The organism is Mycobacterium sp. NGS69 (assembly GCF_059812165.1).
Map to the genome: position 1 here is coordinate 724,182 of NZ_JCALCD010000001.1, position 57,224 is coordinate 781,405.

Annotated in this window: 48 protein-coding genes and 2 pseudogenes (1 of these 50 only partly in view); 25 read left to right on the forward strand and 25 right to left on the reverse strand. The window is 68.9% G+C overall.

Annotated features, from left to right (window positions below):
- The 4 genes in view from AC5Y2S_RS03795 to AC5Y2S_RS03810 are tightly spaced (at most 51 nt apart) and all read left to right on the forward strand, a layout consistent with a single transcriptional unit that may run on beyond the window.
- Position 1: a 1-nt sliver of an arabinosyltransferase domain-containing protein gene (locus tag AC5Y2S_RS03795; protein ID WP_499953870.1), read on the forward strand. The gene continues 3,266 nt to the left of window position 1, outside the view; just 1 of its 3,267 coding nucleotides falls inside the window; the start codon falls outside the window, past its left edge; its stop codon straddles the left edge of the window (only 1 of its three bases is visible, at position 1).
- Between the two features lie 51 nt (positions 2 to 52).
- The gene (locus AC5Y2S_RS03800) at positions 53 to 385 is read left to right on the forward strand and encodes an ArsR/SmtB family transcription factor (protein WP_499953871.1); all 333 of its coding nucleotides are present in this window, start codon (positions 53 to 55) and stop codon (positions 383 to 385) included.
- Positions 382 to 864 carry an SRPBCC family protein gene (locus AC5Y2S_RS03805; RefSeq protein WP_499953872.1) on the forward strand — a complete coding sequence of 161 codons (483 nt, stop codon included), beginning with the start codon at positions 382 to 384 and terminating at the stop codon, positions 862 to 864. Before AC5Y2S_RS03800 ends, AC5Y2S_RS03805 begins: the two co-directional genes overlap by 4 nt.
- Complete coding sequence (locus AC5Y2S_RS03810) at positions 861 to 1,484, forward strand: maleylpyruvate isomerase family mycothiol-dependent enzyme (RefSeq protein WP_499953874.1); 624 nt, start codon at positions 861 to 863, stop codon at positions 1,482 to 1,484. Before AC5Y2S_RS03805 ends, AC5Y2S_RS03810 begins: the two co-directional genes overlap by 4 nt.
- 2 nt (positions 1,485 to 1,486) lie before the next feature.
- Here the strand turns inward: AC5Y2S_RS03810 and AC5Y2S_RS03815 are convergent, their stop codons facing one another.
- A complete protein-coding gene (locus AC5Y2S_RS03815; protein WP_499953875.1) occupies positions 1,487 to 2,626 on the reverse strand; it encodes a BTAD domain-containing putative transcriptional regulator in 1,140 nt (379 codons plus the stop codon).
- 141 nt (positions 2,627 to 2,767) lie between these two features.
- Between AC5Y2S_RS03815 and AC5Y2S_RS03820 the strand changes: the two genes are divergently transcribed.
- The 3 genes from AC5Y2S_RS03820 (at position 2,768) to AC5Y2S_RS03830 (ending at position 10,024) form a co-directional block, all read left to right on the forward strand.
- Complete coding sequence (locus AC5Y2S_RS03820; protein WP_499953876.1) at positions 2,768 to 6,094, forward strand: arabinosyltransferase domain-containing protein; 3,327 nt, start codon at positions 2,768 to 2,770, stop codon at positions 6,092 to 6,094.
- Complete coding sequence (locus AC5Y2S_RS03825; protein WP_499953878.1) at positions 6,091 to 9,339, forward strand: arabinosyltransferase domain-containing protein; 3,249 nt, start codon at positions 6,091 to 6,093, stop codon at positions 9,337 to 9,339. The genes AC5Y2S_RS03820 and AC5Y2S_RS03825 overlap by 4 nt, the downstream gene beginning before the upstream one ends.
- A gap of 178 nt (positions 9,340 to 9,517) precedes the next feature.
- Positions 9,518 to 10,024 carry a hypothetical protein gene (locus AC5Y2S_RS03830; RefSeq protein WP_499953879.1) on the forward strand — a complete coding sequence of 169 codons (507 nt, stop codon included), beginning with the start codon at positions 9,518 to 9,520 and terminating at the stop codon, positions 10,022 to 10,024.
- Here AC5Y2S_RS03830 and AC5Y2S_RS03835 read toward each other — a convergent pair.
- Positions 10,021 to 10,230, reverse strand: a complete 210-nt coding sequence (locus AC5Y2S_RS03835) for a DUF1918 domain-containing protein (protein WP_499905311.1) — start codon at positions 10,228 to 10,230, stop codon at positions 10,021 to 10,023. The two genes, AC5Y2S_RS03830 and AC5Y2S_RS03835, sit on opposite strands and share 4 nt — an antisense overlap.
- Positions 10,231 to 10,443: 213 nt before the next feature.
- Here AC5Y2S_RS03835 and AC5Y2S_RS03840 point away from each other — a divergent pair, with 213 nt between their 5' ends.
- Genes AC5Y2S_RS03840 through AC5Y2S_RS03850 form a run of 3 tightly spaced genes read left to right on the forward strand, consistent with a single transcriptional unit; the run spans position 10,444 to position 13,146 of the window.
- Positions 10,444 to 10,911 (forward strand): hypothetical protein, encoded by a 468-nt coding sequence (locus AC5Y2S_RS03840; RefSeq protein ID WP_499953881.1) that lies wholly within the window; start codon positions 10,444 to 10,446, stop codon positions 10,909 to 10,911.
- A complete protein-coding gene (locus tag AC5Y2S_RS03845) occupies positions 10,908 to 11,348 on the forward strand; it encodes an FHA domain-containing protein (RefSeq protein ID WP_499953882.1) in 441 nt (146 codons plus the stop codon). Before AC5Y2S_RS03840 ends, AC5Y2S_RS03845 begins: the two co-directional genes overlap by 4 nt.
- Before the next feature lie 13 nt (positions 11,349 to 11,361).
- On the forward strand, positions 11,362 to 13,146 hold the full coding sequence (locus tag AC5Y2S_RS03850; protein WP_499953884.1) for an acyl-CoA dehydrogenase family protein: 1,785 nt from the start codon (positions 11,362 to 11,364) through the stop codon (positions 13,144 to 13,146).
- Positions 13,147 to 13,220: 74 nt separating this feature from the next.
- On the opposite strand, the gene AC5Y2S_RS03855 is transcribed toward AC5Y2S_RS03850, so the two are convergent.
- From AC5Y2S_RS03855 to glf, 11 genes are all read right to left on the reverse strand, one after another.
- A complete protein-coding gene (locus AC5Y2S_RS03855) occupies positions 13,221 to 14,849 on the reverse strand; it encodes an acyl-CoA carboxylase subunit beta (protein WP_499953885.1) in 1,629 nt (542 codons plus the stop codon).
- The gene (gene pks13 / locus AC5Y2S_RS03860; protein WP_499953886.1) at positions 14,809 to 20,103 is read right to left on the reverse strand and encodes a polyketide synthase Pks13; all 5,295 of its coding nucleotides are present in this window, start codon (positions 20,101 to 20,103) and stop codon (positions 14,809 to 14,811) included. The genes AC5Y2S_RS03855 and pks13 overlap by 41 nt, the downstream gene beginning before the upstream one ends.
- A gap of 11 nt (positions 20,104 to 20,114) precedes the next feature.
- Positions 20,115 to 22,007 carry a long-chain-fatty-acid--AMP ligase FadD32 gene (fadD32, locus tag AC5Y2S_RS03865; protein ID WP_499954376.1) on the reverse strand — a complete coding sequence of 631 codons (1,893 nt, stop codon included), beginning with the start codon at positions 22,005 to 22,007 and terminating at the stop codon, positions 20,115 to 20,117.
- 282 nt (positions 22,008 to 22,289) lie between these two features.
- On the reverse strand, positions 22,290 to 23,300 hold the full coding sequence (gene culp6 / locus AC5Y2S_RS03870; protein ID WP_499953888.1) for a carboxylesterase Culp6: 1,011 nt from the start codon (positions 23,298 to 23,300) through the stop codon (positions 22,290 to 22,292).
- A 129-nt stretch (positions 23,301 to 23,429) separates the two neighbouring features.
- Positions 23,430 to 24,317, reverse strand: coding sequence for an esterase family protein (locus AC5Y2S_RS03875; RefSeq protein WP_499953889.1), 888 nt, complete (start codon positions 24,315 to 24,317; stop codon positions 23,430 to 23,432).
- A gap of 151 nt (positions 24,318 to 24,468) precedes the next feature.
- Entirely contained in the window at positions 24,469 to 25,509 is a 1,041-nt protein-coding gene (gene ag85A / locus AC5Y2S_RS03880; RefSeq protein ID WP_499953890.1) for a diacylglycerol acyltransferase/mycolyltransferase Ag85A, read from the reverse strand.
- A 341-nt stretch (positions 25,510 to 25,850) separates the two neighbouring features.
- Positions 25,851 to 27,824 (reverse strand): terminal beta-(1->2)-arabinofuranosyltransferase, encoded by a 1,974-nt coding sequence (aftB, locus tag AC5Y2S_RS03885; protein ID WP_499953892.1) that lies wholly within the window; start codon positions 27,822 to 27,824, stop codon positions 25,851 to 25,853.
- On the reverse strand, positions 27,811 to 28,719 hold the full coding sequence (locus AC5Y2S_RS03890; protein WP_499905324.1) for a decaprenyl-phosphate phosphoribosyltransferase: 909 nt from the start codon (positions 28,717 to 28,719) through the stop codon (positions 27,811 to 27,813). The genes aftB and AC5Y2S_RS03890 overlap by 14 nt, the downstream gene beginning before the upstream one ends.
- Positions 28,716 to 29,252 (reverse strand): phosphatase PAP2 family protein, encoded by a 537-nt coding sequence (locus AC5Y2S_RS03895; RefSeq protein ID WP_499953893.1) that lies wholly within the window; start codon positions 29,250 to 29,252, stop codon positions 28,716 to 28,718. The genes AC5Y2S_RS03890 and AC5Y2S_RS03895 overlap by 4 nt, the downstream gene beginning before the upstream one ends.
- A complete protein-coding gene (locus AC5Y2S_RS03900; protein ID WP_499953894.1) occupies positions 29,245 to 31,137 on the reverse strand; it encodes a glycosyltransferase in 1,893 nt (630 codons plus the stop codon). Before AC5Y2S_RS03900 ends, AC5Y2S_RS03895 begins: the two co-directional genes overlap by 8 nt.
- Entirely contained in the window at positions 31,134 to 32,330 is a 1,197-nt protein-coding gene (gene glf, locus AC5Y2S_RS03905) for a UDP-galactopyranose mutase (RefSeq protein ID WP_499953895.1), read from the reverse strand. Before glf ends, AC5Y2S_RS03900 begins: the two co-directional genes overlap by 4 nt.
- A 268-nt stretch (positions 32,331 to 32,598) precedes the next feature.
- Between glf and AC5Y2S_RS03910 the strand changes: the two are divergent.
- From AC5Y2S_RS03910 to AC5Y2S_RS03920, 3 genes and pseudogenes are all read left to right on the forward strand, one after another.
- A pseudogene (locus AC5Y2S_RS03910) lies at positions 32,599 to 33,504 on the forward strand (PirG); the annotation flags it as partial.
- A gap of 377 nt (positions 33,505 to 33,881) precedes the next feature.
- Positions 33,882 to 35,519 (forward strand): N-acetylmuramoyl-L-alanine amidase, encoded by a 1,638-nt coding sequence (locus AC5Y2S_RS03915; protein ID WP_499953897.1) that lies wholly within the window; start codon positions 33,882 to 33,884, stop codon positions 35,517 to 35,519.
- 103 nt (positions 35,520 to 35,622) lie between these two features.
- Positions 35,623 to 37,173, forward strand: coding sequence for a PE family protein (locus AC5Y2S_RS03920; protein WP_499953898.1), 1,551 nt, complete (start codon positions 35,623 to 35,625; stop codon positions 37,171 to 37,173).
- On the opposite strand, the gene AC5Y2S_RS03925 is transcribed toward AC5Y2S_RS03920, so the two are convergent.
- Genes AC5Y2S_RS03925 through AC5Y2S_RS03940 form a run of 4 tightly spaced genes read right to left on the reverse strand, consistent with a single transcriptional unit; the run spans position 37,174 to position 40,352 of the window.
- Positions 37,174 to 37,989, reverse strand: coding sequence for an HAD family hydrolase (locus AC5Y2S_RS03925; RefSeq protein ID WP_499953900.1), 816 nt, complete (start codon positions 37,987 to 37,989; stop codon positions 37,174 to 37,176).
- 19 nt (positions 37,990 to 38,008) lie between these two features.
- Complete coding sequence (locus AC5Y2S_RS03930) at positions 38,009 to 38,794, reverse strand: lysophospholipid acyltransferase family protein (RefSeq protein WP_499953902.1); 786 nt, start codon at positions 38,792 to 38,794, stop codon at positions 38,009 to 38,011.
- Between the two features lie 16 nt (positions 38,795 to 38,810).
- On the reverse strand, positions 38,811 to 39,578 hold the full coding sequence (locus AC5Y2S_RS03935; protein WP_499953904.1) for a lysophospholipid acyltransferase family protein: 768 nt from the start codon (positions 39,576 to 39,578) through the stop codon (positions 38,811 to 38,813).
- Positions 39,579 to 39,581: 3 nt separating this feature from the next.
- On the reverse strand, positions 39,582 to 40,352 hold the full coding sequence (locus tag AC5Y2S_RS03940) for a lysophospholipid acyltransferase family protein (protein ID WP_499953906.1): 771 nt from the start codon (positions 40,350 to 40,352) through the stop codon (positions 39,582 to 39,584).
- A gap of 129 nt (positions 40,353 to 40,481) precedes the next feature.
- Here AC5Y2S_RS03940 and AC5Y2S_RS03945 point away from each other — a divergent pair, with 129 nt between their 5' ends.
- Positions 40,482 to 42,032, forward strand: coding sequence for a Rieske 2Fe-2S domain-containing protein (locus AC5Y2S_RS03945; protein ID WP_499953908.1), 1,551 nt, complete (start codon positions 40,482 to 40,484; stop codon positions 42,030 to 42,032).
- On the forward strand, positions 42,029 to 42,361 hold the full coding sequence (locus AC5Y2S_RS03950) for a hypothetical protein (protein WP_499953910.1): 333 nt from the start codon (positions 42,029 to 42,031) through the stop codon (positions 42,359 to 42,361). The genes AC5Y2S_RS03945 and AC5Y2S_RS03950 overlap by 4 nt, the downstream gene beginning before the upstream one ends.
- 6 nt (positions 42,362 to 42,367) lie before the next feature.
- Here the strand turns inward: AC5Y2S_RS03950 and AC5Y2S_RS03955 are convergent, their stop codons facing one another.
- Together AC5Y2S_RS03955 and AC5Y2S_RS03960 are read right to left on the reverse strand one after the other, a co-directional pair.
- The gene (locus tag AC5Y2S_RS03955; protein ID WP_499953912.1) at positions 42,368 to 43,930 is read right to left on the reverse strand and encodes a phytoene desaturase family protein; all 1,563 of its coding nucleotides are present in this window, start codon (positions 43,928 to 43,930) and stop codon (positions 42,368 to 42,370) included.
- 67 nt (positions 43,931 to 43,997) lie between these two features.
- Positions 43,998 to 44,615, reverse strand: a complete 618-nt coding sequence (locus AC5Y2S_RS03960) for a TetR/AcrR family transcriptional regulator (protein ID WP_499953913.1) — start codon at positions 44,613 to 44,615, stop codon at positions 43,998 to 44,000.
- Positions 44,616 to 44,686: 71 nt separating this feature from the next.
- Between AC5Y2S_RS03960 and AC5Y2S_RS03965 the strand changes: the two genes are divergently transcribed.
- A complete protein-coding gene (locus tag AC5Y2S_RS03965; protein ID WP_499905344.1) occupies positions 44,687 to 45,166 on the forward strand; it encodes a DUF2834 domain-containing protein in 480 nt (159 codons plus the stop codon).
- A gap of 1 nt (position 45,167) precedes the next feature.
- Here the strand turns inward: AC5Y2S_RS03965 and AC5Y2S_RS03970 are convergent, their stop codons facing one another.
- A complete protein-coding gene (locus tag AC5Y2S_RS03970) occupies positions 45,168 to 45,533 on the reverse strand; it encodes a winged helix-turn-helix transcriptional regulator (RefSeq protein ID WP_499953915.1) in 366 nt (121 codons plus the stop codon).
- Between AC5Y2S_RS03970 and AC5Y2S_RS03975 the strand changes: the two genes are divergently transcribed.
- Complete coding sequence (locus AC5Y2S_RS03975) at positions 45,532 to 46,113, forward strand: carboxymuconolactone decarboxylase family protein (RefSeq protein ID WP_499953916.1); 582 nt, start codon at positions 45,532 to 45,534, stop codon at positions 46,111 to 46,113. The genes AC5Y2S_RS03970 and AC5Y2S_RS03975 overlap by 2 nt on opposite strands.
- A gap of 51 nt (positions 46,114 to 46,164) precedes the next feature.
- On the opposite strand, the gene serS is transcribed toward AC5Y2S_RS03975, so the two are convergent.
- Complete coding sequence (gene serS, locus AC5Y2S_RS03980) at positions 46,165 to 47,418, reverse strand: serine--tRNA ligase (protein WP_499953917.1); 1,254 nt, start codon at positions 47,416 to 47,418, stop codon at positions 46,165 to 46,167.
- Positions 47,419 to 47,530: 112 nt separating this feature from the next.
- Here serS and AC5Y2S_RS03985 point away from each other — a divergent pair, with 112 nt between their 5' ends.
- The 3 genes and pseudogenes from AC5Y2S_RS03985 to AC5Y2S_RS03995 all read left to right on the forward strand — a co-directional run bounded on the left by AC5Y2S_RS03985 (position 47,531) and on the right by AC5Y2S_RS03995 (position 49,491).
- Positions 47,531 to 48,880 carry a septum formation family protein gene (locus AC5Y2S_RS03985; protein ID WP_499953919.1) on the forward strand — a complete coding sequence of 450 codons (1,350 nt, stop codon included), beginning with the start codon at positions 47,531 to 47,533 and terminating at the stop codon, positions 48,878 to 48,880.
- A gap of 16 nt (positions 48,881 to 48,896) precedes the next feature.
- Positions 48,897 to 49,291: pseudogene (locus tag AC5Y2S_RS03990) on the forward strand (metallopeptidase family protein).
- Positions 49,291 to 49,491: a hypothetical protein gene (locus AC5Y2S_RS03995; RefSeq protein WP_499905351.1), complete on the forward strand. Its 201-nt coding sequence runs from the start codon at positions 49,291 to 49,293 to the stop codon at positions 49,489 to 49,491. The pseudogene AC5Y2S_RS03990 and the gene AC5Y2S_RS03995 overlap by 1 nt, the downstream one beginning before the upstream one ends.
- Here the strand turns inward: AC5Y2S_RS03995 and AC5Y2S_RS04000 are convergent.
- Positions 49,468 to 50,154 (reverse strand): histidine phosphatase family protein, encoded by a 687-nt coding sequence (locus AC5Y2S_RS04000; protein WP_499905352.1) that lies wholly within the window; start codon positions 50,152 to 50,154, stop codon positions 49,468 to 49,470. The two genes, AC5Y2S_RS03995 and AC5Y2S_RS04000, sit on opposite strands and share 24 nt — an antisense overlap.
- A complete protein-coding gene (pheA, locus tag AC5Y2S_RS04005; RefSeq protein WP_499953920.1) occupies positions 50,151 to 51,089 on the reverse strand; it encodes a prephenate dehydratase in 939 nt (312 codons plus the stop codon). The genes AC5Y2S_RS04000 and pheA overlap by 4 nt, the downstream gene beginning before the upstream one ends.
- A 96-nt stretch (positions 51,090 to 51,185) precedes the next feature.
- Here pheA and AC5Y2S_RS04010 point away from each other — a divergent pair, with 96 nt between their 5' ends.
- Both AC5Y2S_RS04010 and AC5Y2S_RS04015 read left to right on the forward strand, forming a co-directional pair.
- Positions 51,186 to 51,992 (forward strand): DUF2470 domain-containing protein, encoded by an 807-nt coding sequence (locus AC5Y2S_RS04010; protein WP_499953921.1) that lies wholly within the window; start codon positions 51,186 to 51,188, stop codon positions 51,990 to 51,992.
- Between the two features lie 22 nt (positions 51,993 to 52,014).
- Entirely contained in the window at positions 52,015 to 53,181 is a 1,167-nt protein-coding gene (locus tag AC5Y2S_RS04015; protein WP_499953923.1) for an LCP family protein, read from the forward strand.
- Here the strand turns inward: AC5Y2S_RS04015 and AC5Y2S_RS04020 are convergent, their stop codons facing one another.
- Together AC5Y2S_RS04020 and AC5Y2S_RS04025 are read right to left on the reverse strand one after the other, a co-directional pair.
- On the reverse strand, positions 53,182 to 54,003 hold the full coding sequence (locus AC5Y2S_RS04020; RefSeq protein WP_499953924.1) for a glycerophosphodiester phosphodiesterase: 822 nt from the start codon (positions 54,001 to 54,003) through the stop codon (positions 53,182 to 53,184). It lies immediately after the preceding gene.
- A 4-nt stretch (positions 54,004 to 54,007) separates the two neighbouring features.
- Positions 54,008 to 55,039, reverse strand: coding sequence for a DUF4328 domain-containing protein (locus tag AC5Y2S_RS04025; RefSeq protein ID WP_499953925.1), 1,032 nt, complete (start codon positions 55,037 to 55,039; stop codon positions 54,008 to 54,010).
- Positions 55,040 to 55,499: 460 nt separating this feature from the next.
- On the opposite strand from AC5Y2S_RS04025, the gene AC5Y2S_RS04030 reads away from it, so the two are divergent.
- From AC5Y2S_RS04030 to AC5Y2S_RS04040, 3 genes are all read left to right on the forward strand, one after another.
- A complete protein-coding gene (locus AC5Y2S_RS04030) occupies positions 55,500 to 55,655 on the forward strand; it encodes a hypothetical protein (protein ID WP_499905361.1) in 156 nt (51 codons plus the stop codon).
- A gap of 138 nt (positions 55,656 to 55,793) precedes the next feature.
- Entirely contained in the window at positions 55,794 to 56,417 is a 624-nt protein-coding gene (locus tag AC5Y2S_RS04035) for a superoxide dismutase (RefSeq protein WP_067150615.1), read from the forward strand.
- 195 nt (positions 56,418 to 56,612) lie between these two features.
- Positions 56,613 to 57,146, forward strand: coding sequence for a peptidase (locus tag AC5Y2S_RS04040; RefSeq protein ID WP_067150612.1), 534 nt, complete (start codon positions 56,613 to 56,615; stop codon positions 57,144 to 57,146).
- The last annotated feature ends 78 nt before the right edge of the window (positions 57,147 to 57,224 follow it).

A 57,224-nucleotide genomic window follows, 5' to 3' on the forward strand; every position in this document is an offset into this window, starting at 1 on the left:
GCGATCTGGGACCCTTGCCGGCATCCCATTGGTAAGCCTAGACTTACGGTTCGTGGTCACTTACCGAGCCACCCGCGACGGTGACGCCTGGCTGGCGCTGGCCGACGGCACACGGCGCTCCATCGTGGAACGCCTTGCGCACGGCCCGGCGGCGGTCGGCGAATTGGCCCGCGACCTGCCCGTCAGCCGACCGGCCGTTTCCCAGCACCTCAAAGTCCTCAAGTCGGCGGGCCTGGTTCGCGACCGCGCCGCCGGAACGCGTCGCGTTTACCAACTCGACCCGACCGGCCTCGAGGCGCTGCGCGCCGAGCTCGACCGGTTCTGGACCCAGGCGCTGGCCACCTACGCGGAAGCAATCGATGAGAGCAAGGGGGAACCGTCATGACCCGACCACCGAACGTCGCGCACCACGTCGTCGTCAACGCGCCGATCGAGCGCGCGTTCGCCGTCTTCACCGAGCGGTTCGGCGACTTCAAGCCCCGCGAACACAACCTGCTCGCCGTCCCGATCGCCGAGACCGTGTTCGAGCCCGTCGTCGGTGGGCACATCTACGACCGCGGCGCCGACGGCAGCGTCTGCCGGTGGGCGCGCATCCTGGCCTACGAGCCGCCGCACCGGGTGGTGTTCAGCTGGGACATCGGCCCGACCTGGCAGCTGGAGTCCGATCCGGCCAAGACCAGCGAGGTCGAGGTCCGGTTCACCGCCGAGTCCGGCGACCGCACGCGCGTCGAGCTCGAACACCGCCACCTCGACCGGCACGGTCCGGGCTGGGAGTCGGTCGCCGATGGCGTCGACGGCGACGCCGGCTGGCCGCTGTATCTGGATCGCTACGAGCGCCTTCTCAGCGTCGAGGCGCATCGATGACGGCGACCCTGATGGCCATGGCGCACGCCGAGCGCGCCGACCTCGCCGACTTCCTGGCCACCCTCACGCCGCACGACTGGCAGAGCCCCAGCCTGTGCACGAAATGGACCGTCAAAGACGTTGTCGCGCATGTGATCAGCTATGAAGAGCTGGGCGCCGCGGGGCTGCTGAAGCGGTTCGCGAAGGGCTGGGTCGTGCGGGCCAACCAGGTGGGCGTCGACGAGTTCTCCGCGCTGCGCCCCGAACAGCTCCTCGAATTCCTCCGGAACCACCTCGAACCACGGGGTCTGACAGCGGGTTTCGGCGGAATGATCGCGCTCGTCGACGGCACCATCCACCACCAGGACATCCGCCGCTCGCTGGGCCGGCCGCGCACCGTCCCCGCCGACCGGCTGCAGCGGGTCCTCGGCCTGGTGCCCGGCAACCCCCGCCTGGGGGCGGGACGCCGGATCCGGGAGCTGCGCTTGCGCGCCACCGACATCGACTGGACCCACGGCACGGGACCCGAGGTCAGCGGCCCCGGCGAGGCGCTGCTCATGGCGATGGCGGGCCGCCCCGCGGCGCTCGCCGAGCTCGGCGGTCCCGGCCGGGACACGCTGGCCAACCGGCTGACGAAATAGCCTCAGCCCGGGCCGATTTCGAAGGTGAACTCGTGACCGCCGATGCGGATGCGGTCGCCGTCGGCCAGGGAGGCACTGCCGCGGATGCGCTGGCCCTGCACCTCCACCCCGTTGGTGGACCGCAGGTCGGTCATCATGAAACCCGTTCCGATGTCTGTGATGACGGCGTGGTGGCGGCTGACGTCGGTGTCGTCGAGAACGATGTCGTTGTCGGTGAAGCGCCCGATCCTGGTGGTCGCTCCCGTCAGCGGGTGAATCCGCCCGGTCTGGTCGACTAGCCGGGCAACGGCGGACTCCGCGAGCTGGATGCTGGCGGTCGTGGGCTCCTGCCGGTAGGCGCCGCGCTTGTGAGTGGTCAGGTCGGCCCGCCTCAAGCCCAACGGTTCCTGGCGCAGGATCCGCTCGTGCAAGGCGCTCACGGTGCGGCCGGGGTCGATGCCGAGCCCCTCGGCCAGGGCCGTCTTCAGCCGGCGGTAGGCGCCGAGCGCGTCGGACTGGCGCTCGGTGACGTAGTAGGCGGTGATCAGCTGCGCCCACAGCGGTTCGCGATAGGGATGTTCGGCGGTGAGCGCCTCCAGCTCGCCGATGACCTCACCGGCGCGCCCGCACGCGATCTCGGCCTCGGCGCGGGCGGTGTGGGTGGCCACGTTTTCTTCCATCAGTGCGGTGGCGAAGGCGTCGACGAAGGCGAAGCCGCGCAGGTCGTCGAGCACCGGCCCGCGCCATTCACCCAGCGCCAGCGAGAATTGCCGGCTGGCGTCCTCAAACCGCCCGGCCGCGGCGGCCTGGTTCCCCGCCAGCTTCGCGGCGCTGAAACGCCCCAGGTCGCAGTCGGCGTCGGCGACGCTGAGTTGGTATCCCGGCGGGGCGCTCGCGAGCACCTGGGACGGGTCGGCCCCGGCGTCGCGGAGCAGCCGGCGCAGGTTCGACACGTGGGCCTGGATGCTGGTGCGCGCGGCCGGCACCGGGTCCTCGTCCCATACCGCGTTGATCAACGAGTCGACGGACACCGGCCGGTTGCGGTTGATCAGCAGCATCGCCAGCACCGCCCGTTGCTTGGGCGCGCCGACCGGCACCCGTACCCCGTGGCTGGTCATCAGCAACGGTCCCAAGACGCCGAAGCCGAGACCTGTGTTCGTCATCGCGCCGCCAGCCTCCTGGGTGATCGGGGCCGTTCTTGAAACGAGAGTTTATTTCGTGGACCGGGCGCGGCAAATTACCGGGCCGTGGCGGCGGCCCCGCGTCCAAGAGGGACCAAGCCGCGTCCCTTACGATCGAGCCTCGTGCCCCCCGACCGGAATGAGCGATCGCTGCGCGTCCCGCGGTTGATCGCCGTCGTCGCGGGGCTCGCCGGTCTGCTGCTGTGCCTGATCGTTCCGCTGCTGCCGGTGAAGCAGACGACCGCGACGGTGCTGTGGCCCCAGGGCGTGGCCGACGGGCACGTCACCCAGATCACCGCCCCGTTGGTGTCGGGGGCGCCGCGGGCGCTGGACATCTCGATCCCGTGTCCGGCGATCGCCACGCTGCCGCCCAACGGCGGGCTGGTCGTCTCGACGCTGCCGGCCGGCGGCGTGGACACGGGCAAGAACGGGCTTTTCGTGCGCGCCGACAAAGACGTCGTCGTCGTCGCGTTCCGCGACACCGTGGCCGCGGTGGCGAAGCGCCCGGCCGTCGCCGCCGGCGCCTGCAGCGTCCTGCACATCTGGGCCGACGCCGGCGCGGCGGGTGCCGATTTCGTCGGCCTCCCGGGCGCCTCGGGGGTTCTGCCGTCGGAGAAGAAGCCTCAGGTCGGCGGCGTCTTCACCGATTTGAAGGTGCCGCCGCAGCCGGGGCTGTCGGCCCGGGTCGACATCGACACCCGGTTCATCACGGCGCCCACCGCGCTGAAGACGCTCGCGATGGCCGTGGGAACGCTGGCGGTCCTGGTCGCGATCGCCGCGATGGCGGCGCTGGATCGCCGCAGCCGCGGCGGGGACATCGGAGTCAACTGGCGATCGCCGATCGCTTGGCTGTCCCGGTACCGCCCGCGGGCCCATTGGGCGACCTGGTGGCGCGTCGGCGCCGCGACGTGGCTCGCCGACGCCGGCGTGATCGGCACCCTGCTGGTCTGGCACGTCATCGGCGCGACGTCGTCGGACGACGGCTACAACCTGACCATCGCCCGGGTTGCCCCGAAGGCCGGGTACGTCGTCGACTACTACCGCTACTTCGGGACGACGGACGCGCCCTTCGACTGGTACCTCGCGGTGCTGGCGAAGCTGGCGTCGGTCAGCACCGCCGGCGTGTGGATGCGGCTGCCGGCGACGCTGGCGGGGATCGCCTGCTGGCTGATCATCGGCCACTGGGTGCTGCGGCGGCTGGGGCCCGGACGCGGCGGCCTGGCGGGCAACCGGGTGGCGGTGTTGACCGCCGGCGCGGTCTTCCTGGCCGCCTGGCTGCCGTTCAACAACGGCCTGCGGCCCGAGCCGATCATCGCGCTGGGCGTCATCGTGACCTGGATGCTGGTGGAACGCGCGATCGCGCTGGGCCGGCTGGCTCCCGCCGCGGTCGCGATCATCGTCGCGATGCTGACCGCGACGCTGGCCCCGCAGGGGCTGATCGCCGTCGCCGCGCTGCTGACCGGGGCGCGGGCCATCGCCCAGACGATCCGCCGCCGCCGCGCGACCGACGGGCTGCTGGCCCCGCTGGCGGTGTTGGCCGCGTCGCTGGCGCTGATCACCGTGGTCGTGTTCCGCAGCCAGACGCTGGCCACGGTCGCCGAGTCGGCGCGCATCAAGTACAAGGTCGGCCCGACGATCGCCTGGTACCAAGACTGGCTGCGCTACTACTTCCTCACCGTGGAATCCAACCCCGACGGGTCGATGGCGCGGCGATTCGCCGTGCTGGTGCTGCTGCTGTGCATGTTCGGCATGCTGGTGGTGCTGCTGCGGCGCGGCCGGGTGCCCGGGCTGGCCAGCGGCCCGGCGTGGCGGCTGATCGGTACCACCGCGGCCGGCCTGCTGCTGCTGACGTTCACGCCCACGAAGTGGGCCGTACAGTTCGGCGCGTTCGCCGGCCTGGCCGGCGCCCTGGGCGCGGTCACCGCGTTCGCCTTCGCCCGGATCGGGCTGCACAACCGCCGCAACCTGACGCTGTACGTGACGGCTCTGCTGTTCGTCCTGGCGGTGGCGACCTCCGGCGTCAACGGCTGGTTCTACGTCGGCAACTACGGGGTGCCCTGGTGGGACATCCAGCCGGTGATCGCGAGCCATCCGGTGACGTCGATGTTCCTGACGTTGTCGATCCTGACCGGGCTGCTGGCCGCCTGGCAGCACTTCCGGATGGACTACGCCGGGCACACCGAGGTCAAGGACAGCCGGCGCAACCGCGTGCTGGCCTCCACGCCGCTGCTGGTGGTGGCGACGATCATGGTGCTCGGCGAGGTCGGCTCGCTGGCCAAGGGGGCGGCGGTCCGCTACCCGCTCTACACCACCGGCAAGGCCAACCTGGCCGCCATCACGTCCGGGCTGTCGCCAACCAGCTGCGCGATGGCCGATGACGTGCTGGCCGAGCCCGACCCCAATGCCGGTCTGCTGCAACCGGTTCCGGGGCAGACGTTCGGGCCCGACGGGCCGCTGGGCGGAGTCAACCCCGTCGGCTTCAAACCCGAGGGCGTGGGCGACGACCTGAGGTCGAACCCCGTCGTCACCAAACCCGGGGTGGTGAATTCCGACGCGTCACCCAACAAGCCCAACGCCGCGATGAGCGACTCCGCGGGCACGGCCGGCGGGAAGGGCCCGGCCGGAGTGAACGGGTCGCACGCGGCGCTGCCGTTCGGCCTGGATCCGGCCCGCACCCCGGTGATGGGCAGCTACGGCGAAAACTCCCTGGCCGCCACCGCCACGTCGTCCTGGTACCAGTTGCCGCCGCGAACGGGCGACCGGCCGCTGCTGGTGGTCTCCGCCGCCGGCGCAATCTGGTCGTACAAGGAGGACGGCACCTTCACCTACGGGCAGTCGCTCAAACTGCAGTGGGGTGTTAGTCGCCCCGACGGCAGCACCCAGCCGCTCGCCGAGGTGCAGCCGATCGACATCGGTCCCGAGCCGGCGTGGCGCAACCTGCGGTTCCCGCTGGCCTGGGCACCGCCGGAGGCTAACGTGGCACGCATCGTCGCCTACGACCCGAATCTGAGTTCCGAGCAGTGGTTCGCGTTCACGCCGCCGCGCGTCCCGGTGCTGCAGACCTTGCAGCAGCTGATCGGGTCGCAGGACCCGGTGCTGATGGACATCGCGACCGCCGCCAACTTCCCCTGCCAGCGGCCGTTCTCCGAACACCTTGGCGTTGCCGAACTTCCGCGCTACCGCATCCTGCCCGATCACAAACAGACGGCGTCGTCGTCCAACGGGTGGGAGGCCAGCGAGACCGGCGGCCCGTTCCTGATCACCCAGGCGATGCTGCGCACCTCGACGATCTCCACCTACCTGAGCGGTGACTGGTATCGCGACTGGGGCTCGGTCGAGAAGTATTACGCATTGGTGCCGGCCGACCAGGCGCCGGTCGCCGTCGTCGAACAGGGCGTGACCACCGTTCGCGGCTGGAGCCGGCAGGGACCGATCAGGGCGCTGCCATGAGCGTCACCGACAACGCACGCCAAGCGCCCACCGCGCCGTCGGACGCCCTTCGGGACGTGCGGGTGACGCGCTGGGTCGCGACGATCGCCGGCCTGATCGGTTTCGTCCTGTCGATCGCCACACCGCTGCTGCCCGTCGTGCAGACCACCGCGATGCTGAACTGGCCGCAGAACGGCCAACTGAATAACGTTACGGCGCCGCTGATCTCGCTGACGCCGGTCGACGTGGCGGTGACCGTGCCGTGCTCGGTGGTGCGCGGCCTGCCGCCCGAGGGCGGGGTGGTGCTGAGCACGGCGCCCAAGAAGGGCAAGGACGCCGCGCTCAACGCGTTGTTCGTGGTCGTCGGCAGCAAGCGGGTCGACGTCACCGACCGTAACGTGGTCATCGCCAGCGTGCCCCGGGACCAGGCGGCGTCGCCGCAATGCCAACAGATCGAGATCACGTCCACGCGCGCCGGCACCTTCGCCACCTTCGTCGGGCTGAGCGATCCGGCGGGCAAGCCCGTGCGCGGCGGCTTCCCCGATCCCAACCTGCGCCCCCAGATCGTGGGGGTGTTCACGGACCTGACCGGACCGGCGCCGCCCGGCCTGCGGTTCTCGGCGACCATCGACACCCGGTTCTCCACCACGCCAACGACTTTGAAGCTGGCCGCGATGGTGCTGGCGATCCTGTCCACCATCGTCGCACTGATCGCGCTGTGGCGCCTCGACCAGCTCGACGGCCGGCGCATGCACCGGTTGATCCCGACGCGCTGGCGCAAGTTCACGCTCGTGGACGCCACGGTGATATTCGGCTTCCTGCTGTGGCATCTGATCGGCGCCAATTCCTCCGACGACGGCTACATCCTCGGCATGGCCCGGGTCGCCGACCACGCCGGGTACATGTCCAACTACTTCCGCTGGTTCGGCAGCCCGGAGGACCCGTTCGGCTGGTACTACAACCTGCTGGCGCTGATGACCCACGTGAGCGACGGCAGCCTGTGGATGCGGCTGCCCGACCTGGTCGCCGGGCTGGTCTGCTGGCTGCTGCTGTCGCGTGAGGTGTTGCCGCGACTGGGGCCGGCGGTGACGTCCAGCACCGCCGCGAACTGGGCGGCCGGCATGGTCCTGCTGGCCGGGTGGATGCCGTTCAACAACGGCCTGCGCCCCGAGCCGATCATCGCGCTGGGTTCGCTGATCACCTACGTGCTGATCGAGCGCTCGATGTGCGCCTCCCGGCTGACGCCGGCCGCGCTGGCGGTGATCACCGCGGCGTTCACGCTCGGCGTCCAGCCGACCGGCCTGATCGCGGTGGCCGCTCTGGTCGCAGGTGGCCGACCGATCCTGCGGATCCTGGTGCGCAGGCATCGCCTGGTCGGCACCTGGCCCCTGGTGGCCCCGATGCTGGCGGCGGGAACGGTAATCCTCACCGTGGTGTTCGCCGACCAGACGCTGTCAACGGTGTTGGAGGCCACCAGGATTCGCACCGCGATCGGCCCCAGCCAGGCCTGGTACACCGAGAACCTGCGCTACTACTACCTGATCCTGCCGACCGTCGACGGCTCGCTGTCGCGCCGATTCGGCTTCCTGATCAGCGCGCTGTGCCTGTTTACCGCCCTGTTCATCATGTTGCGCCGCAAGCGAGTCCCGGGTGTGGCCCGCGGCCCGGCGTGGCGGCTGATGGGCGTCATCTTCGCCACCATGTTCTTCCTGATGTTCACGCCCACCAAGTGGGTGCACCACTTCGGGCTGTTCGCCGCGGTGGGCGCGGCGATGGCCGCGCTGACCACGGTGCTGGTTTCGCCGAAGGTGCTGCGCTGGTCGCGCAACCGGATGACGTTCGCGGCCGCGGTGTTGTTCCTGCTGGCGCTTTGTTTCGCCACCACCAACGGCTGGTGGTACGTGTCCAGTTACGGCGTCCCGTTCAACAACGTCATGCCGAGGTTCGCCGGAATCAGCATCAGCACAGTGTTTTTCGTCCTGTTCGCGATCGCGGCGGTCTGGGCGTTCTGGCTGCATTTCGCGTCGCGGGAGCACGGCGAGGGCCGGCTGGCGCGGGCGGTGACGGCGGCGCCGGTGCCGATCGCGGCGGGTTTCATGGTGCTGGTGTTCATCGCCTCGATGGTCGCCGGAACCGTCCGCCAGTACCCCACCTACTCCAACGGCTGGGACAACCTGCGCGAGTTCGCCGGCGGCTGCGCGCTGGCCGACGACGTGCTCGTCGAGCCGGACAGCAACGCCGGCTTCATGGCCCCGCTGCCGGGTGATTACGGCCCGCTCGGCCCGCTCGGCGGCGTCAACCCGGCGGGGTTCTCCCCCAACGGCGTGCCCGACCACACCGTCGCCGAGGCCGTTCAGGAGACGTCAGTGCCACAGCCCGGCACCGACTACGACTGGTACGCGTACGACTGGCGCGCGCCCACCAAGCTGAAGGCGCCGGGCATCAACGGTTCCCTGGTTCCGCTGCCCTACGGCCTCAACCCCGACCAGGTTCCGCTGGCCGGCAGCTACACCACCGGCGCCCAGCAGCAGAGCAGGCTCACTTCGGCGTGGTATCAGCTGCCCAAAGCCGACGACGGCCATCCCCTGCTGGTGGTGACCGCGGCGGGCACCATCGCCGGCAACAGCGTGCTGCACGGGCACACCAGCGGACAGACCGTGGTGCTCGAATACGGCCGGCCCGGCCCCGGCGGTGAGATCGTGCCGTCCGGGCGGCTGGTGCCCTACGACCTGAACGGCGAACAGCCCAAGGCCTGGCGCAACCTGCGCTTCGCCCGGGACAAGATGGCCGCGGACGCGGTGGCGGTCCGCGTGGTCGTCGAGGACCTCTCCCTGACGCCGGACGACTGGATCGCGGTGACCCCGCCACGGGTGCCCGAGCTGCGTTCCCTGCAGGAGTACGTCGGCTCGTCACAGCCGGTGCTGATGGACTGGGCCGTCGGGCTGGCGTTCCCGTGCCAGCACCCGATGCTGCACGCCGACGGCGTCACCGAGATCCCGAAATTCCGCATCACGCCCGACTACAACGCCAAGAAGCAGGACACCGACACCTGGGAGGACGGCGTGAACGGCGGCCTGCTGGGCATCACGGACCTGCTGCTGCGGGCGCACGTGATGTCCACCTATCTGTCCCGGGACTGGGGTCGCGACTGGGGTTCGCTGCGCAAGTTCGAAACCATCGCCGACGCGCATCCCGCGCAATTGGAGCTGGGCACGGCGACCCGCAGCGGGTTGTGGTCCCCGGGATCGATCCGAATCAAGCCGTAATTAAACGCGAATACAGTTAATTAAGAACGGTTTACGGTCGTTAATTTGTCATCAGTCGAATAACGTCGTGAAATTTACGTTCGAGTAATTCCCGAGCAAATGTTTAATTTCGCATACCGCCGGTCAATAACTACTCCCCCTGTGAGGTAACTAACACTGACGTTAAAAAGGCGGCCCGATGCACACGCTGACACGATTAGGGACCTGTACCGCGGCAATAACCGTGGCGATCTTCCCGGCGGCGACATTCGAAATCGCCAACGCGACCGCCGAGAACGGCACCCGGGTCGCGCTGGATGCCGGCGAGCGCCGTTGCGATTTCAGCCTGGTGACGACGGCGCCGACGGTGCCCCGGGCGCTCTTGGGCGACGGCTCCGCCGTCGTCACCACCTCGGGGTCACGGGCCGTCGCGCAGGTGCACGTGACAATTCCCAACGAGCCCGGCACCCATTTCGACGTCGGCCTGATCCAGGAGCCCCGTCCGTCGTCGGCCACCTGTGGTCCCGGTGACCCGGGCACCGCATTTACCGGAATGGACACCGACGCGGCGGGCAATGCGACGGTGACGGTCGCCGACGGCATTCGACAGGGCACGACGGGCGTCTGGGTGATCGTCGAGCGCGCGAACCCGAACTCCCAAAACCCGGCCGAGGCCTACACGTCCGAATTCCTGGCGCCGGTCTAAGCCTTTTCGGCCTTCTGGTCGGCCGCGCTGACGACGAGCGCGTCCGAGCCCGGGAAGACCGTGGCCACGTGGCCGTTGGACGCCCAGCGCACCACGTACGGCGGGGCGCCGTCGGCGCCGCGCACCTCCGTGATTTCCCCGCGTTGATCCGCCAACTCGGTCGTCGTGCCCTTGATCACTAGCCAGTCACCTACATCGGCTTTCATCATCGACCCCCTTTGATCGTTGATCGCCCGGTCCGATGGCGGCGACCCGCTGCGCCCGGCTACGCCGCGCTTGCGATCACCACTGGTCCGATCATGCGCCGCCGCCCGCCGGGAGGGAAGGGGGACGAACGCCCCGAACGGACGGGACTTCCGTCCCTATCTCGGCGGTCGGCCGGATGGTCCGATACAGGAATCCGGAACGGAGGCACGGTTATGGACGCTTCAGCACAGTCGCAGGCTCGCACGCGCCTGTTCGCGCGCGCGCTCGGCCCATTTCTGGTAATCGCCGACGCCACGGCCGTGGCCCGGGCCTCCGACATGCAAACGCTGCTTTCACAGTTCGAGGCGAATTCGTTGTGGACCTGGGTGACCGGCGCGTTCATCCTGCTGTTCGGCCTCTTCGTCGTCGCGGCCCACCCTTATTGGCGCGGCGCCGCGGCGATCACCGTCTCCCTGCTGGGGTGGCTGATCACGCTGCGCGGGCTGATCCTGTTCGCATTTCCCCAGGCATTCGTGTCGATGGCCAACGGCATGATCGGCGCGCAAGGCTGGTGGGTGGCGGCCTGCGTGGTCTTCGGACTGGTCGGCCTGTATCTGACCTACGCCGGCTGGGGGCCGGCCCCCGAGAAGCCGGAAACACAACCGGCGCAGACCAGCCCGGACCTTCGGCGCGCCGCGTGACCGAGCCAGCGCCAGCGTCAGCGCCAGCGCCAGCGCCCGACGAAACCACGGGCCATCTCGCCTCGCCGCTGCGCACCGACGAGTTCGACGCGGTCGCCGACGCCGTGGTGGAGGAGATGCAAACGCTGCAGACCGGCGTGGGCATGCTCATCGTGAAGCGGGGCCCCAACGCCGGATCGCAGTACCAGCTGGATCGGCCGGTGCTGTCCGCCGGCCGGCATCCCGCCAGCGATATCTTCCTCGACGACATCACCGTCAGTCGCCGGCACGCCGAATTCCGAAGGGAGCACGGCAAATTCCACGTCGTCGACTTGGGCAGCCTGAACAAGACCTACCTGAACCGCAAGCCCGTCGACACGGCGGTGCTGACCAACGGCGACGAGATCCGGCTCGGCAATTTCCGCCTGATTTTCGTGGCGGGACCGGCGCCGGGGTAATACCGTCGCGTTCATGAGCGAACACGACCCGCAATACGGGTCAGAGGGCGTGGACCGGCTGCCCTTCTCCACCGAGGAAAAGTCGCAGCGCTACCGGACCGAGAAATACCGCGGCGCCGTGGGCCTGAATTGGTACCGCACCGATCCCACCCTGCAGTTCACCATGGCCTACTACCTGGGGCCGGGCGAATTGGCTTTGGTGGAGCCCCATTTGGCGGGCATGGGCGAACTGATGGGCGGCCCGGTGGCGCGGTGGGCCGAGGAGACCGACCGCAACCCGCCGCGGCTGGAGCGCTACGACCGGTGGGGACACGACGTCAGCCACGTCGTCATGCCCGCGTCGTTCGCGCAGTCCAAGCGCGCGGTGCTGGACGCCCAGCAGGCCCTGCGCAGCGACGCGCGCGCCGCCAAGGTGAGTTCGGGCCTACCCCTGTTCGCGTCCAACTACCTGCTCAACCAGGCCGACATCGGGATGGGCTGCGCGCTGGGCACCGGCGGCGGCATGGTCCAGTCGCTGGTGGCCGCCTACGCGCCGGCCGACGTCCGCGAGCACGTGCTGGCCAAGTTCGCCTCGGGTGAGTGGGCCGGGGAGACCGCGCAGTTGCTGACCGAACGCACCGGCGGCTCGGACCTGGGCGCGCTGGAGACGACCGCGACGCGCGCCGGTGACGCCTGGATTCTCAACGGGTTCAAGTGGTTCGCGTCGAACTGCGCGGGCGAGGCGTTCGTCGTGCTGGCCAAACCGGAAGGCGCCCCGGACTCCTCGCGCGGCGTCGCGAATTTCCTCGTACTGCGCAACCGCCGCGACGGTTCGCGCAACGGGGTGCGGGTCCGGCGGCTCAAGGACAAGCTCGGCACCCGCTCGGTGGCCTCCGGCGAGGTCGAGTTCGTCGACGCCGAGGCGTTCCTGCTGTCCGACGAACCGAGCTCGGACGCGGGGCCGTCCGACGGCAAGGGGCTGGGCCGCATGATGGAACTGACCAACGCCGCGCGCCTCGGCATCGCGCAGTTCGGGCTCGCGAACGCCCGTCGCGCCTTGGTGGAATCGCTGTGTTACGCCCGGCAGCGGCACGCGTTCGGCGGGGCGCTCATCGACAAGCCACTGATGCGGCGCAAGCTCGCCGAGATGATCGTCGACGTCGAGGCGGCGCTCGCGCTCGTCTTCGACGGCACCGGCGCCACCAACCACCGGCAGCCCCGCGGCATGCGCCAGCGCATCGCCGTACCCGTCACCAAGCTCAAGGTGTGCCGGCTCGGCATCACCGCGGCCTCCGACGCGATCGAGATCCACGGCGGCAACGGCTATATCGAGACGTGGCCCGTGGCCCGGCTGTTGCGCGACGCGCAGGTGAACACGATCTGGGAGGGCCCGGACAACATCCTGTGTCTCGACGTGCGGCGCGGCATCGAGCAGTCCCGTGCGCACGAGACGCTGCTGGCGCGGCTGCGCGACGCGGTGTCGGTTTCCGACGACGACGAGACCACGCGCTTGGTGGCCGGGCGCATCGAGGACCTCGACGCCGCGATCGCGGCCTGGAGCAAGCTCGACAGGGAGGTCGCCGAGGCGCGCCTGTTCCCGCTGGCCCAGTTCATGGGCGACGTCTACGCGGGCGCGCTGCTCACCGAGCAGGCCGCCTGGGAGCGCGACACCCGGGGCGGTGACCGCAAGGCGCTGGTCGCCCGGCTGTATGCGCGGCGCTACCTCGCTGATCGCGGTCCGCTGCGCGGGATCGAGGACGAATCCGACGAGGCGCTGGAGCGTTTCGAGGAGTTGGTCGACGGCGCGTTGGCGCTCTAGTCACTCGCGAACAGACGCAGAATCGCACGATTTCGCAATGAAGAGCGCGATTCTGCGTCTGCTCGCGGTAAAAACTAGACCGGGATCAGGCCGTGCTTGCGCGCGACGCGGAACCACAGCTGCTTGTCGCGCAGCAGGTGCATCGACTTGCGCAGCAGCAGCCGGGTCTGGTGCGGGTCGATGACCGCGTCGATGAAGCCCCGCTCGGCGGCGGTCCACGGGATCGCCATGTTGAGGTTGTAGCCCTCGATGAAGTCCTTCTTGATCTGCTGCGCCTCGGGCGTGGTCGGGTCGGGGAACCGCTTCATCAGCAGCTGGGCGGCGCCCTCGGCGCCGATCACCGCGATGCGCGCGGTCGGCCAGGCGAAGTTGAAGTCGGCGGTCAGCTGCCGCGAGCCCATCACGGCGTACGCGCCGCCGTAGGACTTACGGATCGTGATCGTCACCTTCGGCACGTCGGCCTCGACGACCGAGTAGAGGAACCGGCCGCCGCGCTTGATGATGCCCCGCTTCTCCTCCTCGGCACCGGGCAGGAAGCCGGGCGTGTCCACGACGAAGACCAGCGGGATGTCGAACGCGTCGCAGAAGCGGATGAACCGCGCCGCCTTGTCGGAGGCCTCGTTGTCGATCGACCCGGCCAGGTACATGGGCTGGTTGGCGACCACGCCGACCGGGCGCCCGTCGACACGGGCGTAACCGGTGATGATCGCCGGCCCGTGCTGCGCGGCGACCTCGAGGAAGTCGCCGTCGTCGAAGATGCGCAGCAGGATCTCGTTCATGTCGTAGGCGGCATTGTCGGAGTCCGGCACGATCGCGTCGAGCTCCAGATCGGTCGGCGTGACCTCCGGTTCCAGCCCGGGGTTGACGATCGGCGGCTTGTCGAAGCAGTTCGACGGCAGGAACGACAGGAAGTCGCGTACGTATTGGAACGCCTCGGCCTCGGAGTCGACGACCTGGTGGATGTTGCCGTAGCGGGCCTGCGCGTCGGAGCCGCCGAGCTCGTCGAGGGTGACGTCCTCGCCGGTGACCTCCCGGATCACGTCGGGTCCCGTCACGAAGAAGTAGCCCTGGTCACGCACCGAGACGAGCAGGTCGTCCTGGATCGGCGAATACACCGCTCCCCCAGCGCATTTGCCGAAGATGAGGGAGATCTGGGGCACCAGGCCGGACAGCGCTTCGTGGCGCCGGCCGAGCTCGGCGTACCACGCCAGCGAGGTGACCGCGTCCTGGATGCGGGCGCCGCCGGAGTCCTGGATGCCGATGATCGGGCACCCGACCATCGCGCACCATTCCATCAGCCGGGCCACCTTGCGGCCGAACATCTCGCCGACGGTGCCCTGGAACACCGTCTGGTCGTGGGAGAACACCCCGACCGGGCGGCCGTCGATCATGGCGTGGCCGGTGACGCACCCGTCGCCGTAGAGCGCGTTCGGGTCGTTCGGGGTCTTGGCCAGCGCCCCGACTTCGAAGAACGTGCCGGGATCGACCAGCGCATGCACCCGGGCGCGGGCGCTCGGGATGCCCTTCTTGTCGCGCTTGGCGGCGGCCTTCTCGCCGCCGGGCTCCTTGGCCAGCTCGAGGCGAGCGTGCAGCTCGGCCAACTTCTCCGCAGTGGTGTGCTGAACGGGCGCTGGAGCTGGCACGGTCTCCGTCACTACTTGCCTACCTAACCTGTTCGGACTTGTCCTGCTGCCGTTCGGCATCGATCTTGTTCAGCGCCTGGGTCATGTGCGCGCCGACCTTGGCGATGATCGGCTCGTCGATGGCCTGGATGTGCTCGCCACCGATCGGCACGATCTCGAGGTCGGACACGTACTCGCCCCAGCCGCCGTCCGGCTTGCGGACGGCGTAGCGCGGCTCGAACATGATCGCGTCGTCATGGTAGCGATCGGCCATGTAGAGCGTGACGTGCCCGTCGTACGGCTGGATCTGGGCGGTGTCGATCGCCCGGTTGTCCAGGTACGACGTGCGCTGGTGCTCGATGATCCCGGCCGGGATCTGCACCCCGCTCTGGCTGACGGCATCCAGCACGAACCGGATCTGGCCCTCGTCGTCGAGCTGCTCGAGGTGCTCGTAGGGGATCTCCGGGACGGTCACGTTGAACGTCTTCTCGGCGAACCGCGCGTAGCGGTCCCAGCGCCTGCGGACCTCCTCCTTGGTCTGCGGAACCTCCTCGCCCGCGCGCACCGCGTCGATCAACCCGACCCACTCGACGTCCTTGCCCAGCCGCTTGAGCCCGATCGCACACGCGTAGGCCAGCACCCCGCCGAGCGACCAGCCCGCCAGGATGTAGGGCCCGTCGCCCTGCATCTCGATGAGCTTCGGAACGTATTGCGCCGCACGCTCTTCGATCGTGCCCTCGACGCGCTCGAGGCCGTACATCGGGGTGTCCGCCGGCAGGCGGTTGAGCAGCGGCTCGTAGACCACCGTCGAACCACCGGCGGGGTGGAACACGAACACCGGTGTCCGGGTGCTGCCCTCGGGGCGCGCCCGCAACGTGCGCACGAAACCGTCGACGACCCCGGCCTCCAGGTGCTCGCGCACCTTCTCGGCGAGCGCCTCGATGTTCTCCGACGCCAGCACGTCCTCGGCGGTGATCGGCCCCTCGGCGCGCTCCGAAAGCCGTTGCGCCATCTTGGCGGCGGCGGCGGCGTCCAGCTTGGGCAGCGGGTTGAAAATGCCGCCCGGGGACTTGCCCGTCACGATCGCCCACGTGGCGAAGGCGACCCGCTCGGCCGCGTCGCGCGGCGGCACGTCGGAGTTCAGCGCCTTGGCGACCGCCTCGGAGTTGAGCGCTTCGGCCGCGCCGGCCAGGTTCGGCTGCGCGCCATTGGTTCCGCTGGCGGCGGGGCCTGACGGGTCGGTCGGTGGCGGCGGGACCGGCAGGTCGGAGGCCGGCGGCGCTTGCGGGTCGGGGGCCGGCGCCGCCACCGAGGCGGGCGTGCCGCCGCTGAGCAATTCGGCCTGCTCCCTGGCGATTTCCTCCGCCGTCTGCGTCTTCTGGTGCTCGGCCAGCTGCTCGACCTCGTCGCGGTGCTCGACCGCGTACTCGATCAGCTTCTCGACGGCGTAGAGGTTGGCGTCGCGCACGGCCGTCAACTGAATCGGCGGCAGGTCGAAGTCGTACTCGACCCGGTTCTTGATCCGCACCGCCATCAGCGAGTCGAGGCCCAGCTCGATCAGCGGCACCTCCCACGGCAGGTCCTCGGGCTCGTAACCCATTGCCGCGCCGACTATCGCGCCCAGCCGGTCGGCGATGGTCTCGCCGGAGTCCGGTGACCACTTGGTGAAGCCGGCCGGCATGTACCGGTTGGTCAGGCTGTCGCCGAGCGCCTCCTCCTCCCGGCCGTCGGAGGGAGCCTCCGCGACGGCCCCGTTGCTCGGGGCCGCGGTCGCGGTGCCGGCGCCCACCGCGACCGGCAGCACTGACTCGGCGCCGCCCCGGGTCACCAGCGCGTCGTACACCAGCGTGAACGACGCGTCGATGCGGGCGTGCACCTGAACCGACGCGCCACCGGGATGCCGGGTCAGCGTGGTCACCAGCCGGGAGCCCTCCCCCGGCTTGGCGCGCTCCTCCGCGGCGGTCAGCTGCGCGTCCGGAAGGACCTCGGTCGCAGCGGCTTTCACCAGCGCCGCCAGGTCCGTCAGGCCCCGGGGCGTGTACTCCCAGACGTGCCGGCCGTCCGGCAGCGCGACGTGGTTGCCCGGCATGAGCACCGAGCCGCTGCTGGTGGCGACGTGCACGTCCAGCCAGTGCTCCTTGCGCTTGAACCGGGTCGGCGGGATGTTCGCGTAGTCCTGGGGCCCCGCCGCGCGGGTGAACAGCGTCCGGGGGTCCAGGTCGTGGCCGTAGACGTACAGCTGCGCCAGGGTCGAGACGATCGACTCGACCTCGTCCTGCTTGCGCGCCAGCGTCGGGATCAGCTGGGCGTCGTGCAGGCCGGCGTCCGCCGTCGTCAGGCCCACCTGCATCAGCGCCACCGGGTTGGGCGCCAGCTCGACGAAGGTGGTGTGCCCGCTGTCGACGGCGTTGCGGATGCCGTGGGTGAAGAAGACGCTGTGGCGCAGCCCCTTCTTCCAGTAGTCGACGTCGTGGATCGGCTCCGCGCCGGGCTTGATGTAGCTGCCCTCGTGCACGGTCGAGTAGATCCCGCACGTCGGGCTCATCGGCTTGATGCCCTGCAGTTCCGCGGCGAGCTCCCCGAGCAGCGGGTCCATCTGCGAGGTGTGGCTGGCGCCCTTGGTCTGGAACTTGCGGGCGAACTTGCCCTCGGATTCGGCGCGGGCGATGATCGCGTCCACCTGCTCGGGCGGGCCGCCGATGACCGTCTGGGTGGGTGCGGCGTAGACGCACACCTCCAGGTCGGGGAAGTCGGCGAACACCGTCTTGATCTCCTCGGCGGAGTACTCCACCAGCGCCATCAGCCGGATGTACTCGCCGAACAGCATCGCCTCGCCCTCGCCCATCAGATGGGAGCGGGAGCAGATGGCCCGGGTCGCGTCGCGCAGCGACAGGCCGCCGGCGAAGTACGCTGACGCGGCCTCGCCCAGCGACTGGCCGACCACCGCGGCGGGCTTGGCGCCGTGATGCTTGAGCAGCTCGCCCAGCGCGATCTGGATCGCGAAGATGGTGACCTGGGTGGTCTCGATGCCGTAGTCCTGCGAGTCGTCCAGGATCAGCTCGAGCACCGAGTAGCCCAGCTCGTCCTGGACCAGCGCGTCGACCTTCTCGATCCACTGCGCGAAGACGTCGTTGCGCAGATACAGGCTCTTGCCCATCTTGCGGTGCTGCGCACCGAAACCGGCCAGCACCCACACCGGGCCATTGCTCACCGGCCCGTCGACGCTGAACACGTTCGGCCGCTGCTTGCCCTCGGCGATCGCGCGCAGGCCCTTGATGGCCTCCTCGTGGTCGTGCGCCAGCACCACCGCGCGTGAGCGGCCGTGGTTGCGGCGCGACAGCGACCGCCCGATCGATTCCAGCGACGACGCATGGCCTTCGGGGCTTTCCATCCAGTCGGCGAGCTCGGCGGCCGCGGCCTTCTTGCGCGACGTCAGGAACGCCGAGACGACGAGCGGGATAACCGGCGGCGGCAGCTCTTGCGTCGCAAGCTCTTCCAGCGCGGCCTCCTTGAGGCTCAACGCCTCTTCGGTGACCTCCGGAAGGTCGGGCTCTTCCTCCTCGACCGCCGCGGAGGCGTCGGGGATGATGTTGCCGAAGTCGTCGAACCGCAGCGAGTGCGCCTCGAACGTGGGCGCTTCCGCCGTTTCGGTGGCCGCGGTGGCCTCGGGCTGGGGCTCCGGCTCCTTTTCGACCACGTCGCGCGGCAGGACCTCGCGCACCACCACGTGCGCGTTGGCCCCGCCGAAGCCGAAGCTGGACACCCCGGCCAGCGCGTAGCCGCCGTAGCGCGGCCAATCGGTCGCCGTGTCAATGACTTTCAGGTGCATCGCGTCCCAGTCGATATACGGGCTGGGGCCCGCGAAGTTGATCGACGGCGGCAGTTTGTCGTGCTGCAGGGCCAGCACCACCTTGGCCATGCTGGCCGCGCCGGCGGCCGACTCCATGTGCCCCACATTGGTTTTCACCGCGCCCAACAGCGCCGGACGGTCGGCAGGGCGGCCCCTGCCGACGACCCGGCCCAGCGCCTCGGCCTCGATCGGGTCGCCCAGGACGGTGCCGGTGCCGTGCGCCTCGATGTAATCGACGTTGCGCGGATCGATGCCGGCGTCCTTGTAGGCCCGGCGCAGCACGTCGGCCTGCGCGTCCTGGTTGGGCGCGATCAGGCCGTTGGACCGCCCGTCGTGGTTGACCGCGGTGCCGGCGATCACGGCCAGGATCTGGTCGCCGTCGCGGCGGGCGTCGTCGACCCGCTTGAGCACCAGCATGCCGGCGCCCTCCGAGCGGGTGTAGCCGTCGGCGTCGGAGGAGAACGACTTGATCCGGCCGTCGGGGGCCAGCACCGCGCCGATCTCGTCGAAGCCCAGCGTCACCGCGGGCGTGATGAGCGCGTTGACGCCGCCGGCCACCGCGACGTCGGCCTCGCCGTTGCGCAGCGCCTGCACGGCCTGGTGGATCGCCACCAGCGAGCTCGAGCACGCGGTGTCGACGGCGACGGAAGGCCCGCGGAAGTCGTAGAAGTAGGACACCCGGTTCGCGATGATCGACGGCGAGTTACCGGTGATCGCGTAGGGGTGCGCGGCGGTCGGGTCGGAGATGGCCAAGAAGCCGTAGTCATGGTTGGAGACGCCGACGTACACGCCGACCGCCTCGCCGCGCAGGCTCGACGCCGGGATGCGGGCGTGCTCGAGCGCCTCCCAGGTCAGCTCCAGCGCCATCCGCTGCTGCGGGTCGATGTTGTCGGCCTCGGTCTTGGCGATCGCGAAGAACTCGGAGTCGAAGCCCTTGATGTCCTTCAGGTAGCCGCCGCGGGTGCGGGCCTTCGCGATCCGCTCGGCCAGCCGCGGCTCCTCCAGGAATTCCTCCCAGCGGCCCTCGGGCAGGTCGGTGATGGCGTCGCGGCCCTCGATCAGCGCCTGCCACGTTTCCTCGGGGCTGTTCATGTCGCCGGGCAGCCGGGTGGCCAGGCCCACGACCGCGATGTCGACGCGCTCGGCCGGGCCCTTGCGCGACCAGTCGACGACGTCGTCGCCCGACAGGTCCGCCTCGGGTTCGCCCTCGATGATCCGGGTCGCCAGCGATTCGATGGTCGGATGCTGGAACGCCACCGCGACCGACAGGGTGACGCCGGTCATGTCCTCGATGTCGGCGGCCATCGCCACCGCGTCGCGCGACGACAGGCCCAGCTCGACCATCGGCACCGACTCGTCGATCGAGTCGGGCGACTGCCCGGTGGCCTTGGCGACGTAGTTGCGCAGCCATTGGCGCATCTCGGGGACCGTCATCTCGGTCTTCTTGGCGGGCAGGTTCTCCTGGGATTCGTCTAATTCAGTCATGGTTCCTGGGTTCAGTCGTTTTCGCCCGCGAAGGCGGTCGGGGAACCGACGCCGCTGCGCAGGCTTCCGTCGAGGTAGGCGGCGCGGCAGGCCCGGCGCCCGATCTTGCCGCTGGAGGTACGCGGAATCGTTCCGGCCTGCACCAGCAGAACGTCGCGCACGGTCACCCCGTGCCCCACGGCGATGGCCGCCCGGATGTCGTCGACGATGGGCTGGTAATCGAGCTTGTGCGCACCGGCGGCGCGTTCCCCGACGATCACCAGCTGCTCGGAGGAATCCTCGGGATCGAACTTGAGCCCGACGTGCGGGTTGTCGAACACCATCTGCGGCAGCTGGTTGGCCGGAACGGAGAAGGCGGCGACGTAGCCGACGCGCAACGCCTTGGTGGATTCCTGCGCCGTGTACTCCAGGTCTTGGGGATAGTGGTTACGGCCGTCGATGATGACGAGGTCCTTGATCCGGCCCGCTATATAGAGGTGGCCCTTGTGGTAGGTGCCGTAGTCGCCGGTACGCACCCACAGCCCATCGTCGGGCGCCCCCTCGGCATGGGACTCGGGGACCCGCGACTTGAGGATGTTCTTGAAGACTTCGAAAGTCTCCTCTTCCTTGCCCCAGTAGCCGACCCCCAGGTTCTTGCCGTGCAACCAGATCTCGCCGATCTGCCCATCGGGAACCTCGCTGGCCGTGTCGGGGTCGACGATGGCCGCCCATTCGTCGACCCCCACCTTGCCGGCGGAAACCTGCGCGACGGCTTTCGGCGCGTCGGCGGGCACCTCCACGAAGCGCTGGTTGTTCAGCTCGTCCCGATCGACGTAAATGACCCTCGGCTTCTCTTCCATCGGCGTCGTCGAGACGAACAGCGTCGCTTCTGCCAGGCCGTAGGACGGCTTGATCGCCTCCTCCTTCAGGCCATACGGCGCAAAGGCCTCGTAGAACTTGCGCATGGACGCCGGGCTCACCGGCTCGCTCCCGTTGAGGATCCCCTTGACGTTGCTCAGGTCCAGGGGCGGCTCGTCGTCCCGGGGCAGGCCGCGCATCGCGGCGTGTTCGAACGCGAAGTTCGGCGCGGCCGAGAAGACCCCGCCGGTCTCGCCGGGCTTGCGCGCGAGTTCGCGGATCCAACGGCCGGGCCGGCGCACGAACGCGGCCGGGGTCATGAAGGTGAAGTTCTGCCCCAGCACCGACGACAGCAGCGCGGTGATCAGGCCCATGTCGTGGAAGAACGGCAGCCACATGCACCCGCGGTCGCCCTCGGTGCCCTCCAGCGCGTTCAGCACCTGCAGCACGTTGGTGGGCAGGCTCAGGTGGGTGATCTGCACCCCGCTCGGGACGCGGGTCGAGCCGGAGGTGTACTGCAGGTAGGCGACGGTGTTCTCGTCGGCCTCGGGCTCCTGCCAGGTGGACGCAACCTCATTGGGCACCGCGTCGACGGCGATGACGCGCGGCCGTTCCTTTGCCGAACGGGCACGGATGAACTTGCGGACGCCTTCGGCGGCGTCGGTGGTGGTCAGGATCGTCGACGGGGTGCAGTCGTCGAGCACGGCGTGCAGGCGACCGACGTGGCCCGGCTCGGCCGGATCGAACAGTGGCACCGCGATCCTGCCCGAGTAGAGCGTGCCGAAGAATGAGACAAGGTAGTCCAGGTTCTGCGGGCACAGGATGGCGATGCGGTCACCGGGCTGGGTTACCTGCTGCAGCCGGGCGCCGACGGCGCGATTGCGACCACCGAAGTCGACCCACGAGATGTCGCGTGCCACACCGTCGCGTTCTGTGGAGAAGTCCAGGAATCGATACGCGAGCCGGTCCCCGCGAACCTTCGCCCACTTCTCAACGTGACGAACCAGGTTCGTGTTGTCCGGAAACCTGATTTTTCCATTCACGATGAACGGGTTGTGGTACGCCATGCCGCCCTCTCCTGTCACAACCATGTCTGGTCGGCTTCGCCGACCCAAGCCTCGCCGTCGGCTTCGCCGACGGGTCCTCTATACACGAGCCGCCTATGCACGCCTGGCAGCGCCGGTCCGTGCGTGTCCCAGCCAGCTCGGCCCCCGATCGGGACCGCAACGAAGCCTGGTTGCTCTTAAATTTCTCTTAATGTTAAGGGCCGCCTCGCGGCAGACCAAATCACAAGGTACCGCCGATCGCGTCACGGATTCGCCTACGTCGCGGCATGTCCGCCGCCGGCGTCACCCATGTTTGGGACGCGGCGCGTTCTCGATCAGCCCGCGGGCCCAATTCAGCGTCCAATCGGTCGCCGGGGCCCCGTCGAGATTCCAGAACTCGGTCGTGGCATACAGCGCGTGGACCGGCTGCCCGGCGCCCCCGGCCAGGGTGTTCAGGGTGTCGGGCAGCTTGGCGACGCTGAACGCTTCGTTCGGAGCGGCGCAGATGAGATCGCCCGGGGCGCAGATCTCGTTGGTCTTGCCGTTCAGCGCGCCGAAGCCGCCCGGCCGCGCGCCCGTCATGGTCAGGCCCAGCCCGGACAGCACCGGCACCTCGTGCAGCGTGATTTCGGCGCCCTCGCCCGGTGGGTTGGGCCCGATGTCGTTGCCCACGCCGTCCTGGCGGCGGCCGTCGGCGATCAACGTCACACCGAGCACCAGGTCGTCGTCGACGGGTCCGCGGCCGTTGCCGATGTCGCTGGCGATGTCGCCGATGATCACCGCGCCCTGGGAGAAGCCCATCAGCACGTAACTGGTCAGCGGGCACTTGTTGTTCATGTCGGTCAACGCCTGCACGGTCGCGCGGGTGCCCTCCGCCCGGCTCTCGTTGTAGGACATCTGCGTGTCGCCGGCCAGCGGATTGTGGAACTGCGCCGTGTAGGGGGTGGTGAAGGTCTGCACCCGCGAGGAGGGGAACTGCTGGGAGATCTCGGTGGTCACCTTGTGTAGCAACGCATTCGGGAACTGGCCCGGGTTGAGCGGGTCGTCCTGCGGGGCGGACTCCCAGGTGCCCGGAACGTTGATCAGTTGCACGTCGGGGCACGAGGCGTCCTGGGACGCCGGGCGCGGCTTGTGCGGGTGGGTCGTGGTGGAGGTCGGCGGCAGCACGCCGGGGGGCACCGCGCTCGGCGGGGATTCGGGATTGCGCAGCAGCATGATGACGGCCACGACGACCAGCAGCACGACGCCCGCCACGGCCAGGGCGGCGATCCAGGCGAGGGTCCGGTGGCGCTTGCGGCGCGCGCTCGTCGTCATGTTCTCCTGCTAGCAGAGTCGGTCAATCGCAGCTCGGTTCCAGGCAAGCAGACGTCCGCCCCCTGCTGCACTTCCCTACACGGTACCGGCGTTTCGGGGCGGAGCCCCGGGCCTCGAAGCTGAGGCGTCCTAGCGGATAGCGCCCACGATGTCGCCCGACATGGCCCCCAGCTGACCCGACCACGAGCCCCAGCCGTTGTCGCCGCCGCCCGGGAAGTCGAAGTGGCCGTTGTGCCCGCCGACGCTGCGGTACTGCTGATAGAACATCCGGCTGTTGCCCATCGCCTCGCCGGCCTGACCGATCATGGCGGCGGGATCGCTGGCCGCGTCGGTGGTCGGGCTGAACACCCACACGCGGGTGTTGTTCTGCGCCAGCAGGGCGGCATGCACCCAGGGGTCGTGCCACTTCCACCGGCCCAGCTGCGGGGCCCCCCACATGCCGTTGCCGTCGACGCCGCCGAATTGCTGCAGGCCGGCCAGGATCGAACCGTTCGTCGTGGTGTTCGACGGGTACAGGAAGCCGGACAGCGAGCCGGCGAAGCCGTAACGGTCGGGGTGGAAGGCGGCCAGCGCCATCGCGCCGTAGCCGCCCTGGGAGGCGCCGACGGCGGCGTGGCCGCCCGGCGCCAGGCCCTTGTTGGCGGCCAGCCAGTTGGGCAGCTCGCTGGACAGGAAGGTGTCCCACTGCTTGCTGCCGTCGTTCTCCCAGTTGGTGTACATGCTGTAGGCGCCGCCCGCGGGCGCCGCGACCGAAATGCCCTTGCCGGCAAGCGTGTTCATCGCGTTGCCCGCGGTGACCCAGTTGCTGACGTCGGGCGCGGCGTCGAACGCATCCAGCAGCACCACCATGTGCGGACCGCCCGCCATGAAGGCCACCGGAATGTCACGGCCCATCGCCGCCGAGGGAACCATCAGGCTTTCGTAGCCCGCCGCGCGGGCCGTCCCGACGGGACCCGTCAGCCCCAAGGCCAGAACCACGCCGAACAGCAACGTTGACAGACCCCGCACGACCTTCATGTCCACCCTCCATCGTCTAGTCGCTGTCTGCACATTAGCCAGCGACGCGAGCGTCCCGTCCCGCGGGTAGTGAAACAGATCACACAGCCCGCGAACAACTAGCGGCGGGTACCTCGAAAGGTGCCCGCCGCTAGTTGCGTTGCTGCTCGGTTTAGGTGCCGGTGCCCTGGTTGCCGGCGGCCGCGGCGGTGGCCGGGCCGGCGCCGGGCGTGGCGCCCAACGTGGACTGCAGGTCAGGCTTCATCGCCTGCAGCTGCGCGCCCCAGTACGGCCAGTCGTGCGTGCCGTTGGCGTCGAAGTTGAACACCGCGTTGTGGCCACCGGCCTGGTTGTAGGCGTCCTGGAACTTCAGGTTGCTGGTCCGCACGAAGCCCTCGAGGAACTTGGCGGGCAGGTTGTCGCCACCGAGGTCGGACGGCTTGCCGTTACCGCAGTAGATCCAGATGCGGGTGTTGTTGGCGACGAGCTTGCCCACCTGCAGCGACGGGTCGTTGCGCTGCCAGGCCGGGTCGCTCGACGGCCCCCACATGTCGTCCTTCTTGTAGCCGCCGGCGTCGCCCATGGCCAGACCGATCAGCGACGGCCCCATGCCCTGCGAGGGGTCGAGCAGCGCCGACAGCGAGCCGGCGTAGACGAACTGGTTCGGGTGGTAGGCGGCCAGGATCAGCGCCGACGAACCGGCCATCGACAGACCGACGGCGGCGCTGCCGGTCGGCTTGACCTGCTTGTTGGCCTGCAGGTAAGCGGGCAGCTCGCTGGTCAGGAAGGTCTCCCACTTGTAGGTGGTGCAGCCGGCCTTACCGCAGGCGGGCTTGTACCAGTCGGAGTAGAAGCTGGACTGCCCGCCGACCGGCATAACCACGGCGATGCCCGACTGGTTGTACCACTCGAACGCGGGGGTGTTGATGTCCCAGCCGTTGTAGTCGTCCTGCGCGCGCATGCCGTCGAGCAGGTAGAGCGCGGGCGCGTTGGCGCCGCCGCTCTGGAACTGAATCTTGATGTCGCGGCCCATTGCGGCCGAGGGAACCTGCAGGTACTCCACCGGCAGACCCGGGCGCGAGAACGCCCCGGCGGTCGCCGAGCCCCCCACGGCGCCAATCAGACCCGAGAGCAGGGCCGCGCCAACGGCCCCCACCACGAGCCGTCGTGGCATACCAGCCACGGCGCCGCGAAACCTGTCGACAAGCGTCATCCTTGCTTCCTCATCCTTCTTTCGGCCTTTCGGCGCATTTCTCCGATTGGACGCATCCCCGAATTGGGTCCGACTGCATACGTCGCGCGCAGCAGTGCTCGTGTAGTCAACCACACCTTCGGGCGTCCCCTCTCATCGAGCGGCTCGGGCAAACCACGATTTGGCGCTCCTCCCCAACGATTTTCGGGCCGAACGCCGGCACGGAGAATCGCGTTTCCGCATGTGCTTGGCCCCGGGTGCGCACTGGTGAGAGCACAGATGTGAGATTGCTGGCAATGTCCGGGGACGCGCCTGCGGAACCGAATTCGACACCCGCGGAAAAAAATTTAAGCCCGGCGGCTCTACTCGCGCGGAGGCGGCGGGATTGCCTCCGGCACCGGCAGCCCGCACCGCGCGAGTTCGTAGAGCGGAACACGATCGATTCGGTACTTGGTGAACTCGAAGGAGTGCACGACGTTGGAGACGAAGCGGTGCAAGGTCATTGGGGCTCGAACCGAGCTGAGCACTGCCTGGGTCTCGGGGCATTTCAGGGCAGCGACGGCCTGGGCAACCCAATTCACGTCCAGATAACCCGGAATGCCCGGATACACCTTGACCCAGGGGCCGTCGGCGATCACCCAGTCCGGGAAGAGATTCTTGTCGTGCCCGATCCGGCCATGCTTGAGCCGCTCGGTGTGCTGGGCCAGCGGGTTTGCCAGACCGATTTGGTCGATCACCCTGACGTCGAGGCCGACGTTCATCCCGAGCATGCCCAGGTTGGTGAAAAACACCGCGTGCTGCGGCTTTTGCGGCGCCTTGGTGTCCCCGGGGGCGGGCTGCAGCATGGGCACCAGGTCCCACTGGATGTAGTTGCCTGACGGCAGCAACAACGCCCCCTCCGGGGTGTTGTCCAGCGCGGTCAGCACGGCCGCCATCCTCGGGTAGTCCAGGTAGTCGGCGGCCGTCAGCGGGTGCGCGTGCCCGGTGGCCTGGGCGTAGAAGCGGCGCTCGTCGACGATCCCCGAGTAGGTGACGTGCGTGGCGTCGTCGCCCATCCCGGGTGAGTTTGCTGCCCACAGCGACCAGCCCGCCACGCCCAGCCACAGCGCCGCCGCGGCACCGGCTGCCCAGGAGCCCGTCTCCCGCGAATAGTCCTGGCCGTCGGGAAGGGCGAGCGGCACGACCGCCACCGGCGCCAGCAAACAAAATAGCGGCGCCAGCAACACCCTCGCGTGCATGAAATCGCCGCCCTGCCGGATCCAATAGAGCGCCTGCAGCAGACCGCTGACGAGGACGAATGCGACGACCGCCGGCGGGCTCTGCACCGCCCGGGCCAGGCGACCGTAATCCGGTGACAGCGCGGGACGCAGGAACGACGGGCGTCGCCGGGCGACCACCAACAGCACGCCCAGCGGCACCAGCAGCAGCACCGGCACCCACACCGCGTAGGGCGCGTTGAAGTTCGAGAGGTAGATCATGCCCTGCGACCACTTGTCGCCGGCCGCGTCCTTGGCCAGCGCCGTCCCGGGCACCAGCAGGCCGTAGTAGCCCATCCGGAAGATTTCGTAGGCGACCGGCAGGAATCCGCCGGCCACCACGATCAGCACCCGGCGCCGCCAGTCGCGGGCGGCGACCAGCAACATGATCAGCGCCAGCCCGCCCATCAACGCCAGCTCCGGCCGGACGAGGACGCTGAACCCGGCGACGAAGGCCAGCGCTCCGATGAAGGCCGGGCCACCCGGACGCCCGCGCACTGGCTGCGCCCAGCACACCATCATCCACCACAGCAGCCCGAGGTAGGCCAGCGTCAGGCCGCTCTCCAGACCCGACGTGGCGAAGTCACGCGCCGGCGGCAGCGCGATGTAGACGAGCGCCCCGGCGGGCAGCAGGATCGCCCGGCGGCCCCGCAGGCTGGGCGCGTACAGCCGGCCGGCGCCCAGCATCAGCAGCGCCACGCCCAGCACCGAAAGCGTCAGGGCCAGCGCCAATGCCACGTACTCCATGCGCACCGGCCCGCCGACCCAGCTGCCCAGATACATCAGGTAGGTCCACGCCGTGGAGGTGTTCGCCTCGACCCGCTCGCCCTGGTTGAAAACGGGGCCGTTGCCGGCCAGCAAGTTGCGCACCGTGCGCAGCACGATGAGCCCGTCGTCGGCGATCCAACGCCGCTGCCACGCGCCCCACCCGAACAGGACGGCCACCACCGCCACGCTGATCCACAGGCTGACCCGCACCGGAGTGACGTAGGGGAACAGCGGCCGGCCGGCCCGCCGGATCACCGGCCGGCGCATCACCGCCACCCCCAGCGCCTTCAATTGGGGGCTAGCCGAACGCAACGGCGGCCCCAACCGTTGCGATCCACGCCAGCGCCAACAGCTGCAGCACCCGGTCACGCAACGCAATGTCCTCGGGCTCCCCGGCCAGCCCGCCGTCGACGTCGACGGCGTAGCGCAGGATCGCGATGGTGAACGGGACCATCGACACCACGAACCAGCCCGCCTCGCCGTGTTCCCGCTCGAACGCCCACAGTCCGTAGCACAGCACCACCGCGGTGGCCGACATCGTCCAGACGAATCGCAGGTAGGTGCTGGTGTAGCTCTCCAGCGCCTTGCGGATCGCCGCGCCGGTGCGCTCGGCCAGTTGCAGTTCGGCGTAGCGCTTGCCGGCCACCATGAACAGCGACGCGAATGCCGCCATGAGCAAAAACCACTGCGACAGCCGGGTATCGGTGGCCGCACCGCCGGCGATGGCCCGCAGCAGGTACGCCGACGACACGATGCAGATGTCCATCACGGCCTGGTGCTTGAGGCCGAAGCAATAGCCCAGCTGCATGGCGATGTAGACCGCCATCACCACCGCCAGGTTCGGCGTCAGCCACCACGCCACGCCGAGCGACGCCACCCCGAGCACCACGGCCAGGGCGTAGGCCAGCCACTCGGGCACCACGCCTGCCGCGATCGGGCGGAACCGTTTGGTCGGGTGTTCGCGGTCGGCCTCGACGTCGCGGACGTCGTTGATCAGGTACACCGCCGAGGCGGCCAGGCTGAACACCGCGAAGGCCACCGCCACCTGAATTCCCAGCTGGCCGTAGTCGTATCGGTGGCCGCGGCCCGCCGCGCTCAGCGGCGCGGCCAGGACGAGTACGTTCTTCACCCATTGCCGCGGGCGGATCGCCTTGACCACGCCGACGATCAGGTTCGCCGGAGGTCCGACCACCACGTCTTCGCTCATTCGGTGCACCTCTTTCGGCACCACACGTCGCTGCGGTCCGCGACTCCGGCGACGGCGGCACCGAGGGCGATGCCGAAGGCTACGTCGCTGGGATAGTGCACGCCCAGCAGTATCCGCGACAGCGCCATCGGAGGGACGAGCAACACGGGCAATGGCAGCCCGGTGGCGCGACCCATCAGGATCGCGGCGGCGGTGGTCGAGGTGGCATGCGCGGAGGGAAAGCTCAGTTGGCTTGGCGTGCCGACGTTCACCGCGACGGCCGGGTGGTGGGGCCGCTTGCGCCGCACCAGGCGCTTGACCAGCACGGCGGCGGCGTGCGCGACGAACGCGCCGGCGCCGGCCACCAGCCACTCGCGGCGACGGCTAGGCATCAGCACCGCGCCGAGCAGCGCCACCGCCAGCCAGCCGACGCTGTGTTCGCCGAAATGGGACAGCCCGCGGGCCGCGCCCAACGCACCGGGCTGATCGGCCAGCGCCGACTGGACGGCGACCAGCGCGGCCACCTCACCGCGCGGGGCGGCCGTTTCAACCATGCTGGGGTTCGCCGGCTGGCAACAAGGCCGTCTCCCACTTCTGCTTGCTGGACAGCGCGGGCAGCGCCTCCCGGTAGACCCGGCGCATCTCGTCGAACCGGCCCAGCAGCCGGCGCTGACGGCGCAGCGATTTGGCCAACAGCGACATCATCTTTCGCCGGTCGCGCTGCCGGTACACCACGCCGCACCCGTCGGCGGTCGTGACGGTCACGCCGTCGACCGTGCACAGCCGGAACCAGCGCGCGTCCTGGGTCGGCACGTTGTACTCCGGACGCGTGTGGGCTTCCGGGTCGGCCGCGGTCATGTTGTGCAATATCCCGCGTGCCAGCCGGTAGCTGATGGAAACGGGGTTCACCGGCGGCTTCATCGCCTTGGTCTTGTGCTGCGGCGACGGCAGTTCGCTCGCGGCCGGCAGCACGACCGCGTCCGGGTACTGCTTGCGGATGCGGTGCACTTCCGGCAGTGCCGATTCCAGGATCGAGAAGATGTGCTCGGGACCGGCCAGGAAGTCGTCGATGGCCCTGTTCTGGATCGCGACGGTCGAGTACTCAAGGCACGCAAGGTGTTTCAGCGTCGCCTTGAGGTGGCTGCGGACCAGTCCGGTGATGTCGCCGTCCCAGTGCAGCGCCGCGACCACCAACCGGTTGCGCAGGTGGAAATAGGCCTGCCAGTCGATGGCGTCGTCCTTGTCGCTCCAGGCCATGTGCCAGATCGCGGCCCCGGGCAGGGTGACCGTCGGATAGCCGTGCTCGCCGGCGCGCAGACCGTATTCGGCGTCGTCCCATTTGATGAACAACGGCACCGGCTGGCCGAGTTCCTCGGCGACCTGGCGCGGGATCATGCACGTCCACCAGCCGTTGAAGTCGACATCGATGCGCCGGTGCAGCAGCGCGCTGCGGTCGTTGTTGTCGTTCAACGGGAACTCGGCGAAGTCGTGGTCGTACTCGGCGTGCGGCGCGGCGGTCCACATGAAGTTCGACTGGTTGACGACCTCGCCCATGATGTGCAGGTGCGACGGCTCCTGCAGGTTGAGCATCTGACCGCCGATCAGCATCGGCGCCTTGGCGAAGCGGTTGAGCGCCAGCACCCGCAGGATCGTGTCCGGCTCGATGCGAATGTCGTCGTCCATGAACAGGATCTGTTGGCAATCGGTGTTTTTCAGCGCCTCGTACATCACCCGGCTGTATCCGCCGGAACCGCCGAGGTTCGGCTGGTCATGGATGGACAGCCGATCGCCCAGACCGGCGGCCGCGGCCGGGAAGTCCGGGTGGTCGCGCACCTTACGGACGCCCTGGTCGGGCACGATCACCGCACCAATTACCTTGTCCACCAATGGATCCGCGGTGAGGTCGGCCAGCGCGTTGACGCAGTCCGCGGGACGGTTGAACGTGGGGATGCCGACGGCGACGTTGGCCGTGCCCGGAGCGGGCTCGGTCGCGTACCAGCCGCCGCTGAGCAGGCTGACCGCGGTGTCGGTGGTGATGTCGAACCAGATCCACCCGCCGTCCTCGAACGGCTTGAGGGGAACCTCGATCTCGACGACGGCAGGCTGATCCTCGGTGCCGACGAATTGGCGGCCCTCCACCGAGATCCGCACCCCGGTGGCCTTGGTCCGGTACATGTCGACGCGTCCGGTTCCGGTCAGCTCGACCCGCAACACCACGGACTTACAGATCGACCAGCGCCGCCAGTAGCTGGCCGGGAACGCGTTGAAGTACGTCGCGAACGACACCTCGGACTCGGCGCCGATCTGCAACGAGGTGCGTGTCGTCGCATGGGCGCGTCGCGCGTTGGTGGTCGATTCCTCCAGATACAGCTTGCGCACGTCGAGGGGTTCACCCGGACGCGGCAGGATGATTCTGGAAAGCAGGCTAATAGCGGTCATCCCCCCGCGCCTTCCTCCACTAGATCCTTGCCCTCGCTCAGGTGCGGCGCGAGGGTGTTGTCGTACATGCTCAATGCGCTGGCAATCGCCATGTGCATATCGAGATATTGATAGGTGCCCAGCCGCCCGCCGAAGAGCACCTTCGCCGCCGCGGTTTCGGCCTTCGCCCGGGCGCGGTAGGCGGCCAGCAGGGCGCGGTCGGCCTCGGTGTTGATCGGATAGTAGGGCTCGTCGTCGTCTTCGGCGAACCGCGAGAACTCCCGCATGATCACCGTCTTGTCGGTGGGGTAGTCGCGCTCCGGATGGAAGTGGCGGAACTCGTGGATGCGGGTGTAGGGCACGTCTAGATCGCTGTAATTCATCACCGGCGTGCCCTGGAAGTCGCCGGTGTCGCGCACCTCGACCTCGAAATCCAAAGTGCGCCAGCCTAATCGGCCCTCCGAGTAGTCGAAGTAGCGGTCCAGCGGGCCGGTGTATACGACTGGGGCATCCGGACTGGCAGCACGGAGTTCGTCGCGCACGTCGAACCAGTCGGTATCCAGCCGCACCTCAATGCGCTCGTCGGCGGCCATGTTTTTCAGCCACGCGGTGTAGCCGTCGACCGGCAGCCCCTCGTATGTGTCGCTGAAGTAGCGATTGTCGAACGTGTAGCGCACGGGCAACCGCGTGATGGTGGACGCCGGCAGCTCCTTGGGGTCGGTCTGCCACTGCTTGGCGGTGTAGTTCTTCATAAACGCCTCGTACAGCGGGCGCCCGATCAGCGAGATCGCCTTCTCCTCGAAGTTCTGCGCGTCGGCGGACTCAATCTCGGCGGCCTGCTCCTTGATGAGGAGGCGCGCCTCGTCGGGGCTGTAGTACTTGCCGAAGAATTGGCAAACCAGGCCCAGCCCCATCGGCAACGGGTAGGCCTGCCCGTTGTGCAGCGCGAACACCCGGTGCTGGTAGCCGGTGAAGTCGGTGAACTGCCGCACGTAGTCCCACACCCTCTTATTGGAGGTGTGGAACAGGTGCGCGCCGTACTTGTGCACCTCGATGCCGGTCTGGGGCTCGGCCTCGGAGTACGCGTTGCCGCCCAAATGCGAGCGCCGGTCGAGGACGAGCACGCGCTTCCCGAGTTGGGTAGCCGCGCGCTCGGCAATGGTCAGGCCGAAGAATCCGGAGCCGACGACGAGGAGGTCGAAACGAGCTGTCATCGGTTGCTTAGGGTATCCGACCGCGCGGCCCTAACCCATTTGGCGAGGCCAAGGCGTCGGGGTTAGTCCAGGTGACGCCCGCTTCGGAACGGGCGGAATCGGCGGTCACGGTCGGAGTCCCAATTACCTCACGATTCAATATCGGCACTCTAGTCACAACAATCTCACTTGTACCATCAAGTCTGTGTGCTTCATGCCGGATAGGACGGACGGGGCACGCCGACACAACAAGCAGTTCGAATAGTTGTCCAGATACGAGGAGACTTCCGTGCCGAATCGACGCCGACGCAAGCTTTCGACAGCCATGAGCGCGGTCGCCGCTGTGGCAGTGGCGAGTCCTTGCGCATACTTCCTGGTCTACGAATCGACCGCCGGCAGCAAGCCGGCCGAGCACCACGAGTTCAAGCAGGCCGCGGTGATGTCCGACCTGCCCGGTGAGCTGATGGGCGCGCTGTCGCAGGGCCTGTCGCAGTTCGGGATCAACCTGCCGCCGGTGCCCGCCCTCAGCGGAACCGGTGCGACCACACCTGGTCTGACCAGTCCGGGCCTTACCAGCCCGGGCCTTACCAGCCCAGGCTTGACGAGCCCAGGCTTGACGAGCCCGGGTCTGACCAGTCCGGGGCTGACCAGCCCTGGCCTGACGAGCCCGGCGTTGGCGAACCCGGGCCTGCCGCCCACGACGCCGGGCACGCCCGGGGTCACCACGCCGGGCGCGGTGCCGACGACGCCGGCCGCGGGGCTCAACCCCGCGCTTGCCAACCCGGGTCTGACCAGCCCGGCCGGACTCACACCCGGGGTGGGGGCTACCGGGCTCTCACCCAGCGAGGTGCCGATCGACTCGACGGCGGGATTGGACCCGGGCGCCGGCGGCACCTACCCGATCCTCGGTGACCCGTCGACGCTCGGCGGCGGTTCGCCGATCGCGTCCGGCGGCACGGGGGGCACCTCCGGTGGCGGCGGCGGTCTGATGAACGACCTGATGCAGGCCGCCAACCAGCTGGGCCTCAACCAGGCAATCGACCTGCTCAAGGGCCTGGCGATGCCGGCCATCACGCAGGGCATCCAGCAGAGCGCCGCGGGCGCCGCGCCGGGTGCCGCATTGCCAGCCGCCGCGGGTGCGCTGCCGGGTGCGGCCAAGGCCCTGCCGGGCACCGCGGCCGCGTTACCGGGTGCCGCCGCGGGTGCCCTGCCGGGCGCCGCAGGTGCGCTGCCGGGTGCCGCCGCGGGTGCCGCGGGTGCCCTGCCGGGTGCCGCGGGTGCCCTGCCGGGCGCCGCCGGTGCCCTGCCGGGTGCCGCGGGGGCCTTGCCGGGCGCGGCCGCCGGCGCGCTGCCGGCCGCCGCGGGTGCGCTACCGGCCGCGACGGGTGCCACCGGCGCCCTGACCGGTGCCGCCGCGCCGGTTTTGCCCCACTAGAACCGAAGGGACCTGTCCCCTGACGGCACCGCAGAGTCCGCCCTCTGCGGTGCCGTCGAACAGGTTTTCGTGGACATTTAAAGCCGTACGTCGTGTCGCCTCATAAATAACACGAGAAACACACGTAACATCAGCTGGTGTCCCGCAGTCGCGCGCCGACGATGTTGCTCACCGCCATCGCGGCGACGGTCGTCATCGTCTCCTGGGTGGGCGACACGACGCGCGACCGCCGGGCCTCGGCCCCACCGCGGCCCCCCGAGACCCAACTGGCCGAGCAGCCGCTGATCGGGCTCGGGGGCGGCGTCACCGTTCGCGAACTCACCCAGGCCACACCGTTTTCGTTGGTCGCGCTCACCGGGGACCTCGCCGGGACGTCCACCCGGGTCCGCGCGAAGCGCCCCGACGGCTCCTGGGGCCCCTGGTATCAGACGGAGTACGAAACGGCGGCCCCCGACGCCGGGCCCGCGGGCGGCGGCCCGAGCGAGGGGCCGCGCAGCACGGACCCGGTCTTCGTCGGCACCACCACGACTGTCCAGATCGCGGTCACCCGCCCCCTTGATGCGCCGACGACCCACGCGGCGCCTCCCCCGACCAACACCGACGGCCTGGGGTACAAGCCGGCGTCCCGAGAACAGCCCTACGCGGAGAACATCTCGGCGATCCTCATCTCCCCGCCGCAAGCGCCGGCCAGGACCCAGTGGACGCCGCCGTCGGGAGTCATGATGCCCGGCCAGCCGCCCGCCATCATCAGCCGAGCGGAGTGGGGCGCCGACGAGTCGCTGCGATGCGGTAGTCCGCAGTACGACAACGGGATTCGCGCGGCCGTCATCCACCACACCGCGGGCAGCAACGACTACTCGCCGCTGGAATCGGCCGGGATCGTCAAGGCGATCTACACCTACCACAGCAAGACCCTGGGCTGGTGCGACATCGCGTACAACGCGCTGGTCGACAAGTACGGCCAGGTGTTCGAGGGCAGTGCCGGGGGCCTGACCAAGGCCGTCGAGGCTTTTCACACCGGCGGCTTCAACCGCAACACCTGGGGCGTGGCGATGATCGGCAACTTCGATGACGTGCCCCCTACGCCGATCCAGCTGCGTACCGTGGGCCGGCTGCTCGGCTGGCGGCTCGGCATGGACGGCGTCGACCCCAAGGGCACGGTCGCCCTGGAGTCGGCCGGCAGCCACTACACCACCTTTCCGGCCGGCGCCGTCGCGAACCTGCCCACCATCTTCACCCACCGCGACGTCGGGAACACCGACTGTCCGGGCAACGCCGCCTACGCGCTGATGGACGAAATCCGGGACATCGCCTCGCATTTCAACGATCCCCCGGAGGAATTGATCAACGCACTGAAGGGCGGCGCCATCTACGAGCACTGGCTCGCGATGGGCGGCATGAACAGCGTCCTGGGCGCACCGACCTCGCCGGAAGACAGCGCGGAAGGCGACGCCCGCTTCGCCACCTTCGCCAAGGGCGCGATGTACTGGTCACCCGAGATCGGCGCCGAGCCGGCGACGGGTGCCATCTACGACGCCTGGGCCTCGCTCAGCTACGAACGGGGTCCACTCGGGTTGCCGACCAGCGCGGAAATACAAGAGCCACTGCGCATTACGCAGAACTTCCAGCACGGAGTCCTGAACTACGAGCGGCTCACGGGGAACATCACCGAGGTCGTCGACGGCATCACGACGCCACTGTCGACCCAATCCCCGAGCGGTCCCGACGTGCCGTCCGAACACTTCTCGCTACCGACCCATCCGACCGCCACCTGAAGACAGTTTGACGGCCATTTCGGACCGGACGTGGGCTCCGTCACAGTAGGCTCGGCTCTGCCTGGCAATCACCCGGTTGGGACCGAGTCGAGGGGAGACGGCCGTGTCGTTCGTGATCGCAGAACCGGAACTGATGACGGCCGCGGCCGACAACCTGGCGGGTATCCGTTCCTCCCTCACTGAGGCCACCGCTGCGGCGGCGGCCCCCACGACCGGGGTCGCGGCCGCCGCGGCCGACGAGGTGTCGGTCGCGATCTCCGAGGTGTTCGGCAGGTTCGGCCGCGACTTCCAGGCCCTCAGCTCCGAGGCGGCGGCGTTTCAGGACGAGTTTGTGGGCATGTTAAACGGCGGCGCCGCGGCATATCTGAGCACCGAGATCGCCAACGTCGAGCAGGGCCTGGCGAACGCCGTGAACGCCCCGGCCCAGGCGTTGGGCGGCGCGGCCGCCGCCCTCGTCCCGGGCGGCGCCTACGGGCAGCTGATCGCCATGACGTCGGCGAACATGCAATCCCTCCTGGCTACCTGGACGGCCGACCCGTTCCCGTTCCTGCGCCAGGTCATCGCCAACCAGATTGGGTACTGGCAGCAGATCGCCACGGCGCTCAACTACACCATCCAGAACTTCCCGGCCGTCTTGGCGAATTTGCCGGCGACCATCCAGGCCGCCTTCCAGCAACTGCTGGCGTTCAACCCGGTTACGGCCCTGCAGAACTTCGTCGCCACGCAGATCGGCTTCGCCCGGGAGTTCGTTACCAACCTTTACGCCGCGACGACCGGCATCATCGCCGGCCTGCCCGCTTTCGGCGCGGAGCTACGGGTGGCCTTGCAAGCCGTCCTGGCCGGCGATTACTTCGGCGCGGTGCAGGACGTCGCGCAGGCGTTCTCGAATCTCCTTGTCACGGGGTTCGATTCCGGCACCCCGGTGATCAGCCAAAGTGGAGGAAGCATCTTTCCCCCGGTCCTTCCCACTGTGACTGCCACGACGAATCCCACCCTGCTCGGTCCGCTGGGGAATCTGTTCGCCGTCGCGAACATCCCCGGCCAAGAGGCGCAGTACCTCACCAACCTGATGCCGCCGTCCATTCCCCGGCAGATGGCGCAGAACCTCACCAACGTGCTCAATGTGCTTACAATTCCCAGCATTTCTGCAACCGCCACGTTACCCCTGGCCGACCCCACGACCGGGTCGCTTAGCGTCTACTTCGGGTTGCCGTTGGTGGTCACCTACGCGGCCGCGGGTGCGCCGCTCGCGGGCCTCGAGGGCCTCGCGACCAGCGCGACGGCGGTTCAGACGGCGCTGTTGGCGGGCGACCCCGTGGGAGCGTTCGGTGCGCTCGTGAACGCGCCGGCCGTCGTGACGAACGGCTTCCTCAACGGCGAACTCATCGTGGACATGACGATCCCGGTGCCAATAGGCGTCACAATTCCGATCATTGGCCCCGTCAGCGTTACCGTACCGATCACATTGCACGTGCCGTTTGACGGCCTTCTCGTTCCGCCCCATCCCATTACCGCCACGGTCGATTTCAGCGGGTTCCCGGGTGGTGTGCCCCTCCTCGTCACGATCTTCGGCACGCCGTTCATGGGACTGGTTCCCCTGTTCGTCAACTACATACCCCAACAACTCGCGGCAGCCATCACTCCGACGGGCTGACTAAAGCCACCAGCGTTCCAGCACTCGTCCCACCCCGTCGTCGCTGTTGGGCGCGGTGACCTCGTCGGCGGCGGCCAGCACGTCGGGATGCGCGTTGCCCATCGCCACACCGTGGCCCGCCCACAGCAGCATCGGGATGTCGTTGGGCATGTCGCCGAAGGCCACCACCTCCTCGCTGGTGATCCCCTGCGGCTTGGCGACCTCCTCCACGCCGCTGGCCTTGCTGATCCCCAGCGGCACGATTTCGACCAGCCCATTGTTGGTGGAGTAGGTGATATCGCCTTCAATGCCAACATGTTTGGCGAGTTCGGCGGCCATGTCGGAACTGCGGGCACCGGCCTTGCGGATCAGCAGCTTGATGGCCGGGGCGCTCAGCAGGTCGGCGATCGACACCTCGGTGTTGTCCGGGTTCAGCCACGCGTGCTCGTAGCCGGGCGAGCTGATGAACTGGGGCGTTGCGGTGTCATGGGCGCGTTCGCCGATCCGCTCGACGGCCAGTCCCGCGCCCGGGATGACGCGCGTCGCCAGCTCGGCCAACTCCGCCAGCGTGTCGACGGCCAACGTTCGCGACGACAGCACGCGGTCGTTCGCGGGGTCGTACAGAACGGCGCCGTTGGCGCATACCGCGATCGGCGCGAAGCCGAGCGCCTCCACCACCGGCCGTATCCAGCGTGGCGGCCGGCCGGTCGCCACGACGAACTGCGCCCCGGCGGCGACCGCAGCACGCACCGCGTCGCGGGTGCGCGGCGAGATGGTCTCGTTTTCGTCGAACAGGGTGCCGTCGACGTCGCAGGCGATCAGCGCCGGCAAGGTCATTGAGCGAATCCGCCTTCTCTCAGTGGATTCCGCTTTGGCTCTGGCCCGGCCGCGTCACGCCGTCGGTGCCGGATCGTTGGATCCGCTCCTGCAATTCGGCCAGCCGGATCGCCCTTGAATCGTCCTGGTTTGGCGCGGAACCGCCCAGCCGGCGCGGGACCCAAAACTCGCCCTCGGGGTGCGGATACTGCTCCTGCACCCGGTACAGCATCGCGTTCATCATCTGGCGCACCACGGCGATGAGCTGTTCGGCGTTGCCCTGCGGCGCCAGCGGCCGCCCGGCGGCCACGGTGATCGGGACCTTGTTGCGGAACACCTTTTTTGGATGATCCTTGGGCCAAATCCGGTGCGCGCCCCAGACGATCATGGGGATGATCGGCACCCCGGCCTCCAGCGCCATGCGGGCCGCTCCCGATTTGAACTCCCGGAGTTCGTAGCTGCGGCTGATGGTGGCCTCGGGATGGAGCCCGACGAGCTCACCCTCGCGCAGCTTCTGCACGGCCACCGCGTACGCTTCCTCCCCGTTTCGGCGGTCCACCGGAATGAGCTGGCAGTGCTTGATCACGAAATTGACCGCCTTCACCTCCGCCATCTCGGCCTTGATCATGAAGCGCAGCCGTCGCTTGCGTTCTTTGGCGGCGATCGACGCCGGCATCCAGTCCAGGTAGCTGGTGTGGTTGAGCGCGATCAGGGCGCCGCCGCGCGCCGGAATGTTTTCCAGGCCTTCATAATTGAGCTTGGTTCCGTTCATCGCAGCGAACGCGGGAACAACCACCTCCGCCAAGCGGAAAAACGGCTCTGCCATGTTCCTCTCCTTCCCCCTAACGCGACTGATGCGGGGTACGGTGGGCAGCCCTCCTGGCCGACCTTGCCGCCGCCTCGTCGGCCTCTATCTGCGCCGCCTCGGCCAAGGTCGGCGCGCCGCCGCTGAGCCGGCGCGGCACCCAGTACGCGCCCGCGGGGTGCGGATAGTGCTGCTGCGCCCGATGCAGCAGCGCCGTCATCGATTCACGCAGCGCGGCATTGGTGGAGTCGACGTCCTCGGCGGCCCGCACCGGCGCCCCCACCTGCACGCTGACCGGCAGCTTCTTGCGGCCGACGTTGCGGGGATGGTCCTTGGTCCAGATCCGATGCGCACCCCAGACGATCACCGGGACGATCGGGACGTTCGCTTCGATGGCCATCCGCGCCGCGCCCGTCTTGAACTCCTTGAGCTCGAAACTGCGGCTGATCGTTGCCTCCGGGTAGACGCCGACCAGCTCCCCCTCGCGCAGGTGCCGCACGGCCACCGCGTAGGCGTCCGCCCCGGCACCACGATCCACGGGAATGGTGCGGGTGTGCTTGATCAGGAAATTGACCACCTTCACCTGCTGCATCTCGGCTTTGATCATGAATCTAAGCCGACGGCGGCGCCGATGCACCGCTAATGCGGCAGGCAGAAAGTCGACGTAGCTGGTGTGGTTGATCGCGATGACGGCCCCGCCGCGGTCGGGGATGTTCTCCTCGCCGCCGTAGGTGATTCGCGTGCCGGTGGCCAGGACGACGAGCTGGGCCAGGATCTCGAGCGTGCGAAAGGTCGGCTCCGCCATCGTTTACTGCTCCGGCGCCCCAGTGGCCCGGGCGCGACGGGCGGCCCGCGCGGCGGCCTCCTCGGCATCCATTTGGGCAGCCTCAGCTAACGATGGAGCGCCGCCGCCCAGCCGGCGCGGCACCCAGAACTCCCCGGCCGGATGCGGTCCATATTGTTCTTGGGCCCGCTCCAGCAAATGTTGCATCCGCGAATGCAACAGCCCCTTGAGCTCCTCGACGGCCAGCGTCGGCTCGATCGGTTCGCCGGCGAGCACCACGATCGGCACCTTCGGGCGCCACAACTTCTTGGGGTGCCCCTTGGTCCAGATCCGCTGCGCGCCCCAGACGATGTGCGGAACGATCGGGACGCCCGCGTCGATCGCCATCCGGGCCGCACCCGACTTGAACTCCTTGATCTCGAAGCTGCGACTGATCGTGGCTTCGGGATAGACGCCCACCAGCTCACCGTCTTTGAGGTTCCGGACGGCGGCCTCGTAGGACGCGGCCCCGTCCTGCCGGTCCACCGAGATGTGCCGCAGGCTGCGCATGATCGGCCCGGTGATCTTGTTGTCGAACACCTCCTGCTTGGCCATAAACCGCACCTTGCGCCCGAGGCCCTGCTTGTACGCGGGCAAACCCGCGAAGGTGAAGTCCAGGTAGCCGGTGTGGTTGATCGCGATGACGGCGCCGCCGGTCTTCGGCAAGTTCTCCACACCCGACACTGAGATAGTGAGACCCTGGATGCGCCAGACCAGGCGGGCAAGCTGGATGATTGTCCCGTATACCGGTTCCACAGCGCTTCAGCCTAGTGCTCCCGACTGTGAGCCGTCTCGGACGAGAACCAAGACGTGGCCTCGCGCTAAGCTCGGGGGCTGAAAAGCCGTCCACCGTCGGCCGGCCCCCAACGTCCCTGAAAGGTATCAGTGCAGGTCACGAGCGTAGGCCACGCCGGATTCCTAATCGAGACCCGCGCGGGCAACATCCTTTGTGACCCCTGGGTCAATCCCGCCTACTTCGCGTCCTGGTTCCCCTTCCCGGACAACAGCGCGCTGGATTGGGACCAGCTGGGCGCCTGCGACTACCTGTACGTCTCGCACCTGCACAAGGACCACTTCGACGCCAAGAATCTGCGCGAGCACGTCAACAAGGACGCGGTGGTGCTGCTGCCCGACTTCCCGGTCCCCGACCTGCGAAACGAATTGCAAAAGCTGGGCTTTCATCGGTTTTTCGAGACCACCGACTCGACCACCCACCGGATCAGCGGACCCAAGGGCGACCTCGACCTCATGATCATCGCCCTGCGCGCCCCGGCCGACGGCCCGATCGGGGATTCAGCGCTGGTCGTCTCCGACGGTGACACAACGGTTTTCAACATGAACGACGCCCGGCCGGTGGACCTGGACGTGCTGGCGGCCGACTTCGGCCAGGTCGACGTGCACCTGCTGCAGTACTCCGGGGCGATCTGGTACCCGATGGTCTACGACATGCCGGCCCGCGCCAAGGAGTCGTTCGGCATCCAGAAGCGGCAGCGCGGAATGGACCGCGCCCGGCAGTACATCGCCCAGGTCGGGGCGACCTGGGTCGTACCGTCGGCCGGGCCGCCGTGCTTTTTGGACCCCGAGTTGCGCCACCTCAACGACGACCACGGCGATCCGGCCAACATCTTCCCCGACCAGATGGTCTTTCTGGAGCAGATGCGCACGCACGGACACGACGGCGGCCTGCTGATGATGCCCGGGTCGACCGCGGACTTCACCGGCACGACGCTGAACTGGCTTCGCCATCCGTTGCCCGACGACGAGGTCGAGGCCATCTTCACCACCGGCAAATCGGCCTACATCGCCGACTACGCCGACCGGATGGCCTCGGTGATGGCCGCCGAGCGCGCGAGCTGGGCCCTCGCCGCCGGCGAGCCGCTGCTCGAACAGCTCCGCGCGCTCTTCGAGCCGATCATGCTGCAGAGCGACGAGATCTGCGACGGCATCGGCTATCCCGTCGAGCTCGTCATCGGCCCCGAAACGGTGATCCTGGACTTCCCGAAAAGAACTGTGCGCGAACGGATTCCCGCCGAAAAGATCCGCTATGGTTTTTCCATCGCGCCCGAGTTGGTGCGCACGGTGCTGCGCGATCACGAACCCGACTGGGTCAACACCATCTTCTTGTCCACCCGTTTCACCGCGTGGCGGGTGGGCGGCTACAACGAGTATCTGTACACGTTCTTCAAGTGCCTGACCGACGAACGGATCGCCTACGCCGACGGCTGGTTCGCCGAGACCCACGACGACTCCGCGTCGATCACGATGGACGGCTGGGAGATTCAGCGCCGATGCCCCCACCTCAAGGCCGACCTGTCCAAATTCGGTGTGATAGAGGAAGACACGCTGACCTGCAACCTGCACGGGTGGCAGTGGCGCCTGGACGACGGCCGTTGCCTGACCGCGCGCGGACACCAACTGCGAAGCACTCGGAAATGAACGCCAGTTACGACGACGGGCTGGTCCAACTGGACCGCACGGCGATCACGTTGCGCCGCTATCACTTTCCTTCCGGCACGTCGAAGGTCATCGCGCTGGACTCCGTCGACGGGTACACAGCCGAGGCGTTGGGCATGTTCATGCAGCGCTTCCGCATCTGGGGCAGCTCCGACCTGCGCCGCTGGCTGCCCCTGGACGTGCAACGGCCGTTCAAGTCCACTTTGATCACCCTGGACGTCCCCGGCACTTGGCCGAGCCCGGCGTTCACGCCGGCGCGCCCGGACGAGTTCGTCGCGCTGCTGGATGAACTGATGGGCGAGCGCGGTTAGCGGCCCTTAGCGGCCCAGGTCGTCCAGTGCCGCCCGGGCGGCGTTGTATCCGGGGATGAACGTGATGCCCGGGCCACCGTGGCAGCCCGCGCCGCCAAGGTACAGCCCCTGGATCGGGATCGGTTGGCCGCGAAAGCCTCTCGGGCCCGGCCGGTTCGGCCCGATCTGATCCGAGCTCAAGAGCCCGTGGCAGTAGTCGCCGCCCGGGGCGCCGAACATCACGCCCATGTGCCTGGGCGTGAACGTGGTGTGCCGGATGATGCTGCGCTCGAAGTTCGGCGCCAGCCGGGTGATCTTGTCGATGACGCGCTGGCCCATCTCGACCTTCGTCTGGCCGTAGTCCGCACCGCCCTCGATCGGGAACCACAGCGCGAACGCCGACGCGGCGTGCTTGCCCTCGGGCGCCAGGTCGGGATCGTTCTGCGAGGGGATCTGCAACACCACGGTCGGGTCGGCCGGCACGATGCCGCGCCGCGCGTCCTCCCACTGCTGCTGGACTTCCTCCGGGGTGCAGAACAGGCCGATCGAGGCCTGCATCGCCGGCTCGTTGAGCGCCTCGTAGGGCGGGGCGAACTCGGGGGCCTCGTCCAGCGCGAAATGCATCTGCAGGTAGCTGCCGCGGTGGTCGATCCCCGCGTACCGCTCGCGGATGTCGGCCGGCAGCGCCGCGGGGTCGATCAGATCGTTCAGCGTCATGTCCGGCGCAAGGTTCGAGACGACGATCGGCGCCGTCAGGGTGTCGCCCGCCTCGGTGCGCACCCCGGTCACGCGCCCGTCGGCGACCAGGATTTCGGTCACCTTGGTGCGCAGCCGCACCTCGCCGCCCTGGCTTTCCAACAGCTTGGCCAGGTGCGCGGTGAGCGCGCCGATGCCGCCGCGCAGCTTCTTCATCTGCATGGTGTCGCCGTCGGGAACTCCGAGGCCGAAGGCCAGCGCCGCCGCGCTGCCCGGGGTGGACGGCCCGCGGTAGAGGGTGTTGACGGCCAGCACGGTCATCGAGCCGCGCAGCGCGCCGTGCTTCTCGCGGTCCGGCAGGTAGCGATCCAGCACGTCGGTGACCGACCCGAACAGCATGTCGTCGATGGCCGAGCGCTCGAATTCGTTGGTGGCGCAGGCGTACATCTCGTCGAAGGTCTTGGGTTCCGTCCCCGCCTCGAAGCGGCCCAGCGCCCGCGTCGGCGCCTGGCTCCAGGCCATCAGGCCCGCCATCCCGTTGACGGCGTCCGCGCCGTGCACCTCGTTGAGGTGGGTGAACAACTTGATCGGGTCGCTGTACTGGATCAGCGGGTCATCACCGACGCCCCGCACCGCGACCGACATCACCTCCAGATCCAGCGTCTCGAGGGTGTCCAGGCCCAATTCCTCGACCACCACCGACGCCGTCGGGAACTGCACCGAACCGGCGATCTCGAATTGGTACCCGTCGAAAAGCTCGACGGTGGAAGCCATCCCACCGGCGTACAGCTTGGCGTCCAGGCACACCGTTCGCAGCCCGGCCTTTTGCAGCAGCACCGCCGCGGCCAACCCGTTGTGTCCCGCGCCGATGACGATCGCGTCATATTCAGTCATGTCCCTGCCCTCCAAAAAAGGAGGCTGGCATGGCTGCGAAGTTTTGTCAATTGTGACGAAACCGGGGTCAGGCCCCGGCGGCCCAGGCGTCGGTGATCCCGGCCCGCAGCGACTCCAGCGCGACGTGGGATACCCGGGCCAGCTCGCTCAGCGACCGATCCTCGCCGATCATCCAGAATTCCATCGCACCGAAAACCGCCGCCGCGATGCAGCGCGCCGTCACCGCGGCGCGCAGCCGGGCATCCGGCGTCGCGCCCGCGGCGCAGCTACGCCGGTGCAGCTGGTCCTGGATGGCATTGGCGAAGTCGGCCTGCACTTCCTGGATGTGGCGCACGATGCGGCCGGGATCAATCTCGCCGCCCCGCAAGGCGGCGATCTTCGCCACGGCCTCAACGTCATACGGGAACGAGAAGACGGCCGATTGCACCGAATCGATGATCGGTTCGTCGGCGGGACGGGCGTCCAGCGCGGCTCGAAACCAGTTCAACCCGGTGTAGTCGGCAAACAGCAGGTCATGCTTGGACCGGAAGTGGCGATAGAACGTCCGCAGCGACACCCCGGCGTCCGCCGCGATCTGCTCGGCCGACGTCTCCTCGACACCCTGGGCGAGGAACCGCACCAGGGCGGCCTGTATCAGCGCCTCCCGGGTGCGTTCGCTGCGCGCCGTCTGCGCGGGCCTGACCATGCTCAGTAAGGTACCCCAGTATTTGTGTGTCAATATTGACAAAACTTCGGGATGAGGGTGACACTTCGCCCATGATCTGGCTCTACATTCACGCAATCCTCGGGATCGCCGTCATCGGCTGGATTATCGCGTCGAACCCGAAGATCTACGCCAAACCCGCGGACGGACCGTGGTTCTCGCCGCTGGAACTCGTGTACTACGCCGCGGGCATCGCCTCGATCGCGCTGGGCTGGTACTTCAACATTCACTTCGTGCTCGCCGCGCACGGCGAGGGCAGCATCGTCTCCGGGCCGGCCAGCTACCCGCACTTCCTCGCGCAGCAGTTCGGCAACCCGGCCGCCGGTTCGGGCAGCCAGGACTACATCATTTCGAATGTCATTCTGCTGCCGGTGTTTACGATCGTCGACGGCTACCGGCGCGGCGTCCGGCGCCCGTGGCTGTTCTTCCTGGCCAGCTTCTTCACCAGCTTTTCCTTCCCGCTGGCCTGGTACTTCGCCACCATGGAGCGGATGCGCCGCCACGAGCGCGCCCGCCAGCCGGTGAACGCCTGATTCAGCGAGTCGTCTCGGCCCAACGCTGAGCCCACCGCTCCAGCGGGGTGAGCGCCTTGCCGAGGGAGCGACCCTGCTCGCTCAGTTCGTAGCTCTGGTCGTCGCGCTGCACGACGAGGCCCGCGTCGGTCAGCTCACCGAGACGGTCATACAGAACGCTGGGCGACATGCCGTCGCAGCGGTCGCGCAGCGAGCGGGCCCCGAGCGGGCCGTCCCGAAGCTCCCACAGGATCCGCAGCGACCAGCGCCGGCCGAGTAGGTCGAGGGCCGCCATCAGCGGCCGTCCCGTCGTCGACCCGCGCACCGGCGTGCCCGGGCGGACGGCCGATTGACGTTTCGTTTTCCGTAACGTAGTTTCTTCCCTCATGGTTACGGAAATAGTAACGCCCCGGATCGGCGCGCTCGAACCGCCCTACGAGCCGGCGGTGGCCGCCCAGCTGGACAAGATGATGCCGCCGGGCGTGCCGCCGATCGCGTTGTTTCGCACCGTGGTGCGAAACCTGCCCATGGCCGAGGCCATGACGCTGTGGGGCAGCTACGAGCTCAGCCGCGCGCTGTCGCTATCCCTGCGCGACCGCGAGGTCGTCATCGACCGCACCTGCGCGCGCTGCGGGTGCGAGTACGAATGGGGCGTGCACATCGCCTTTTTCGCCGAGCGGGCGGGGTTTGATCGGGATCAGGTCCGTTCCCTGACCCATGGCGGTCCCGACGACCCGTGCTGGGCCGCCGAGCGCGATCGGCTGTTGATTCGCGCGGTCGACGCGCTATGCGACCACCGGGACATCGACGACGCCCTGTGGGCGGCGCTGCGCGGCGAGTTCGACGAACGCGAGCTTCTCGACCTCACCATGTTGTGCGGCTGGTATCACGCGATCAGCTTCACCGCGCGGGCCGCCCGCGTCCCGCTGGAGGCGGGCAGCCCCACCTTCGCCGAGGTGGAGCTCTAGTCCGACGGTGGCGACCCGCCGCGCCCGGCTACGCCGCGCTTGCGATCGCCACTAGGGCTCGATCAGCTCGGTGCCCACGAACGGCACCAGCGCGGCCGGCACCCGCACGCTGCCGTCGGGCTGCTGGTGGTTCTCCAGGATCGCAACCAGCCACCGGGTGGTGCCGAGCGTGCCGTTGAGCGTGGCCGCGATCTGCGGCTTGCCCGCGTCGTCCCGATAGCGCGTCGCCAGCCGGCGCGCCTGGAACGTGGTGCAGTTCGACGTCGACGTCAGCTCGCGGTAGGTCCCCTGGGTGGGAACCCATGCCTCGCAGTCGAATTTGCGCGCGGCCGATGAGCCGAGGTCACCCGCGGCCACGTCGATCACCCGGTACGGCACCTCGATCAGGGCCAGCATCTCGCGCTGCCAGCCCAGCAGCCGTTGGTGTTCGGCCTCGGCGTCGGCGGGCGCGCAGTAGACGAACCCCTCCACCTTGTCGAACTGGTGCACCCGGATGATGCCGCGGGTGTCCTTGCCGTAGCTGCCGGCCTCCCGCCGGAAGCACGAGGACCAGCCCGCGTAGCGCCGCGGCCCGCCGGACAGGTCCAGGATCTCGTCGGAGTGGTAGCCCGCCAGCGGCACCTCGGACGTCCCCACCAGGTACAGATCGTCGGCCTCGACCCGGTACACCTCGTCGGCGTGGGCGCCCAGAAATCCGGTGCCCGCCATCACCTCCGGGCGCACCAGCACCGGCGGGATCATCGGGATGAAGCCGTTCTCGACGGCCAGCCGCAGCGCCAGCTGCAGCAGGCCCAGCTGCAGCAGGGCGCCCCGGCCGGTCAGGAAGTAGAACCGCGAGCCCGCCACCTTGGCGCCGCGTTGCATGTCGATGAGGCCGAGCGATTCGCCGAGTTCCAAATGGTCCCTGGGGTTTTCGATCGCCGCCGGCTCGCCGACCACGTCCAGGACGCGATAGTCGTCCTCGCCGCCGGCGGGCACCCCGTCGACGATGACGTTCGAGATCGCCATGTGTGCCGCGGTGAACGCGGCCTCGGCGTTCACCTGAGCGGCTTCGGCGGCCTTCACCTGCTCGGCGAGCTCCTTGGCCCGCGCCAGCAGGGCGGGGCGTTGCTCGGCCGACGCGGCGCCCACGCTCTTGCTGGCGGCTTTCTGTTCGGCGCGCAAGCCGTCGGCGGCCGAAATCGCCGAGCGGCGCTCGGCGTCGGCGGCCAGCAAGACGTCCACGAGCGCCGGGTCTTCGCCTCGGCTGACTTGCGAACGGCGCACGGCGTCGGGGTCTTCCCGGAGCAGCTTCAGGTCGATCACGGCCCCGACACTACTTTCGCGGCCCCGGCGAGATGCCAGGCCACCCCGCCAACCAACGCCCCACATACCACATCTGCAACTTTTGTCACGTCTCTCATGTGGCCCTGTCAGAATGGAGCCGATGTCGCAAGCGCCGGAGAAGGAAATTTCGGAAGCCAGCACCCCCGCCGGCTCCCGCGACGACGCGGCGAAGCAACCACCCAGCGGCTTCCCATGGCCGCGCGGGCTGCAGGCGACGGCGACCAGGCGGGCGCTGTTGCTCACCGCGCTCGGCGGCCTGCTGATCGCCGGACTGGTCACGGCGATTCCGGTGGGCGGCGGGCCCGGGCGGCTGGCCGGCTACATCGACCCGGTGCCCAACACCGGGACCAAGAGCGACGCCGCGTTCAGCCGCGCCAAGGGCGGCGATTGCCTGATGTGGCCGGACGCCACCCCCGAGTCCGCCAGCATCGTCAACTGCACCGAGAACCACAAGTTCGAGGTCGCCGAGTCCGTCGACATGCGGACCTTCCCCGGCTCGGAGTACGGGCCCAGCGCCGCTCCGCCGTCGCCGGCCCGGATCCAGCAGATGACCCAGGAACAGTGCGAGCCGGCGGTCCACAACTACCTGGGCGCCAAGTTCGATCCCAACAGCAAGTTCATGATCAGCCTGCTGTGGGCAGGCGACCGGGCCTGGCGCCAGTCCGGCGACCGCCGCATGCTGTGCGGGCTGCAGCTGCCGGGCGGCAACAATCAGCAGCAGGCGTTCAAGGGCAAGGTGGCCGACGTCGACCAGTCCAAGGTCTGGCCGACCGGCACCTGCCTGGGCATCGACCCGGCGATCAACCAGCCCACGGACGTGCCGGTCGACTGCGCGACCCCGCACGCGATGGAGGTCACCGGCACGGTGAACCTGGCCGAGAAGTTTCCCGGTCCGCTGCCGTCCGAGCCCGACCAGGACGGGTTCATCAAGGACTCCTGCACCAAGATGACCGACGCCTACCTCGCGCCGACCAAGCTGCGCACCACCACGCTGACGCTGATCTATCCGACGGTGTCGCTGCCGAGTTGGTCGGCCGGTAGCCGCGAGGTCGCCTGCAGCATCGGCGCCACGCTGGGCAACGGCGGCTGGGCCACGCTGGTGAACAGCGCCAAGGGCCAGCTGCTGATCAACGGTCAGGCGCCGATCGCCCCGCCCGACATTCCCGAGGAGCGGCTGACGATGCCGCCGATACCGGTTCAGGCGCCGAGCCAGCCCACCCAGGCCAGCACCGCGCCGGACGCCATACCGCCGAACAATCAGCACCTGCCCGGCCAGCAGCCGGCCGTGACGCAACCGCAGGCGCCGGCTACCCAAGTACCGGCCACCCAAGCGCCCCAAGACGTCCCGCCCCCAGCCGACGGCGGGGCGCCGCCTCCGGCCCCGGCCCCGGAGGCACCCCCAGCCGCGCCGGCTGAACCGGCCCCGGCCCCGGCGGGCTAGCCGCGTGCCCGTGCGGATGGATCCGCGCCGGTTCGACGAGCTGGTCTCCGATGCGCTCGACCTGATCCCGCCCCAACTGGCCGCCGCGATGGACAACGTCGTCGTGCTCGTCGAAGACCGCCACCCGGAGGACGCCGAGCTGCTCGGGCTGTACGAAGGGGTGGCGCTGACCGAGCGCGACTCCGACTACGCCGGCGCGCTGCCCGACGCCATCACGATCTACCGCGAGGCGCTGCTGGACGTCTGCGACTCCGACGACGACGTCGTCGAGGAGGTGGCGATCACGGTGATCCACGAAATCGCCCATCACTTCGGCATCGACGACCACCGGCTCGAGGAACTGGGTTGGGCCTGACGATCCATGGGCGCGGCAACACCAATTTGTCCGGACCGGATGCTATGAACGGCTGATGAGCGCTGAGTGTCGCGAATGCCGGGCGGGCCTAGATCACTGCCACGGCACCATCATTCGCCATTCGTTGCGCCGGTGGGAGTGCACCGAGCCGGACTGCGACAGCCCCGAGCTGCTGGTGCACACGTTCGTCGTCGACTGCGACGCCGTCGGCTGCGACTGCACCGAAGAGTCGTCAGCCCATCGGATCGGTGCCTGAGCTCACCGCATCGGCGACCGGGCTCGCGTCGGCCTGCGGGTAGAACGGCGGCGTCACGGACCCCCAGCGCACGCAGCTCCACCGCCCGTCGGTGATCGGGGCCAACACCACCGAATCGGCGTTCTCGAGGTGGTTGTCCAGCGCGAAATTGCCGTCCACCCCGGCCAGGACCGCGGAGGCCAGCCGGATCGCCGCGCCGTGGCTGACGACGACGATGTCGCCGTCCCAGTCGTCGTCGTCGAGGTAGCGCATTCGCAGCTCGGTGAGCACCGGCACGTAGCGGTCCAGGACGTCGTTGCCGGTCTCCCCGCCCGGCAGCGGCACGTCGAGGTCGCCGCGATGCCACCGCTCGTAGATCGCGTTGAATTCCGCGACCGCATCGTCGTCGCTGCGGTCTTCCAGCTTCCCGACCTGCACCTCGTGAATGCCTTTGAATTCCAGGGCGCCCATTTCCAGTTCCGCGCCGATCACCTCGGCCGTCTGCCACGCCCGGGTGGCCACCGAGTGCGCCAGCATCGCCGGGCGCCCCGAGCCGCGGGCGAACGCGCGGGCCTGGTCCCGGCCCAACGGCGTCAGTTCCGCCCCGGGCGGGCGGGTGTCCAGCCTGCGCTCGACGTTTCCGTAGGACTGCCCGTGCCGCAACAGCACCAAGCGACCGCTCATCGATCCGACCCCCCGAGTTTGCCCTCGCGCAGCCGCGCCAGCCACCGCGCCGCCTCGTCCGCCGGCGGCGGCAGCACCCCGGCGGCCGACGTCGTCGGCCACGAACCCAGGTATCTCACATCCGCACAACGACGGTGCAGCGCCTTGAGTGCCTCGGCGACGGCGCCGTCGTCGATGTGGCCGACGCAATCCGCGAAGAACAGGTAGGTCCCGAGTTCCGTTCTCGTGGGCCGGGCCTCGATCCGGGTCAGGTCGATGCCGCGGATGCCGAATTCGGCCAGCGCGGACACCAGCGCGCCCGGCACGTTGTCGAGGCGCAACACCACCGCGGTCCGATCCGCCCCGGTGCGACCCGGCGGCGGCCCCGGGAGCCCGATCAGCACGAAGCGGGTGCGGGCGTTCGGCTCGTCGACGACGCCGTCGGCCAGCGCCCCCAGCCCCCAATGCTCGGCGGCCAGCGGCGAGGTCACCGCCGCGTCCGCGTGTCCCTCGGCCACCTGCCGCGCCGCGTCGGCGTTGGAGTACGCCGGCCGCAGCTCCACCCCGGGCAGATGGGCTGCCAGCCACTTCCGCACCTGCGCCAGGCCCACCGGGAACGCCGCCAGCGTGCGGACGTCGCCCGCGCCGAGGCCGGCCTTGACCACGACGCTGAAGGCCACGTCCAGCGTGACCTCGGCGAACATCTGCAGGGGCGAGCCGATGCCGAGGCTGTCCAGCGTCGGTATCACCGCGCCGTCGATCGAGTTCTCGATCGGCACGCACGCGTAGTCGGCGTCGCCGTCGCGGACCGCATCGAGCGCGGCGGGCGTGCTCTCGATGGGCATCGCGCGCACGGGGCCCGGTCCCTGCGCGGGAACCAGGCCGGCGGCCACGATTTGCCGCAGCGCCGCCTCCGTAAAGGTCCCTTCGGGACCGAGGTATGCGATGCGGACCACGCCCCAACCCTAACGGCGCTCCACGTCAATCGGGCCTTGCGACGTGATGGGTCGTAAGTTAACTTAGGCTTACCTAATTCGCCGCTGAGGAGAACGATGGCATCGCCGAGCTGCCCCACCCCGACGACCGCAGAACGCATCCGCAGCGCCTGTGCGCGCGCCGGGAGCGCCCTGTTGGCGCTGGAAACAGCGGGGGCGACCGGAAGCCCGCGCACGGATCCGATCGCCACCCCGGTGCATCACCTGCTGGCCGACGGATCCTTCGCGGTCGCGCTCCCAGTCGAGCACGACGGGTGCTGCGCGGTCGCCGGATCCCAGGCGCTGCTGGAGCTGACGGACTACGCGCCGCTTCCGGTGCGCGAACCAGTCCGTTCGCTGGTGTGGGTGCGCGGCCGCCTGCAGGCCGTCCCGGCCGAGGCGGTCACCGACACGCTTGACCTGATCGCCGCCGAAGACCCGAACCCGGCGCTGCTGCAGGTCGAGACGCCGCTGTCGTCGCCGTGCGCGGAAGAGCTTCGGTACCGGCTGCTGCGGCTCGAGATCGACTCCGTGGTGGTCACCGACGCCACCGGCGCCGAGCCGGTCAGCGTGGCGGATCTGCTCGCCGCCCGCCCCGACCCCTTCTGCGAGATCGAGGCGGGCCTGCTGTGGCACCTCGACACCGTCCACAACGACGTGGTCGCGCGGCTGGTGTCGAAGCTGCCGCCGCCCCTGCGCCGCGGGCAAGTCCGTCCGCTCGGGCTCGACCGATACGGCGTGCGGTTCCGCATCGAGGGCAACGACGGCGACCACGACGTCCGGCTGCCGTTCCACAAGCCGGTCGACGACATGACGGGACTGAGGCAGGCCATCCGCGTGCTGATGGGTTGCCCGTTCGTTAATGGGCTGCGGGCCCGCCGGTAGGTCCTGCACGTACGTTATCCGGGTGAACGGCGACCGATCGCCCCATCGCCCGGTGCCGCGCCGGCCCGAGCCGCCGCAGGCGATACGCCGGGCGAGCGGCCCGGCGCCGGCCGCCGACGCGGCGACCACACCGCTGCGCCGGCCCGCGCCACCACCCGCCCCGGCACCCCCGTCCGCTCCCCCGCCGCGGCCGGTCGGACCGAGGGCGCGCCGCAAGCGCGGCGGGCGCCGCTGGGTCCGGGCTCTGGCGTTCACCGTGCTGATCGGCGTGCTGCTCGCCGGCGCGGCCATCGTCGGCGGCGGCATGTGGTTCGACACCACGCTGCGGCGCGAGCACGCGCTGACCGACTATCCCGACAGGCCCGGAGCCGGCCGCGGGACCAACTGGCTGATCGTCGGCTCGGACAGCCGCCAAGACCTCACCGCCGAGCAGCAGCAAGAACTGGCGACCGGCGGCGACGTCGGCAGCAGCCGAACGGACACCATCCTGCTGGTGCACGTGCCCGAATTCGGGTCCAGCACACCGCCGACGATGGTGTCGATCCCGCGCGACTCGTACGTGCCGATCCCCGGTCATGGCAAGGACAAGATCAACGCGGCGTTCGCGATCGGCGGGGCGCCCCTGCTGACCCAGACCTTGGAGCGGGCGACCGGCCTGCGCCTCCATCACTATGCCGAGATCGGATTCGGCGGATTCGCGGGCCTGGTCGACGCGCTGGGCGGCATCACGGTGTGCCTAACCGCGCCGATCAACGATCCGTTGGCCGGCGTCGACCTGCCGGCCGGCTGCCAGCAGCTGGCCGGCCGCGACGCGCTGGGCTACGTCCGGTCGCGGGACACCCCGCGCGCGGATCTGGACCGGATGGCCAACCAGCGCCAGTTCCTCTCGGCGCTGCTGCACCGCGCGGCCAGCCCGGCCGTGTGGCTCGACCCCCGCCGCTGGTACTCGGTGCCGCGCGCGGCCGCCGGCGCGATGACCGTCGACGAGGGCGACCACGTGTGGGATTTGGCCAGGCTCGGCTGGGCGCTGCACGGGCCGACGACCGCGGTGACCGTCCCGATCGGGGAGTTCACCACCGGCGACGCCGGCGCGGTGGTGGTGTGGAACCACGAGGCCGCCGGCCAGCTGTTCGAGGCGCTGGCCGCCGACGCGCCGGTGCCCGCCGCCGCCCTTCAGGGACAGCAATAGTCAAGCGCCGTCGCCGGCGCGGGCCCGCTGCAAATACGCCTTGGTGCGCCCCGGGTGGTGGGTGGCCAGCCAGGCCACGCCGACGTCCCGGCAAAAGTCGATGTCCTCGTACTCGTCGACGTTCCAGCAGTACACCGCCCTGCCCTGCGCGACGGCGCGGTCCACCAGTTGCGGATAGTCCTTCAGCGTCGCCAACGACGGCCCGACGGCGGTGGCGCCGACGGCGGTGGCCGCGCTGCTGGCCAGATACCGGGCGTTCTTGCCGAGCAACACCGTCGGCAGCAACGGCGCGGCCCGCCGGATCCGCCAGACCGCGGCCGCCGAAAACGACATGACCACCGCGCGGGACCGGTCGGCGGATGCGGGCGAAGCGATCCCGTACCGATGCAGCAGCGCGAGGAGCTTGTTCTCCACCAGGGAGCCGTACCGGACCGGGTGCTTGGTCTCGACGAAGATCTTGACGGGCCGGTGCCAGTCCAGGACGAGCGAAACGAGGTCGTCGAACGTCAGCAGGCTGGTGTCGCCATGCGTTCCGTCCTCACGCCAGCTGTCGTGCCAGGCACCGTATTCGAGCTCGCGCAGTTCGGCGAGCGTCATCGTGCTGACCAAACCGGCACCCGTCGAGGTCCGGTCCAGACGGCGGTCGTGTACGCAGACGAGGTGGCCGTCGCGGGTCAGGCGCACGTCGCATTCCACGCCGTCGGCGCCCTGCTTGAGCGCGAGATCGTAGGCGGCCAACGTGTGTTCGGGGCGCGCGGCCGAGGCTCCGCGATGGGCAACGACAAAAGGGTGCCCGGCGAGCACCTCGTCGGCCCACGTCATATCCCTATGCTGCCGGTTCCTGCCCCTCCAACTCAACCGGAGCGATGGAGCGTTCCGATTCGACGACGACCCAGCGGTGCGCGGGACGTTGCACCGGTTTGCGCTCGAAGCCTTCGAAGACCCGGGCGATCGCCGCGACGGTGACCGCCGCGAACAGGTAGGCGAAAACCATCAGCACGGTGTTGTTCGCGATGCCCTGGGCGTCGGTGGCGAAGCTGGTGAAGATGGCGAAGGCCGAAACCAGGTAGCTGAGGACCCACGCGATCCACCACTGAACGATGGGTCTCCGCACCCGGGCGTAGTGCTCCTCGACCGTTGCCAGCTCGATGACGTACACGGGCGCCCACAGCAAATTCGCCAACGGCACCACGCAGCCCGCCCACAGCGCCCGGACCGACCGCGGCTCCGGCAGGCCGTGATGCGCGAACGCGGCGGCCCGGCGCGCGATCAGCCACCGGATCAGCGTTACCCCGGACGTGCCCACCGCCACGATCGCTCCCACGCTGGCCAGCACCCCGAGCCAATCCGCGACGACGGCCAGGATCGAGTTCAGCAGGGTGTTCCGGTTGTACACCAACAACGCATACCGTGCGGCGTACACCAGTGCGGCCGCGCCCAGGATCAGCACGCTCAAGAACAGCGTGGTGCGCACCAGCGGTGCGGATGGCCCTGTCCGCGAAGGCTTTTCGGCCGCGACGGGCGCCTGGTCGACGCGGTCCGCCAAACCCCAACGCGGTATCATGGCGTAGCGCGGCGTGGGCCCCAGGAGCCGACGCCCTCGTCGCTGAGGCGGCGCGGCGCCCGGGCGGACCGCGATCCAGCGGAATCCGGGCGGCAGCCGGGGCCCGGTGCGCTGCCACGCCGGGGCGGCGGGCGGCCTGGCCGGCGGGGGGCCGCCCGGTGCGCTCCATCGTGGGTCGGGCGCCGGTGTGTCCGGCAGGGGCGCCATCAGCGCCCCGCGGCAGCGGGGGCACCAGTCGCGTCGCCGGTCGCGCACGTTCCAGCGCGTGCCGCACTGAGAGCACACCTGGATCACCGGACCAGCGTAGCGCCGGCGACGACGCGGGCCCTCGAAGCGGCCTGGAAGCGGTTGCGGCAACACCAACAGTTGCCTAGGGCTATCCACAGTTTCCACAGGTTTATCCACAATTGAGCTTTGGGTATGCACGGCATCAACACGGCCTTTACCGAGTGCCGCGGGTTCCGTCTGTGGATAACCCAAGGCTGGTACGGCTGTGCCATAAACAGCCCCGCCGGTTATCAGAGCGAAATGCATTGCCCCGCTAAGCACCCGCAGCCGAGCCCCTCGGGCTCAGTAGCGCTCGCCCGCGCCGCGCTTGTTCAACTCGCCCTCGGGTATCGCCAGACCCCGGTCCGGCACCCGATCACGCAGTGCGTTTTCCAACCCCGCTGTGAGGGGTTATGATCACCGTCACGAAAAATCGTTGTGACTCACCTCACTTGAGCGGGGTGGACGTGCAGCTGAAAGGCGCTTGATGGCCACGCATTCGTTCGGTCCGGGTTCGCCGGCCCCGTCGAACTCGAATCCCGGCTCGGCTGCCTGTAACCACAGCTATAGCGTCGCCGCCTTGCGCGCCGCGCTGCTCGCGCTGGCGCTGCTCGCGGTTCTCGTCGTCATCGCCTTGTCTTGAATCAACCCAGACCGGGTATCTCCCCCTAGCAGCCGTTCTTGCGGCGCACGCGGTCATGGAGCAGGGTTGATTACGGCTGGCCGCCGCGTGGCAGCCCCGCGCAGGAGCGCCAAGACGATAACCGAAGAAAGGAATGCAGTGGCTGTATACAACTTGCCGGACTTGGATTGGGATTACGGTGCGCTGGAACCGCACATCTCCGGTCAAATTAACGAACTTCATCACGACAAACACCACGCCACCTACGTCAAAGGCGCCAACGACGCCCTGGAAAAACTCGAGGAAGCGCGGGCCAAGGGAGACCACGCCGCGATCCTGTTGAACGAGAAGAACTTGGCGTTCAACCTGGGTGGTCACGTCAACCACACCATCTGGTGGAAGAACCTCTCCCCGAACGGCGGTGACAAGCCGACCGGTGAGCTCGCCGCGGCCATCGACGACGCGTTCGGATCGTTCGACAACTTCCGGGCGCAGTTCCACGCCGCTGCCACCACCGTGCAGGGGTCGGGGTGGGCGGCGCTCGGCTGGGACACGCTGGGCAACAAGCTGCTGATCTTCCAGGTGTACGACCACCAGTCGAATTTCCCGCTGGGGATCGTGCCGCTGCTGCTGCTCGACATGTGGGAGCACGCTTTCTACCTTCAGTACAAGAACGTCAAGGTCGACTTCGCCAAGGCGTTCTGGAACGTGGTGAACTGGGCGGATGTGCAGGACCGCTACGCGGCCGCAACGTCTAAAACCCAAGGGCTGATAGCCGGCTGACTTCATTTCGAAACGGCGGGGGCGTCGCGCGGATCGCGTGGCGCCCCCGTCGTTTATCCGAGTCGAATGTGGGCACATTGAAAACATGTACGCCAGTAACCGTGTCGGGTTGCAAGGCGCCGAAGCCGCAGGCATCCTTAATTATTCGAGCTACCAGCGTGGTTATTCGAAACGAGGCGTCGCGCGGAGGTCGAGATGGAAACCGGGTCGGATAGGCCGATAGGGGTAGCACCCTTCCATGCCCGTGGTGCCCTGAAAGGGTTCGTCATTTCCGGGCGCTGGCCCGATTCGACGAAGGAGTGGGCCCAACTGCTGATGGTCGCGGTCAGGGTCGCGTCGCTGCCGGGATTGCTTTCCACCACAACGGTGTTCGGTGCTCGCGAGGAGTTGCCCGACGAGCCCGAGCCGGGCACCGTGGGCCTGGTGCTGGCCGAAGGCACCGTCTTCGGCGAATCTGCCATCCAGCCAGGATATTTCGCCGACCATCAACCGCCGGCGTTGCTGATGCTGCATCCGCCGTCGGAAACCACGCCCTCCTTGCCGGAATGCAACGGGGCCGCGTCCGGGTGCGTGTTGCTACCGGGATTGCCCTACCTCGGATTGGAGCACCGGGCGGCGTGGGTGGAGGCCGAGGCCGACGGAACCATCACGTCGATGGTGAGCCGGGTGGGCGTCGACCCGATCAGCCATCCGGACACCGCGATCCTGGCGATGCTGCTTGCCGCGTAAGGGAATTCAAATCGCAGAATACGGCCGCCCGAAATCGCTCGCCGTCCTGGCGCTGGCCTGACCCGCCCGCTAGCCTGT

Bases quoted from the DNA above. Each gene is read 5' to 3' on its own strand.
- AC5Y2S_RS03805 (WP_499953872.1), top strand. From the start codon at position 382: ATGACCCGACCACCGAACGTCGCGCACCACGTCGTCGTCAACGCGCCG.
- AC5Y2S_RS03810 (WP_499953874.1), top strand. From the start codon at position 861: ATGACGGCGACCCTGATGGCCATGGCGCACGCCGAGCGCGCCGACCTC.
- AC5Y2S_RS03815 (WP_499953875.1), bottom strand. From the start codon at position 2,626: ATGACGAACACAGGTCTCGGCTTCGGCGTCTTGGGACCGTTGCTGATG.
- AC5Y2S_RS03825 (WP_499953878.1), top strand. From the start codon at position 6,091: ATGAGCGTCACCGACAACGCACGCCAAGCGCCCACCGCGCCGTCGGAC.
- AC5Y2S_RS03830 (WP_499953879.1), top strand. From the start codon at position 9,518: ATGCACACGCTGACACGATTAGGGACCTGTACCGCGGCAATAACCGTG.
- AC5Y2S_RS03835 (WP_499905311.1), bottom strand. From the start codon at position 10,230: ATGAAAGCCGATGTAGGTGACTGGCTAGTGATCAAGGGCACGACGACC.
- AC5Y2S_RS03840 (WP_499953881.1), top strand. From the start codon at position 10,444: ATGGACGCTTCAGCACAGTCGCAGGCTCGCACGCGCCTGTTCGCGCGC.
- AC5Y2S_RS03850 (WP_499953884.1), top strand. From the start codon at position 11,362: ATGAGCGAACACGACCCGCAATACGGGTCAGAGGGCGTGGACCGGCTG.
- AC5Y2S_RS03855 (WP_499953885.1), bottom strand. From the start codon at position 14,849: ATGCCGAACGGCAGCAGGACAAGTCCGAACAGGTTAGGTAGGCAAGTA.
- pks13 (WP_499953886.1), bottom strand. From the start codon at position 20,103: ATGACTGAATTAGACGAATCCCAGGAGAACCTGCCCGCCAAGAAGACC.
- fadD32 (WP_499954376.1), bottom strand. From the start codon at position 22,007: ATGGCGTACCACAACCCGTTCATCGTGAATGGAAAAATCAGGTTTCCG.
- culp6 (WP_499953888.1), bottom strand. From the start codon at position 23,300: ATGACGACGAGCGCGCGCCGCAAGCGCCACCGGACCCTCGCCTGGATC.
- AC5Y2S_RS03875 (WP_499953889.1), bottom strand. From the start codon at position 24,317: ATGAAGGTCGTGCGGGGTCTGTCAACGTTGCTGTTCGGCGTGGTTCTG.
- ag85A (WP_499953890.1), bottom strand. From the start codon at position 25,509: ATGACGCTTGTCGACAGGTTTCGCGGCGCCGTGGCTGGTATGCCACGA.
- AC5Y2S_RS03890 (WP_499905324.1), bottom strand. From the start codon at position 28,719: ATGAGCGAAGACGTGGTGGTCGGACCTCCGGCGAACCTGATCGTCGGC.
- AC5Y2S_RS03895 (WP_499953893.1), bottom strand. From the start codon at position 29,252: ATGGTTGAAACGGCCGCCCCGCGCGGTGAGGTGGCCGCGCTGGTCGCC.
- AC5Y2S_RS03900 (WP_499953894.1), bottom strand. From the start codon at position 31,137: ATGACCGCTATTAGCCTGCTTTCCAGAATCATCCTGCCGCGTCCGGGT.
- glf (WP_499953895.1), bottom strand. From the start codon at position 32,330: ATGACAGCTCGTTTCGACCTCCTCGTCGTCGGCTCCGGATTCTTCGGC.
- AC5Y2S_RS03925 (WP_499953900.1), bottom strand. From the start codon at position 37,989: ATGACCTTGCCGGCGCTGATCGCCTGCGACGTCGACGGCACCCTGTTC.
- AC5Y2S_RS03930 (WP_499953902.1), bottom strand. From the start codon at position 38,794: ATGGCAGAGCCGTTTTTCCGCTTGGCGGAGGTGGTTGTTCCCGCGTTC.
- AC5Y2S_RS03935 (WP_499953904.1), bottom strand. From the start codon at position 39,578: ATGGCGGAGCCGACCTTTCGCACGCTCGAGATCCTGGCCCAGCTCGTC.
- AC5Y2S_RS03950 (WP_499953910.1), top strand. From the start codon at position 42,029: ATGAACGCCAGTTACGACGACGGGCTGGTCCAACTGGACCGCACGGCG.
- AC5Y2S_RS03955 (WP_499953912.1), bottom strand. From the start codon at position 43,930: ATGACTGAATATGACGCGATCGTCATCGGCGCGGGACACAACGGGTTG.
- AC5Y2S_RS03960 (WP_499953913.1), bottom strand. From the start codon at position 44,615: ATGGTCAGGCCCGCGCAGACGGCGCGCAGCGAACGCACCCGGGAGGCG.
- AC5Y2S_RS03965 (WP_499905344.1), top strand. From the start codon at position 44,687: ATGATCTGGCTCTACATTCACGCAATCCTCGGGATCGCCGTCATCGGC.
- AC5Y2S_RS03975 (WP_499953916.1), top strand. From the start codon at position 45,532: ATGGTTACGGAAATAGTAACGCCCCGGATCGGCGCGCTCGAACCGCCC.
- AC5Y2S_RS03970 (WP_499953915.1), bottom strand. From the start codon at position 45,533: ATGAGGGAAGAAACTACGTTACGGAAAACGAAACGTCAATCGGCCGTC.
- AC5Y2S_RS03985 (WP_499953919.1), top strand. From the start codon at position 47,531: ATGGAGCCGATGTCGCAAGCGCCGGAGAAGGAAATTTCGGAAGCCAGC.
- AC5Y2S_RS03995 (WP_499905351.1), top strand. From the start codon at position 49,291: ATGAGCGCTGAGTGTCGCGAATGCCGGGCGGGCCTAGATCACTGCCAC.
- AC5Y2S_RS04000 (WP_499905352.1), bottom strand. From the start codon at position 50,154: ATGAGCGGTCGCTTGGTGCTGTTGCGGCACGGGCAGTCCTACGGAAAC.
- AC5Y2S_RS04010 (WP_499953921.1), top strand. From the start codon at position 51,186: ATGGCATCGCCGAGCTGCCCCACCCCGACGACCGCAGAACGCATCCGC.
- AC5Y2S_RS04020 (WP_499953924.1), bottom strand. From the start codon at position 54,003: ATGACGTGGGCCGACGAGGTGCTCGCCGGGCACCCTTTTGTCGTTGCC.
- AC5Y2S_RS04030 (WP_499905361.1), top strand. From the start codon at position 55,500: ATGGCCACGCATTCGTTCGGTCCGGGTTCGCCGGCCCCGTCGAACTCG.
- AC5Y2S_RS04040 (WP_067150612.1), top strand. From the start codon at position 56,613: ATGGAAACCGGGTCGGATAGGCCGATAGGGGTAGCACCCTTCCATGCC.